This window comes from Sulfurovum sp. (assembly GCF_015493435.1).
GTDB lineage: Bacteria > Campylobacterota > Campylobacteria > Campylobacterales > Sulfurovaceae > Sulfurovum.
Map to the genome: position 1 here is coordinate 1 of NZ_WGDD01000051.1, position 56,377 is coordinate 56,377.

A 56,377-nucleotide genomic window follows, 5' to 3' on the forward strand; every position below is an offset into this window, starting at 1 on the left:
GTTTATGTGACATCGGCAAAAAGCGGTGAGGGCGTCATGACTGCCTTTACCCGTCTGGCAATGGAACTGGCAGGTCAGTAATGCATATACAGGAAGTCTTTAATGCTATTTACGAGAACCATAAATATGAATATTTTGTCATAAACCATGCTTTTGAAATCATTGAATATTCAGACAGGGTTTTTAAATTCTGCGACGGAAAAATATGTGAAATGAACAATATGTTCAATCTTGTGCCTGAGCTTTGCGGCATGGAAGTACAGCTGAATGAACTTTTCAAGGGCACCAGAACGTCATTTACCATCCCTTACATTTTTAAGGAACCCGGATATTACATCAATATCCATATGCACCCGGGACGAAGGAAGAGCATAGCTTCCCCTGCCGATGCGGAGCCTTTTGAGAGTCTGATCGTACTGTTTGAAGACACTACTGCCATGGCTGAAACACAGCAGAGTCTTGTACAGGAACGCAATGAAAAGAGTCTTTTGCTGGAAGAGATCTCTGTGAAGAATGCGCAGCTGGAAACGTTCAACGAACAGATGCAGGAGCTTGTAGCATTAGAGATACAAAAAAATCTTGAAAAACAGAAAATGCTTGAACTGGAATCACGGTACTCCCAAATGGGTGAAATGATCAATATGATCACACACCAGTGGAAACAGCCCCTGAGTTCTATTTCACTGACGACCAATGTGTTAAAAATGAAAGAAGAAAAACATGCACTTGAAGCTTCTTTTTTAACAGACAAACTCGACAGTATTTTAAAGCAGACTGAGTACATGGACCAGACCGTGCAGGCATTTCAGGATTTTTTCAAACCCTTAAAAGAAAAAGTCACTTTCAATGTATTTGATGCTGTCAGCCATATTGTCGACCTGGTTGGAGACACGTATGAACTGCAGCATATCAGTGTGGATATTAAAGGGGAGAAAGAGGTTTTTGCGTACGGCTACCCCAATGAATTCAAACAGGTGATCCTGATACTGCTGAAAAATGCCAAAGATGCTTTTCTTGCTGCCCCGTCCGACACTATGCAGATTACGATTGAAACAGCCAAAGAGAAAGACAAATGTCTTGTCACCGTCAGTGACAATGCCGGAGGGATCCCCGAAGCTATGATCGATACGATTTTTGACCTGTATATTTCGACAAAAGAAGAGGGGTCCGGACTGGGACTTACGATCGCCAAAACGATGATAGAGGACAATATGCAGGGCAGGCTGAGCGTCAGAAATACAGAGGACGGAGCCCTCTTCTCCATACGTATTTAGTCTGCCTGTTCTGATGTAATAATACAGTGGTTTTTTCGTTAAATACAAAGAAGATACTTACGCGGTAAAATAAGCAAAATATTGTAAAAAAAGTATATAATATTTTCATATATCATTAGAGGATAAAAAGTATTATGTCAGAAAAAAATATGAATAATGTAGATCAGATCAGAGATTTGATCTTTGGCCCCCAGATGAAAGAATTTGAAGAGAAATTCGAAACACTGCACAAAACGCTTAAAAGTGTCGAAGAGAAGATCACACACTCTTTTAAAGAGTCCCATGCCAAACTGCAAAAAGAGACATCCCGCTCCCTGGAAGCACTGGAACAGAAAGTGGACAATCTTGCCAATGCAACACAGAAAGAGCGCACCAAACTCAAAGATCTCATTGATACAACCGATGATGCACTCAGTGTACAGCTGCAAAACCAGAAAGACGAATTTTTGACCAAACTCAGGATCATGAAAGAAAATATGGACGATGAGAATCAGAAAATACATGAAAACCTTGTACAGATGAAGACACAGATAGAATCTACACTGCATGAAGGTCTTTCGGGTCTCGGTAATGAAAAACTTTCCCGTGACGCACTGGCCGGCATGCTCCTCGATGTTGCCATGAAGATACAGGGTACCGATGTCAATGCGTTGCTGACGCAGGAGCCAAAGACTGAAAAAAAGTAATACAGAGCTCGATCAGCTAAGGTCGCTGCTCTTTGCTGATGAGCTTGCACTGCTTGAAAAACTGGTATCAAAGGTTGAACACCTGGAGTTTGAAACGCTTGATGAAAAAGCGGTCAGATCGAAACTGCTGCCCCTTTTTGATGATCTGCTGATTAAAAAACTTGCGGAGAAGGAGAGTAAAACAATCGATATACTCTCACGCTATCTTGCCCAGATCATTACCCAAAGCACTTCGCAGGACCCTGTCGCGCTTGAACGGGCATTGCAAAGTGTCATTTCTCCTGTCATCGCACAGGAGATCGCTGAAAACAAAGACAAGATGATCGATGCACTCTATCCGATCATGGGGGGTATGATTTCCAAATATGTCACCAATGCCATCAAGGAAATGATGGAGCATATCAATGCAAAGATAGAAGAGGGGCTTTCTTTTGAACGCTACAAGCGCAAACTGAAAGCAAAGATGACAGGTGTCAGCGAAACAGAGATCCTGCTCGAAGAGAGTCTTGATGCAACGATACGCTCCCTGTTCATTATTCAGAAAGAGACAGGCCTGCTTGTTGCCGAAGTCCACCTTGAAAACAGGGAGATCAATGATCCCCATATGGTAGCTTCAATGGCCAGTGCTATTAAGGATTTTGTCAATGACTGGACAGAAAAGGCTGAAGAGACTTCCGAAGTCCAGCTGTTGAGCTACGGGAATGCTACGCTCTATATAGAAAGTGCAGGATCTGTCTACCTGATCGCTTTTCTTGATACTGAGCCCGATTTTGAACAGCGTTCGAAAATCAATGTTTTTTTTGCGAAGATTATTAAAAAGTACAGCCGTTTCTTTCAGGATTTCGACGGGGATGACAGTGCCCCGGAAATACAAACTATTGAAGAAATGATGCGAAAATTCCTTCGTGAAACCAAACCCCCGGTGCCCCGGGAAAATGCGGCAAAGAAAAATCCGCTGAAATATATTTTGATCCTGTTCCTTCTTCTGTGCTTTGCCTACGCGGCATACTGGGGAAAAGGCAAATATGAACTGTATCTTCTCGAACAGCAGATCAGCAGACAGACGGGTGCCCATATTACGATTGAAAAAGAAAACCATACGCTTTATCTCAAAGGGTACCTTGCTTCGATAAAAGATTTTTATACGATCAAAAAATTGATCAAAGAAAAAACGGGTAAGGATTTTGTAAACGAAATGTACCTGCCGCCGGAAGAAATGGACCAAAAACTGATGCAGCAGAAAAAAACCATGGCACAGACAGTAAAACGGCTGAGCCTGGAGACAAACCGGGCACTGAAAGATCAGCAGCATACGGTGAAGGTGTTGGAAAATACCCTTACCTCCAAATATGACAGGCTGGAGCAAAAAGTCGCCGGACTGGAAGCAGAACTCCAAACAATCAATACACGATACCATACCACACGTAAAAAACTGGACACGGCTATTTCCATTTCGGTAATGAAAGCACATGCACTTGAAAAATTAAAAGAAGCCTTTAGTCATACTGATGCGTTTCATCCCAAAGACGGTTCACTGGATTTTAAGAACAAACATTTGTTTGAGGCAGGCCAGTCCGTTCCCAAAGCGGATTCTCTGTCTGTATTGAAGCAGGGTTTTAAAAAATACATTACTGTACTGATGGGAGATAAACAGATCAAGCCTTATATCAAAGGCTTTGTTATTGAAGGATATACAGACAGTTCGGGAAGCTATGACTTTAACAAGGCACTCTCCCTGGAACGGGCAAAACAGATCAAAAAATATGTGCTGACACTGCCTGTTTCAAAACAATATCATCTTTCAAAGATCATAGATGCCAGAGGAATGGCCGATGAAAACCCGGTGATCATAAACGGCGTAGAAGACAGAGAAGCGTCAAGACGCATTAAAATACGATTTGTGTTCAACTCGGACAAAGCGATTGAAAGCATAGAGAAAGCACTGAATGATTAGAAAAAAAATATTGATGCTCGGTGATTTTGCTGTTGGTAAAACAAGTTTGGTCCGGCACTATATAGACAATACTTTCGATGATGTCTATCTGACGACTATCGGTGTGAAAGTATCGAAAAAAATGCTGGCAGTCAACCATGTGGAATTGGAACTTCTCATTTGGGATATCGAAGGGGAAACACCTAGCAAGAAAATCCCGAAGGCGTATTTTAAAGGGGCAAGCGGTGCCATTATTGTCTGTGATGCAAGCAGAAAAGAGACGGTAGAAGGCATCCGGGAACATATCGGTGATCTTCTGGCTTTTAACAGGGAAGCAAAATATGTCATTGCCTACAACAAGTCCGATTTGCTGTCTGCACAGCAAAAGGAAACACTTTCTCTTTCGGAAAACACTTTTTTGACTTCGGCCAAAGACGGCAGCCAGATCGATATACTTTTTACCACATTAGCCAAGGAGATACTGTTATGAGAAATGTACAGATCATACTCAATGCCATACTGTCCAAAAATATTTTTGAATACATTCTTGTGGATAGAAAGCTGCATGTTATCAGTGCATCACAGGGAGTCAGGAAATACGTGAATGCGATGCCAAAAGAGGGTGATGATGTACTGGAGTACCTGCCTGAGCTCGTGGGCAATGAAGAAGAAATCAAACAAATCTTTGTAGAGAAATACTGCCTCTATACTCTGGAGTCTGTCTATAAAAATAATGATTATGTCAATATATCTGTAGAATACTGTGACCAGAATACCGCGATCATCCTGCTTCACAATATTACAGCCATTACACGGGCGCAGCAGAACCTTCTCCAGTACAGCAATGAATCGACACTGCTGTACAATACCTTACAAAAAGTGGTAGACAGCCAGAACACAATGCTTTTTGTGACAAACGCGGAAAAAATAGAGTTCGCAAATAAAAAATTTCTGAATTTTTTTCATGCCGAAAATATAGAAGAGATACAAAAAAAAGAGTTGAAACTGTATCAGAAACTCGATGCTTCATTACAGAATTACCGGGAGCTTTTTGTCTCCCTGAAAGAGGGGGAAAAATATCTTAAACTGGGAAAAGACATCTTTATTGTACAGGCAACACAGATAGAAGCGGCACATACGCTTTTTACACTGACAAAAATCACTGATTTTCCTCATGAAATGCAGCTCGACCCGCTGACCGGACTGTACAGAAAAGATTACCTGAACGAGATGGTTGAAAAAAGTTTACAGGAAAAAAGAAACTTCGCTCTTGTGGTGATGGACCTGGACAACTTCAAGCAGATCAACGATACCTACGGGCATTTGACCGGTGACAAAGTATTGAAAGCTTTTGTGATGCTTCTCAAACAGCATATTCGAAAAACTGACCTTCTGGTGCGCTGGGGCGGAGATGAATTCTTGCTTTTCCTGGAAGATGGTTCCCCCGAAAATGCCATACTGAAAATAGAAAATATCCGCAAGCTGATCGATGAATATCATTTTGAGACCATAGACCACCTCTCCTGCAGTTTCGGACTATCGTACACTAAAGAGAACGATAGTGTGGACAGTTTGCTTCAACGTGCTGACAAAGCCTTGTACGAGGCAAAAATAAAGGGTAAAAACAAAGTGTTGTTTAAAGAAGAGTAAGAAAGAAAAAAGTGATATACGAAAAGTGAATCACTGTCCATCCTCTCCTGACAGAGAGGCAGACAAAAAAGATGTTAGTCTGCTACAGCGACTTCGACCGGTGTAGATTCCCAGATTCCGTGCTTTGTACAGTAACCGTGTGCTACAAGGCTGAGTTTGCTCTTCATCGGTCTGATGAAGAAAGTGACTTGGGCATGTGATTTTTCGTTTCCGAATGTGCCGGGAACAAAGGTGGTCATTGCCAGCTTTGTGTCACCGTTAAAAAGTGTGATCGACTCAATATAGTGGTCGAAATCATCCGGGTGTGTATATTCCTGCCCGAGCTGAACGTGTACTTCAAGCAGTTCACCTTTTTTTGCTTCACCTTTTACCGTGATAAACGGTGAGTGTCTGTCAATGAGGTCTTTTTTCGCTTCTCTTTCGACAGTGTCGATATCTACATATTTATTGATCTTTGGCATAGTAAATCCTTTTAAATTGGTTTTTGTAAAAATATTATAACATAAAAAATTAACAATTAAGAGTAAATAACTCCTAATTAGCTCAATACTCCTCTTTGATGTTACTTTCAGCCCACTTTATGAGTGAATCTTTTTGTGAAGCAGTCAGTTTTGCATCTTTGTGGATGAGCAGGTACATCGGCATAGGCATCGTGTTGTCTTTGAGCGTTTTCACGATCCCTTTATAGATCTTTTGTTTCTTTTCATCATCGTAGGTTTTCCATTCCTGAAAGTTCAGCCAGGCCCGTCCCTCTTTGATATGACTTTTGACTTCCCATGAAACAGGGGCAATATTGCCGTACCAGGGCATCTTGGTCTCGTAGGAATGACAGGCGTAGCAGGAAGTTTTGAGTGTCTTCATTAGCGGCGCAGAAACTTTGATCTCAGTATTTGGATCGATCTTTTTGGGTATGGGAGGAATACTGATCTGAATCGCCTGGAGCAGGAGAAGTGTACCGAACAACCAGATAAAAATGGTTTTGAACATAGAATGGTCCTTTTTTGAAATGGACGTATTATAGTAGGATAATACTAACGGGAGTTAAACCGGGAATAATAAAAAGAGGAGCCTCCCGCATATGGCGGGAGAGGGCAGGGGTCATGCGGTAAGGTGTGTTGCTTTTTGAACGTGGAAGTTCAACCCTATTTCTTTTGGTGTACATCCCAGTGCAAGTGCAACCATCTGCGGCATATGCAGTACAGGCAATTCTATATCTCTTCCTATCACTTTGCCCACATCGTCCTGGTAGGTGTCCATTTTGAGGTGACACAGAGGACAAGGCGTGACCATAATGTCGGCATTGTTGTCAATGGCATCGACCATAGCATTTCCGGCGAGTACTTCGGAAGTATGGTTTGCTTGAAGTTCTACGTGGAAACCGCAGCATTTGTTCTTGTGGTCGTAGTCGACCGGATGGCCTTCGAGTGCATCGATGAGACGGTCAAGAGAAGTAGGGTTGTATGGGTTTTCTCCTCCGTTGCTTGTGTGATGCAGCTCAGACGGCCGTATATTGTGGCATCCGTAGAAAGGTGCGATATTGAGATGACTGAGCGGTACTTCCACTTTGTCTTTGATGTTCTCAAGACCATATTCGTCTATCAGACAGTAAAGGAAATGTTTGATCTCGGAAGTACCTTTGTACTCCAGGCCAACTTCTGCGAGCTTTTCGTTGACACGGGCTTTGAGTTTCGGGTCCGTATCCAGTGCATGTTTTGTCATGGCAGAGTTCAGCTGGCATGTGTTACAGATGGTGATCATCGTAAGACCGAGTTTCTCTGCATAACAGATATTGCGTGCGTTGAGTACATGTGCGAGAAATTCGTCAAAGTCCTGCAGGTGGCTGGCACCGCAGCAGCTTGCTTCTTCCAAAATTGTGATCTCGATGCCGAGTTTTTCAGCTACTGCAAGCGTAGAGGAGAGTAGTTCCGGGGTGGACTGCTTTGCGGTACATCCAGTAAATAATGCGTATTTTAGTTTGCTCATTGTTTCTCCTTATAGCTTGTGTGTTTGTGAGATCTTGATAAGTTTCTGAATTTCATCAAGATTTTTGGATTTTGGTACATTGTCAACCCACGGCAGGCCGTCGTTCCAGTGTATTTTGCCGGCTTTCATCATTTTCATGGCAGTTTTCAGGTGTTTGTACATACCGAGATAGCCTTCGGAATAGACAACGATATCTGCTTCATCAAGGAAACCGTGTTTCTTGATGCTTCGCACAAAGCCTTCCGCATGGCGTGTTGCCACATTTGGAACTGCTACATCCTGTTCAAACTGCATATTGTGCAGTTTGGTGATCTTTTCGATAGGGTTGATGTCTTTCGGACAGGCTTCCGCACATTCGAAACACTTGACGCAGTCCCATACACCTATGCCGGGTTCGGCAGTCAGTTCAAGTCTCTCTCTACCGGCATGGTCTCTCGGGTCAATCGTAAATCTGTAAGCGGCGTTGAGCGCAGCCGGCCCCAGATAGTCAGGGTTGGCTTCAAGAGACGGACAGGAGTAGTGACAGGCACCGCACTGGATACACAGGTCAGAATCGAGGAATTTGTTGAACTCTTCGATACTCTGTTTTGTTTCATGCTTCGGATGCGGGTCGATATCGGCTACGACATACGGCTGAACCGCTGCATGTTTGTCCCAGAAGTCTTTTTTGTCAATGATCATATCTTTGACCACGCGTTTCTTGCTTGACGGTTCGAAGACCAGTTCATTGTCAAAGAGGTCAAGAAGTTCCATGGCGTTCTGTTTGCACGCGAGAGTGGCTTTGCCGTTCACTTTTATGGCACAGGCTCCGCAGATACCGTGTCTGCATGAACGTCTGTAGGAGAACGAGCCGTCATGCTCCCATTTAATACGGTTAAGCAGGTCAAGTATCAGCTCATCTTTACCCACTTCCATCTCATAGTGCTTATAGTATGGAAGATAGTCAGTTTCGGCATTGAATCGGAATGCTTTTATCGTTACTTTTCTTGTATTGCTCATCATGACCTCCTTAGTATGTTCTTTCTTTTGGTTCAAACTTGCCCAATACCACATCACCCCATTCGATAGAGACATTATAGTCTTTGTCCATATAGGCATAAGTATGTTTCAGGAATTTTTTATCATCTCTGGTCGGGAAATCTTCCCTGTAATGGCCGCCGCGGCTCTCTTCTCGCACCAATGCGCCTTCAACCACAAATTTGGCAGATTCAAGCATGTGTCCGAGTTCTATAGCTTCCTGAAGGTCGGTATTGAATGTTTTGGACTTGTCGTCAATACGGATATTTTTAAATCTTTTCAGAAGTGAATTGATGAGTTTGAGCTGTCTGTCCAGAGATTCTTTTGTTCTGAATACACCGGCATCGGCTGTCATACCGTTCTGCAGTTCGGTACGCAGTTCGGGGACACGTTCTGTTCCGTTGGATGTTTTGATCCGGGTTAGCTCTTCTACGAAGGTATCGGCATCTGCGGCTGTGGCTTTGCGAAGGGAAGCACCTTCATCCAGTGCTTTGATCATGTTCTCACCGGCATGACGTCCAAAAAGAAGGGCTTCAAGGACAGAGTTTGCACCCAGTCTGTTCGCTCCGTGGACGGAAACACAGGCACATTCTCCCGCAGCATAGAATCCTTCCACCAGTTCAGTCGGTGATTTGCGTACCTGGCAGTTGATGTTGGTTGGGATACCGCCCATAGAATAGTGAGCTGTTGCAGAAATGTGAATAGGCTCTTTGAGCATATCCTGCCCCTGGAACGCAATGGCAAGTTCACGAAGTTCGGGCAGTCTTGTCAGAATGATCTGCGGGTCGAGGTGTGTCAGGTCAATATTGACCGACTGACCGTCTTTTCCGACACCGCGTCCCTGGCGTACTTCTTCCATAATGGCACGAGAAACGACATCTCTCGATGCAAGCTCCATGGCATTGGGAGCATATTTTTCCATAAATCTTTCACCGAGTGAATTGTAAAGGCGTCCGCCTTCCCCCCGTGCAGCTTCGGAGATGAGGATACCTGAACCGCCCAGTCCGCTCGGGTGGAACTGAACAAACTCCATATCTTCAAGCGGAAGACCGTGGCGTGCAACAATGGAAAGGGAATCTCCGGTGTTGGCATGTGCATTTGAGTTAAATCTGTAAAGCCTGCCGTTTCCGCCGGTAGCGAACATGGTTACTTTGGCATTGAAAACAGCCACTTTGGAATTACGAATATCATAAGCCACTACACCGGATACTTTTCCGTCTTTATAGATCATATCTCCGGCATACCACTCGTCAAAGACTTCTATGCCTTCACGGAAGGCTTGCTCATAGATCGCCTGGAGCAAGGCAAGCCCGGTTCTGTCTTTTGCATAACAGGCACGCGGCTTGGACTGTCCTCCAAACGGCCTGATAGCGATATCTCCCTCTTCGTCTCTGGAGAAAACCGTTCCCATTCTCTCTGCCCACCTGATCGTTTCAGGGGCTTTGGTACACATCAGTTCGACAGCATCCTGGTCTGCAAGATAGTCAGATCCTTTGACTGTATCAAATTCGTGAAGTTCCGTGGAATCATCTTTGCCCAAAGCGGCATTAATGCCGCCCTGTGCCGCGCCCGAATGTGATCTGAGCGGGTGAAGTTTGGTAATGACCGCCGTTTTCTTTCCCGCAGCAGTCAACTCTTTTGCCGCAGCGAGACCGGCGAGGCCGGCACCCACGATCACAGCATCATATTCGTAGATTTTAACATCTGAGTTCGTATTCATAGTAGCTATGTCCTTTGTTGCAATTTAGATCGATTATAGCTTGTTAGTGATTAAGGTTTATTAATATTATGCAAAGAAGAGAGGGATAGAGCGTGCGGATGTTACGGTTTTGCATCTTTTGCCTCACAAAAGGGAACATTATAAATAAATGTATACCATTATATCTGTGCATCAGGAGTTTGTATAAAAGTATGTTACAATTTTGCCAAAACAACCGGATGTTTTTCCGCATATCAAAGAGGAAACCGTGGATAAAGAACACTACCTTATCAATACATTACATTCCCACCATATCGGCGATGATGCCGCTGTGGTCGGTGACAGTATTTATAGTATGGATGCTTTCTTCGAAGATACGCATTTTAAAAGAGACTGGATGAATATGTCTCAGATAGGCCGCAAAGCAATGCTGGTGAATCTTTCGGATGCCATAGCTATGAATGCACAGCCGCAATATGCGCTTGTAACGGTTTCCCTTCCTCATGATACGGCTACCGGCGAAATCGATGCCTTGACACAAAGCCTGGAACGTACTGCCGCAGAATACGGCTGCGAAATCATCGGGGGCGATACGGTGGCAGGGGAGAAACTGCACCTTTGCATCACCATTATCTCCAAAAGTGACAACCCGCTCTTTCGAAAAGGCCTTGAAGCAGGTGATCTTCTTGCCTATACCGGCATACTCGGAGAGAGCAAACGTGACCTTGAAAAGCTTTTCAGGCATGAACCTATAGCCGGAAATTCACGCTTTTATGAACCTGTTTTAAGACGAGAGTTCATTGCAGAGGCGCGTCCGTTCCTGCATGCCGGAATGGATATTTCCGACGGGCTGTACTGTGATACGAACAAGTTTCTTGATATGAATGAATATGGATTTAAGATATTAAAAAGTATCAACGATGATATTGGCTTTAGCGGGGAAGAGTATGAAATGCTTGTCGGGTTTAAAAAAGAACATTTGGAACGACTGAACAAGATCGCTAAAGCGTCAGGAACGGTGCTGACCGTCTTTGCCGAAGTTGCTGAAAACAGGGAACGTTTTCCCTGCAAAAGCCATCATTTTCTGTAAAAGCGCTATGCTTTCAGTTTCATTTTTTTACTGTATTCGACGATCATACCGTGAAAGCGGGAAAATATCAGATTGATATCTTCCCGGCAATGCGCCGTTATGCCGTTCTCGAGAAAGGCTTTGTATTCATGATAGTCCGACAGTACTACACCGTACTGCCTGAGTACTCTTTTGGTGTAACTGTCTACGACCATTTCGTTCCTGAAGCAGCCATAGCAGAGAATGCTGTCAGCTGTTTCAGGCCCGACACCTTTTTGTGAGAGCAGCCATTCACGGCTCACATCGGTCTGAAAGTGTTCAAATGTATGAAAATCATGTGCTATCTGTTTGGCAAGGCTTATCAGTCTGGGGGCTTTCTGGTTGTAAAAACCGCTGGGACGGATATGATTTTTGAGCCTCTCTTCGTCGAGTGACAAGAAATTTTCCAGTGTCAAATGTCCTTCAAGGTTCAGCAGTGATTTTTCTACATTTTTCCAAGTCGTGTTCTGTGTGAGGACGGCACCGACGACGACTTCAAAAGTACCTGCACCGGGCCACCAGCGGGGCGGGCTGGACTGAAGCAGTTCCATCGCTTCCAGTTTTCGGTATATTTGACAGCTTGTGATCATGGCATCTGAGGTACTGTTCTTCCGGATAAAGAAGCAGGATAATCACGTTTGAGGGCGACTGTTTTGGCATAGGCAGTGATCTCAGTCTCTTTCAGGCTCTCAAGGGTTTTTGTAAGCCGCTTGTGTTCATGGGCGGAGGCATCCAGGTATCCAAGTGCCATTAAATCTTTGACAATGGCATCTGCCATATCAAGTGCGGAAGAGACTTTGACGATCTCGCACCTGGCGTATCTCTTTTGCGGAAAGGAAACTTCCGCTACACGAAGGGCAGGGTCGTTTCCGGGGATCTGCTGTGCTCCGAAAAGCGGTTTTGAACCTACTTTGGCCCGGGAAAATGCAGGAATGAACCGGGAGAGATGTCTGATGGCATTTTGGGTTCTTTGGCCCGTTTCTTCAGGACTCCATGACCTTTCGATCTTTTCAATAAAATTCTGTTTGAGATGCGGCTGGCAGCTGACAATACTGTTCGCTACCAGGCCGTCTTCGTACAGTGTGATCTCCTTGGTCATACCGTGGAGCTGAAAGTATCCGTCCGGGTAGGGTGTAAACTGCCCCATGCCTCTTGGCGTCCCGCGCTCACCGTGAAAAATGATCTCCGGCCAGCGTGTGTCGCAGCAGTTTTCCCAGCGGCTGACATAGGCGGCTTTGAATTCCACCATCCGTTTGCATTCCACACCGATGAGATCATCGATCTTTCCGCTTCTGAAGCCGGCGGCATTGACAAGATAGTCAAAGTTCTCCTGCCTGGCCTGATCTTTTTGCACGTAAGTGATATTCCATGTGCCGGAATAACAGTTTTCCTGAATATTGCTGACAACCGTTTCTGTTTTAAGGTTTACATTTGCCACTCTCTCGAGTGCCAGTGTTACACCTGCAGAGAGGCGGAACAGGTTGAGCCCGTACTCCTGGACCAGAATGAGCGGGAACTGTACTTTGTCCAGATCGATATTTTTTGCGGCAGGGATCATCCATTCATCGTGCTTAGCCGGCTGTGCAACGGAAGGTCTTTGTTTCAATGCTTCCAGCGCTTCCCTGCTATAGAGTTTGTAATAGTCGCCGCTTTTTCCCAAAACCTGATTGCCGGCATCCTCTCCGACCAGTTTTTCATATTCGGAACGCAGCAGTTTCAGGCGCGGCAGCAGTGCTTCGGGTATACCGCTGTCCGTAAGAGGAAGGGCAATGACCGTAGGCCGGTAATCTATCGTAAAAGGGTAAAAACGCAAAAAGTCGATGGACTGCCTCAGCAGCGTGATGCACTGTTCGTCAGAAATGTCCCGGTAGAGGTTTCCTCCCGCATGAAGATGGCAGAATGGCGGTCCGCTGACAAGACCGGGCTCTTTTTCAAAAAGGGTGACCTTCAATCCCCTTTCCCCAAGAAACAGCGCTGTGGTAGCCCCTGAGACACCGCCCCCGATGATGGCAACACTTGCCTGCTTCATGTCTACTTTCCCCGGCTTTCAAACAAAGGCGGAATTTCCGCAAAATCATCGACAACCCTGTCGGGAGCATATACCCGTATATCTTCTCCGTAGTTATAGCCGTACGTCACACCGATGCTCTGCATACCGCACGCTTTGGCAGCGGCAATATCATTTTTTGAATCTCCCACCATGACACATGCAGCCACAGGGACAGAAAGTACGTTGCATACATGCAGCAGCGGAGCAGGATCCGGTTTTTTTTCGGGAAGCGAATCTCCGCCGATCCAGAGTTCAAAAAGCCCGTCCAACTGCAGGTTTTTGAGAATAGGGCCGACAAAAGCGTAGGGTTTGTTGGTAATGACTGCCAGACGGTATCCTGCTTTTTTCAGTACTTTGAGTGTCTCGGGAACATGAGGATAGGCACGGGTAGCTTCTGCAAGGTGTTTCCCGTAGAAGGACAGAAAAAGTTTCAGCGCTTTGTCGAAAAGTGCAGTGTCAACGGTTTCATCGGTATCTCTTTTGCCCAGCAGTGCCCGCTTTACCAGCATTTGTGCCCCATTGCCCACCCAGTAGCGTATGGTCGCTTCGGCAAATGTTTCCCGCCCCAGGCTCTCGAGCATCTGGTTCACGGAAAGTGCAAGGTCCGGTACACTGTCTATCAGTGTGCCGTCAAGATCGAAAAGTATCGTTGTTTTGTTCATAAATTTCAAAAACAGTCCCCTGTGATATAATCGTATGATTATACATTTTTTGAAATAAAGGGCACCTCTCATATAGGTACCCAAATATCAAATCTATGGTCTCTTCTGCCTCAGCAGGTTATGTTTGTAGAGATAACTGGCACTCTGATAATAGGTGATCGTATCTTCCACTGATTTCGAAGAGGGTTTTTCTTCTTTGTACTCTACGCTGTACAGCGTCTGTTTCGTGACTTTGTAGTTCTGTACACTTTTGTCGGGAGAGAGTGCGGTAAGGGTATTGTTTCTGAACAGACCGAGCTTCTGGTAGTTCCCGATGAAAGCTCTTTCTCTGTGGTCTGGTTTTAAAATATCATCTCCGTAGAATTTTGCTTCGTAACTCTGCCCGAGTATGCCGAGAAGTGTCGGCATGATATCGACCTGCGAAGAGAGTTTGCTGACAGTTCGGGGCTGGATGATCTTGGGGGCGTAGACAAAAAGCGGTATTTTGTAGCGCCATACCGGAAGTGCCGTTTTGCCTGCGCTTCCTCCGTTATGATCCGCAACAATAACAAAGATGGTGTTGTCAAACCATGGTTTTTTGGAGGCTTCTTTGAAAAATTTGTTGATCGCATAATCCGTATATTTGACACCGCCGCTTCGCCCTGTATGGGAAGGAATGTCTATCTTCCCGTCAGGGTAAGTATAGGGTCTGTGGTTGGAGGTAGTCATAACAAAACTGAAAAACGGTTTTTTGTGCTGATATGACTTGTCTGCTTCTTTGCTGACTTTGTTGAAAAGGTCTTCATCACAGACACCCCAGACATTGGAAAAAGTCACTTCGCTGTCTTTGAAATCAAACCTGTCCACAATATCAAATCCGTTATGGGAAAAAAAGTAGTTCATATTGTCAAAGTAACCGTGTCCGGCATAGATGAATTTGTTTTCGTACCCCAGTTTTTTAAAGATGAAGCCTACAGAATTCATATTTTGACAGTCAGGCCTTTTGACGATACTTCTGCCCGGTGTAGGAGGCAGCGAAAGCGTAACGGCTTCCATGCCCCTGACCGTTCTGGTTCCTGTCGCATAGAGATTGTTGAAAAAGAGTGACTTGCGGGCCAGTTTGTCCAAATGGGGTGTGAGTCCCCGTTTATCACCATAAACACCGAGAAATTCGGCACTGAGACTCTCTACCATGATCAGAACAATATTGTATTTTTTGGGTGAACCGTTTCCTTTGACCACTTGTGTAATGTCATAGAGGTTATTTGTTTTAAATGTTCTTTCTTTTCTTTTCAAGAGTGTATGAAGATTGGAAAAAACTTTTTTGTTGTCAAGCGTTTTATAAAATTCGTCATAATCAAGCTCATTGTGCCTGAAAGCACTGAAAAGGGAATACAGGCCGTTTTTGGCAAGTTCCTGGTTGAACTTATTGGGACAGGTATGCGTGAGGGTCTGTTTGTCCAGTACCATAAAGAACAACAGCGGGAGTGCCAGATAGACCAGTCCTATTTTCAGTCTCTGACCAAACGGCATTTCACATTCAAAGGCATCTTTGTGGAAATGGGTCTTTTTATGGTTGTAGTAGAAAATGCCGGCCGTAAGGATAAAAATAATGACCAAAAGAAGCGGAATAGGGTAGGATTCAAGAATATTATGTATGACTTCATGGGTATAGACCAGGTAGTCAACCGCAATAAAATTGAACCTTTTTCCAAACTCTTCCCAAAAGAAATATTCGCTGAAACCGTTAAACACAACCGTATAGATGACAGCAAAATAGATCAGGAGACTGATAACCTTGTGTACTTTACTGTTGAAAATTCTGCGCGGAACAAAGATAAGATAGATAATAAAGGCAATGAGATAATAGGAAACAGCCACAAAATCGTAGAAAACACCTATGGAAAAGACTTTGAACAGTTCCCAGACACTCATGTCGACCTGACTGTATGTCATGCCCAGCAGCACAACCCTGGTGATGAAACTCACCAGAAGAAAAATAACAATGAAATTGGTAGCAAATTTAAATCGTCCGGTGTTCATTTATAGCCTTGAAGATGTTTTTATCGGGCACAGTAAAGTATCCTTTTTTGAAGTATAGCGGATAAAAATGAAAGGAAAATGAAATAAACTGTATCTTTCCGTATCGGCAATATTTTCTGTTTTATGCTGACCTCTATTACCTTTCTTTGGATAAAATGACGTCTGTATAACCCCTAACGGGTCAAATTCTGAAAAAAGAGCCTTATGAAACGTATTTACCCGCTGCATGTCAAAAATGAGTTTGTTTTCAACGCTTCCCCGCGTGATTTTACGGTTGAGGAGATCCCTCTGTATGCCTTCACCGGGGAAGGGGAGCACCTTGTACTCAAGGTACGGAAGAAAGAGATGACTACATGGGAGATGCTTGACGCCATTTCCAACCATGTAGGGATACGGCGCAGGGATATGGGCTATGCCGGACTGAAAGACAAACATGCCATGACCATTCAGTATATCTCTCTGCCTGCCAGGTTTGAAGATAAACTGGAAGCATTCAGCCATGACAAGATCAAAATTCTTGACAAAGTACGCCACAACAATAAAATACGGGTAGGCCATCTCAAAGGAAACCGTTTTGGGATACGCTTGAAAAAAGTACTGGGCGTACAGAAAGACAAACTTGATTCTGTTTTGAAATGGATCAAGGCCAACGGTGTGCCGAATTATTTCGGGAATCAGCGTTTCGGTACGGACGGGAACAACTGGATAGACGGGAAAAAGCTGATAGAGGGTACACTGAAGATACGGGACAGAAAAACAAAAGAATTTCTAATGGGGTCGTACCAGAGCTATCTGTTCAACGGCTGGCTTTCCAAACGTATGGAGCTGAGTCTGCTGTTGGAAGAATTCTCTGAGACAGAAACGGAAAAACTGATGAAGCTGCCTGAAGGTTCGCTGCACGGTACCGCAGAACAAAAGAATTTCTTTAAACTGCTTGAGGGAGATTTGATGATGCACTATCCGTACGGACGGCTTTTTGAAGCAGAAGCACTTTCAAAAGAGGCAGAACGTTTTACCGAAAAAGATATTGCACCTACGGGTCTCATCCCTGGTACCAGAACCAAAAGAGCCGGTGCTGCAGCAGGAACAATCGAAGCAATGTTCGATGAAGAGATCAAAATGAACGGTGCCAGACGGTATGCCTGGGTACAGGTCACTGAAATTACAAAAAACTATATTGAAGAAAAAGCACAGTATGAACTCGGTTTTGTATTGCCAAAAGGTTCTTATGCAACCAATGTACTTGATATACTGAGAGGCGAGGCATTATGATTTTATCATAAATTAAGATATTATACTATTATGGAAAAAATCATTCTTATCTTCGTACAAACATTGATGTTCGCTGCTGTACCTGATCCTGCATTCATGGCATATCAGGAAAAATACAGTTTTTGTCATGGCAGGACAGACTATCAGATATCGGAATGTCTTTTGAACGGCAATTTGAATTATGCCGGATTCAGAGGAGATAGGAATGCCTACAGGAAGATCAGCAAAAAAAAGATCAGAGAAGCAGTACTTCAGAACCGGAGTTATGCTTTTACTATGGAACATCTTCCCCACACAAAAAGGTATGAGCGGCTGAAAGCCTATCTTGATCATCTCTATACTGTCAGAAATGCATATATGCCACCGCAATTCAAGGGGGATGAGGCAGAAGATATCATCAGGATAAAAAAAGTATTCAATCTCCTGCAGTCAGCCAATCTTGAAGAAACACCGGAAATGACACCTGCCTTTGAAGCTGCTCTGCTGGAATACCAGAGAAGACATGGTCTTTCCGTTGACGGCGATATCGGTCCGCGTACCAGACATTCCCTGAAACAGTCGATCGGCAGTATTATTGCGAAAGTAAAAAAAAACCTGGTTCTTGAAAGCATTTCACAACCCAAGCCTTTGCGCTATGTGCTGGTGAATATTCCTGAGTTCAAAATGCATTTTTACACAGAGGGAAAACCTGTTTTGAGTATGAAGATCGTAGTGGGTAAAACCAAAATGCGAACCCCTGTGTTTAACAGAAAAATGCAGTATGTCGTGTTGAACCCTACCTGGAATGTGCCTCCTTCCATTTACAGGAAAGAGTATGCACACAAATCGGAAGCACAGTTGAAAAAACTTGGTTTACAATATAACAGTGAAGGAAAACTGTATCAGAGATCAGGCCGTAGAAATGCACTTGGCAGGGTAAAGTTTCTGTTTCCGAACAAATTCAATGTCTACATGCATGATACTCCGGCCAAATCACTTTTCAACAGGCGAGTACGTTCCTTTTCCCACGGCTGTATCCGGCTGGAAAAACCGATGGATCTCCTGCATACCCTCGGATACAGCTATCATCCGGGAAAAACAACCTGGAATACCCTGGAAACGGAGATACCGGTCTTTGTGGAGTATCATACTGTCTGGGCAGATGATGAGGGTCACATACAGTTCAGACCCGATATCTACGGCTATGAGACAAAGCTGTTTTCAGCACCGAAGAAACGTGTCATTTATCGTCCCCGTCCTGTCCCGTCGGATGTGTACGGTGCTTTTTGATCACATAAAACATGTACGGGCTGTGAAATACGGGAAACGGTGCTTTAATTAACCTGTTCTGCCCTTTTTCTCTGCAACTATTTCCGCTTTGAAACTCTTTTTTCCGTTGCTGTCAATATCCCAGTATTCGCGCAAATGTATTATGTCAAGATCATGAGCAAAGGCTGCTTCGAGTTCTCCTTCTTCAAGCAGAAAACTTCTGTTGGAAGGGTTTCTCTCGTTATCCGGATGATAGACAAATGTCTGGTAGAGAAATATCCCTCCGGGTTTGAGGGCTTTTATGATCTGGGGAAAAAGTGCACGTTTGAGAAAATAGGTACAGATGATCAGGTCATAGGTTTCAACAGGAAATTCACAGACATCGAGATCAACTTCTTTGGGATATATATGCCTGATCCCCCGGAGTGATTCGATCGCGACAGAGCTTATATCCAATGCATCTACCTCAAAACCTTCAGAAGCCAGATATTTGCTGTTCCTTCCCATACCGCATGCAATATCCAGTGCCCGGCTGCCTGCTGCAGATTTCGCATATTGGGTAATAAATGCTACCGGTTTGTCGGGAATAGGGTTGCTGATATATTTTGCATCCCAGCGCTCTTTGTCTTCATGTGCCATAGTTACAGCCTTTTTTGCTATTATTCTATCCAAATATTCTACCTAATCAAGGATCTTTATGGCAAGAAGGACTTTTATATCCTGGAACGTGAACGGTATCCGGGCTGTGGAAAAAAAAGAAGCACTCAAATGGATCGATGAAGAACAGATCGATTTTCTTGGACTACAGGAAATCAAGGCAGAAGCAGAACAGATCCCCGATACGATTTTCAAGAAGGAGTTTAAATTCCAAAGCATCAACTCCTCCTCCAACAGGGGACAGTCCGGTGTTGCTTTGTTTACCAATATCAAGGGTACCGCCTCTGGCGGTGACCATGTGGATATTCTTGATGAAGGACGCATCAACGAGTATCATTTCGGCCGTTTCGCCCTTTTTAATGTCTATTTCCCCAATGGACAGCGGAGTGAGGAACGGCTGGCATACAAACTGGCTTTTTATGACCGTTTTCTGGAATATATCAATGAAATACGGGCACAGGGAAAGTCGATCATTGTCTGCGGAGACGTCAATACAGCACACCGTCCCATAGACATTGCCCGACCCAAAGCCAACGAAAAGACATCCGGTTTCCTCCCTGTTGAACGGGCCTGGATAGACAAGCTTTTAAAGAATGGCTATATTGATACTTTTCGGCATATACACGGTGATGAACCGGACCGCTACAGCTGGTGGTCCTACAGAGCAGCGGCAAGAAGCAGAAATGTAGGCTGGAGAATAGACTATTTTTTTGTTTCTGATGACTTAAAAGAAAAGATTGTAGATGCAGATATTCTGGACGAGATCATGGGCAGTGACCACTGCCCGGTGAAATTGGTTCTGGATATAGAGATATAGGGTGGGGACTATTCGTCTATTTCCCCCACATAGTAAAATTCGTCAAGTCCCTCCAGAAAGGCCATAAGCAGTACATCGGAGCAGGCTTTGAAATTTTTGTGATTTTCTTTTCGAAAAAGCGATTTGAATTCCTGTCTGCTCAGCTTTGCATCACCGAGACCAAATATGATCTCCATGTCAGCCTCTTTGAGGTTCAGTGCTGCACGCAGTTTTTTAAGAATAAGATTATGCGTCAGTTCAACGGCTTCTTTCTTCTCGTTCTTTTGGGGAGAAGGACCGCGTTTTAATATAACAAGCCCGTCAAGAAAGACACCAAGCTCTTCATAGCTGCACGATGTAAAACCTTTGTCTACCCGTTTTTTCAACAGAGCTTCAAGGTGTTCCGGGGTCATGGGATACCCTTCGAATTTGTAAGCCTGAAGTATTTCTTCTTCTGTAAGCGAAAGGGCTTTTGATATTTTATAGAATATATCGTTTGTATCCACAGTCAAAACCTACTGCTTGCGTGCGATATTAATATGGCAGAGCGTCGCTTTGACCGTTGTGGAAAAGCTGATGGTCACATCATTCCAGGTCTTGCCTTTATGTAACGTATAACAGGCTTTGTTAATGGAAGCAAGTGCTTTTTGGGCTGCAAAATCAAACAGGTCAATGGTACCGGTCGCATGGAATTTTCCTTCATTGTACACGTAGCTCATCGGTACGGTCCGGGTCTTTCCGTTCATTGTGACTTCTGCGGTAACCGTACCTCTGCGCGGTTTTCCTTTTTCATGTTTGCCTGAGTGCCGGATATCTACGATTTTTGCTTCAATAGTATGAGGCTTCATCAAGCCAAAAAAGAATTTGACCAGTTTGGCATCTCTTCCCGGATTGCCGGTAGTGATCTTGTTTGTATCTATCTTGACGCTCGAACCGACAAAAAGTTCTCTGAAGTTTTTTCCTTCAAGTGAAGCAGGTGTGTAGACAACAGAAGTGAACTGGCCTGCTACACCGATCTTTGCCGGTGTTTTGTAGGCTTTCCATGTGACATTGATGTCGTCAGGCTGCACCAGTACACAGCCTGTAGCAGCCAAAGCGGCAGTTGCAAGAGACAAAGAAGCGAGCAGAGCAAGAAATGTTTTTTTCATCGGATATCCTTTAACGAGTATCGGTATTTATTTGGCAGCGGCTTTTTCGGCCAGTTCCTGCATAGCGGCATGCGCCTGCCTGACAATAGCCAAACATGTTTTATCTTTGATATTGTGCTTGAGACTCCAGTATTCCGGGTTGGTATACAGTATGCTGGTCTCGCCTTCATAGTTTGTGATGAAAAGCATGCGCAAAGGCAGATCAAGACCCATTGAAGGATTGCATGTCATCAGTTTCGTCCCTATTTCAGGGTTTCCAAAGACTATTACCGTTTCAGGTTTGAGTCTCAGACCGAATTTGCGGGCATTTTTGGCATGGTCTATGGTCTCTACATAGGTCAGTCCTTTTGATTTGAGTGCAGCACGAAGTTTCGCAATGGCGGTAGGCATGTCATTTTTTGTTTTTATCCTTTCGATAAAAACACTTTTATTGTTTTCACAGCCGGCAAGCGTCAGCGCGACAAGTCCTGCAAGCAGCAGTTTTTGTATCATTATATTCTCCTGGTTGAAATGAGTATAGTCTGTTTTTGTGCAGTATTCATGTACCGGTACAAAAAATCAGACATTAAACCTGAAATGCATGATGTCACCGTCCTGAACGATATACTCCTTGCCTTCAAGTCTGTTCTTCCCTGCCTCTTTGGCTCCCTGTTCCCCGCCATATTCGACAAAGTCCTCATAAGAGATCACTTCCGCACGAATAAAGCCTTTTTCAAAATCGTTATGAATGACTGCGGCTGCTTTGGGGGCAGTAGTTCCCTTGTGAATGGTCCAGGCACGTACTTCCTTGACGCCGGCAGTGAAATAGCTTTGCAGTCCAAGTTTGTCAAATCCTTTATGAATGATCTGCTCCAGTCCCGACTCCGTCACGCCGAGGTCAGCCAGCATTTCTTCTCTCTCTTCATCAGCGAAGTCTACCATTTCTTCCTCGACTTTGGCACACAGCTTGATGACTTCAGAGTTTCTTTCGTCTGCATATGCCTTGAGCTTCTGTACAAATTCATTATCTTCACTCAGCCCGTCTTCATCGACATTGGCACCGTAAATGATCTCTTTGCTTGTCAAAAGACGCAAGTCCCTGTTCATAGCTTTAAAGGCATCTTCTTCTATGTCTGAAAAGGTAGAGACCGGGTTGCCTTCCTCAATGTGTGAGAGCAGGGCTTCGGCAACAGCAAGCTGCGCTTTGGCATTTTTGTCATTACCTTTGGCTTTTTTCTTCAGCATCTCTATACGTTTGATGACCGCATCAATATCGGCAAAAAGGAGTTCCTGCTCAATGATCTCCACATCACGGATAGGATCGATGGAGCCTTCTGTATGTACGACATTGTCATCTTCAAAACATCTGACGATATGGAGGATCACTTCTGTCTCACGGATATTCCCGAGAAACTTGTTCCCCAGGCCTTCTCCCTTGCTTGCACCTTTGACCAGCCCGGCAATATCTACAAAGTCCAGTGTGGAATATTGTATCTTTTCAGGGTTGACGATCTTTGCAAGTGCTTCAAGACGTTTGTCCGGTACCGGCACAACAGCCTTGTTCGGTTCGATAGTACAGAACGGATAGTTCGCACTCTCTGCATTTTGCGCTTTTGTCAGCGCGTTAAAAGTGGTAGATTTTCCTACATTTGGCAGTCCTACAAGTCCGATGCCTAATCCCATGGTGTTTCCTTCGTATCTAAATATACGCGATTTTATCGAAATAATGGTGAAGGAGGGGTTAGTGTACAGCAAGAGAGAGTAGAATACATCAATTTAATGTATAATAATTTTCATTGATGGAAATATCATACACAAAAGAGGGCATACATGGAAAATATTTTAATGGTTCTGATCATTACGATCGCGATAGCAACCGTGTTGAATGTTGTATTGAAAAAGTTTGATATCCCTACCGTGATAGGGTATGTACTTTCGGGATTTGCCATCTCGTCGTTTTACCATTTTGCAGAAGATTCCAGAGAAGTACTTTCCCATCTGGCAGAGTTTGGTATTGTATTTCTTATGTTTACCATAGGGCTTGAATTTTCCGTGAAGCATTTGAAACATATGAAACGCGAAGTATTTCTCTTTGGTTCCCTGCAAGTCATGCTCTCCGGGATGCTTTTTTCGACAATAGGCTATCTGGCATTCGGTCTTGAAGCCAAAAGCGCCATTGTGACCGGTTTCGCACTTTCCCTCTCTTCTACGGCTATCGTCCTGAAAATACTCAATGAAAACAATGAGATACATGCCGGTTACGGGCGTGCTACCGTGGGTATACTGATATTTCAGGACCTTGCTGTCATCCCGATACTGCTGATGGTTTCCATTTTTACTTCCCACTCGGAATCCATAGGCACGCTGCTGCTCAATACACTGGAAAGTGCCATACTGGTATTTATTATCCTTTTTGTTGTGGGAAAATATTTTCTTGAACGGTTTTTTGATCTAATTATGGAAACAGGTTCGGAAGAGATCTTTCTGGTTTCCGTACTGCTCGGTGTGCTTTCCGCCTCGGTTTTGGCTGAAGTTTTCGGCTTTTCCTACTCTCTGGGTGCCTTCATCGCCGGCATGATGCTTTCCGAGACGAAGTACCGTTACCGCATTGAAGCAGACCTTGTTCCGTTTCGTGATATTCTGCTGGGAGTCTTCTTTGTTTCCATCGGAATGCTGATCGACTGGCACGCTATCGTCACTTACTGGGATATTATTTTGGGACTGCTTGTCGGGATTATGCTGCTTAAAGGTATGCTCCTCTACGGAATGCTGCAATTTTTTATACAAAAACGTACGGCGCTAAAAACGGCACTGGCACTTTTTGAAGTAGGGGAGTTCGCCCTTGCCATCTTCGCTCTTGCCAATACCAGGGGACTGCTTGACGCAGAATTGAACCAGATACTCATTATCACCGTAGTACTTTCCATGATCATTACACCGTTTGTACTGAAAAATATCAAAAAAATAGCCGATACTTTCATGCATGAGCCGGAAAACCTGCGTGAACGCGCCATAGTCGGTGCAAGCTATCAAGACCATATCATTGTCTGCGGATACGGTCCGCTGGGACAGCGGCTGGTCAAAACATTTAAAGAGCGCAATTTGCTTTATGTTATTCTTGAACATGATGTGAAGGTGGTTGATGATCTCATTGCCGGAGGAGAAGAAGCGATCTTTTTTGCCAATGCAGCGCAGAAAATGGTACTGGAGCACTTCAATGTCTCCCGGTGCGCAGCGATCATTGTCACCATAGACAATGAAATACAAAAACAGCTTATTTGCGAGAATATCGCTTCTTTTGGTTCACACATCAACAGTATCGTCAAAGTCATGAATAATGCAGAAGAAGAGATGATCTCCGGGCTTGGCATAAAGCACGTGGTCAATGCAAGAAATATCGTTGCCGATATTATGGCACAGGAAGTGCTTTCCTGCGAGCTGTATCAATAGAAATCCTATAGCACATCCAGGTCGTTTTCCGGCAGGGCGACAATACGTCTTTCCATAAGATTGATTTCATTGACCAGTTTTTTGGATACGTCTTCCATAGAAGAGAAATACTCTTTTGCAAGTTTGGTAGAGTCATCTGTTATTTTTTTCTTTTTGCCGAAGAGTTTGCTGAAAAAGCCCTGCGGTTTCACATCATAATAGATTTTATAGATATTCATGTAAATATCATGAAGTTCGAAATGAAGCCTTTCTATTTCCGACATGCAGTCCAACGGGTTGTTTCTCAGTCCGTTGAGTTTCTGGGCATCAGAGTAGAACCATTGGCCAAATTTGCATTGTGTAGAGTTGACCGGGATGGCATCTTCATCTATTTTAAAACCGGAAATCAGCATTTTGGCACGCTGAACCCAGTTGATATGTGCTGCTTTTGCCGCCCTTAGCTGTTCTAAAATTGTACTTTTTTCCATAATCTGAACTCCTTTTTAATCAATATATTTTATCTTGATTCATCTTATCGATAGATAAAATAAATCAATGTGCCGCTTGTTCCCGTGCAAGGCTTTCAAGCAGTCTGAGCACCATCCTGACACCTGCACCGGAAGCCCCGCTCGGATTTTCTCCCCAGACATGTTCTACAAATGCCGGTCCCGCAATATCGATATGTGCCCATTTCTCTTTATGGTCTTTATCGATGAACTCTGAGAGGAACAAGCCTGCCGTTACCGCTCCGCCGTAGCGGGTATTGGAAATATTGCACAGGTCGGCAATATCGCTTTTGATGGTTTTTGCAAGATACGGATTGAAATCCAGTGCCGTCGCCAGCTCGCCGGAAATTTTTGCCTGTCTGCCCACCAGTGCTTTCACTTCGTCGCTGAAACCCATAATACCGGAAGTATAGTGTCCCACACCGACCACACAGGCGCCTGTCAGCGTAGCAAGGTCAAAAATGTAGTCAGCCTTGACTTCCTGCTGTGCATAGCAGAGTACATCGGCGAGGACGAGTCTTCCTTCCGCATCGGTATTTCTCACTTCGATGGTTTTCCCGTTTTTTGCAGTTAGGACATCATCAGGTTTGTACGCATCTCCGCCGATCATGTTTTCAACCATTCCGAGGAATCCGTGTACTTCGATAGGCAGGTTCATTTCAGCAATAGCTTTCATAATGCCGATCACTGCCGAAGCACCGCTTTTGTCTGCTTTCATGGTGACCATATAATCCCCCGGTTTCAGACTGAGTCCGCCGCTGTCGTAGGTAAGTCCCTTGCCGACCAGTGTAATGACCTTTTTGGCATGTTTCGGCTTGTGGCTCAAATGAATCACGCAGGGGTCGTGGCGTGAGGCACGTGCCACGGCAAGCAGCGTATGCATTTTTTCTTTTTTGAGTGCTTTGGGGTTGAGTATGTCACATCCGAGCCCAAGTTCTTTGGCAAGTTTCTTTGCCTTTTTCGCCATGCTTTCAGGGTAAAAATCATCAGGCGGTGTATTGACGATATTACGTGTATAGTTGGTTGCTTCTGCGGCGATCTCACCATTGTGTACTGCTCTTGCAGCTACTTCCATGGTAATCTCGTGGGCTTCATATCCCTCAAGTGAGAGTTCAAGTGTTTTGACGGGAGATTTGAGCTTTTTGCTTTTGTACTCCGTATAGGTATAGCTTCCCAAAATGGCACCTTCTGCTATGGCACGGATGGAGGCTGAACATCTCGGATGGCTGACATAAGCAGCAATCTTCACTGTTTTGTACGCTTTTTTCCCCGTAAGAGAACGCATGGCCGTAGCTACTGCTGCACGGATCGCTGCGCTTTTGAGATTTTCGGCACCGACATAGAGCCTTTTTTTGCCGATAAGATGGCATAGTTCATCCTGGGAACCGGTGAAACCGGCTTTTTTTAGCAGTTTTTTGTCTTTGACCGTCTTATGCTGCAGATTTTTGTCAATGACTATGATGATCTCCAAGTCGGATTTGATATCTTTCAGCTTCGAAGAAGTTATATTGAAATTCATTGTTTTCCTTAGTAAAATAATTTGTATCCCGCAGAGTATAGCAAAAACTTGGTAAATGGACCGGAATATCTGCCTATTCGGCCTTGTCTTCGGCGGTTACTATATCCATGATAAAACTTCCGGGTTTTTCAAAACCGATATGTTCGTGTACCACTTTTTTGGCAGCAACATCTATAAAGTACATACTCGGTGTCAATTGGGTATTGAGGTTTTCCGCTGTTTTGGAATGAATATCCGTAACAAGAATGACCATATCGGACAGGCGGTTTCTTACATTTTTATCGCTCAGCGTTTCGTGTACCATCATTTCGCACCAGCTGCACCCGTCCTTGATCACAACAATAAGCAAAAGTTTTTTCTGTGCCGTTTCTGCTTTTTTAAAGGCTTTATTCAAATCGGTCTGGGCATCAAGCAGCCATGCGGCATCATCAACACTGACTGCCATAAGATGTCCTGCCATCAGTAATAAAAGTATAAATGCTTTCATGAAGTATCCTCTCTTTAATATAAACTATTATACTATTATATCATAATTAATTATATTAATATCTCCTTATGCAAATCATAACACTGAAAAATAGAAAAATGCAACTTATGTTACAAAACGGTTATCTTTTTTATCCTATAATAAAAATCAATAAATAATTTAAGGAGTCCAATATGGCAGATAAAATGAAAGAAAAAGTGGATGTTCTCATCGAGATCAATAAAACAAAAGAGAATCTTGGGATGATAGGCTTGCATGAAACGAGAGAATTGCTTATGGATGCAGGAGCAATCTTGCTTGATGTACGACCGCCGGCCAAAGTCAACGGTGAAAATGCACAGGAAGCCGATATTGCAAATGCATACTACACACCGTATACCGAATTTGCAACGTACCTTGACGAATTACCGTCAGACCATACTTCACCGATTGTTGTAGCCTGTCTTAAGGGATGGTTTGCAAACCGTGTCATGGGCTATCTTGAAATGATGGGATATGAGAATGTCTATGTACTCGATACCAGCATAGAAGATTTGATCGAAGTCCATCACGCACACACAGGCAAATAAAAACTGTTTCCCGCAGAAGCGGGAATGGTACTGTTCCCCACTGACTACATATATTCAGACATAAAAGACTACTTCAGTCTCAAAATATAACAGTGACTCTGTGTTAGCGGAACTGTTCTGAAAGTATATCTTTTGCCTGCATCATATCTTTGTCACCGCGTCCGGAAAGGTTGACAAGAATCGTCTTTCCCCTGATCTCTTCAGGTTTCATCTTTTTAAGATAGGCTACCGCATGGGAACTCTCAAATGCCGGGATAATTCCCTCTCTCTGCGAAAGCCACACAAATGCTTCCATCGCTTCATCGTCGGTAATATGGTTGTAAGTCGCGATGCCTTCATCTTTGAGGAATGCATGCTCAGGCCCGATACCCGGGTAGTCGAGTCCGGCTGAAATGGAGTGTGCCTCCTGGATCTGCCCGTCTTCATCCTGGAGCAGGTAGCTGAGCTGTCCGTGCAGTACACCCGGGCTGCCTTTTTCCAGTGAACATCCGTGTTTGCAGTCCAATCCTTCCCCTCCCGCTTCAATGCCGATGCATTCAACTGTTTTATCCTGAAGGAAGTGGCTGAAAATACCAAGCGCATTGGAACCGCCGCCGATACAGGCAATGACTTTGTCCGGCAGGCATCCTTCGACTGCATCAAGCTGTGCTTTGGCTTCCCAGCCTATGATGGACTGAATGTCGCGTACCATCATCGGGTAGGGGTGCGGCCCGGCAACCGTACCGATAAGATAGTAGGTATCCCGCGCATGGGTCACCCAGTGGCGAATCGCATCGTTCATGGCATCTTTGAGGGTTTTGCTTCCGCTTTCAACGGCATGCACTTTCGCACCGAGCAGTTTCATGCGGAAAACATTGAGTTCCTGTCGTGCCACATCTTTGGCACCCATGAAAACTTCACACTCCAGTCCGAAAAGTGCAGCCACTGTTGCCGTTGCCACACCGTGCTGTCCCGCACCCGTTTCTGCTATGATCTTTTTCCTGCCAAGACGTTTTGCCAGTACTGCCTGTGCGATACAGTGATTGATCTTGTGTGCACCGGTATGGTTCAAGTCTTCACGCTTGAGGTAGATCTTCGCATCGAGCTCTTTGGAAAGGTTCTCTGCAAAGTAGAGCGAGGAGGGGCGTCCCACATAATTTTTGTAATAGTAGTCCACCTCTGCCCAGAAGTCTTTGTCGAAACGTACTGCTTCATAATCTTTTCTCAGCTGCTCAAGTGCAGGCATCAGTGTTTCAGGTACGAACCGACCGCCAAATTTACCAAAATGCCCCAGTTCGTCAGGGTCGAACGGGCTTGGTTCCGGAATGTATATCGTTTTATGTAGATCCATGTTTTTCTCTCAAATAAATAGTGCAGAGATTATATCCAATCCGATGTTAAGGGTAGCTCTATCGGGTACGCCCCGGTCAAAGAGACAAGATGCCTTTAAAGCGTTTGGTTTTTGCTATATCCTCGCCGTGAGCTGTATAGCGGTATTTGCTTTTTGCTTCCTGTATGAGCGCAGCTGGCATTTCATTGTAAACGGTATTCATGTTCGTATTGATAGTTCCGAGAAAATAGTGTTTTCCGTTTTCTACTTTCGGGATCACTTTCACCCCGTATCCGTAGCCTGCTTTGCCGCGACTGCAGCCATAATGTCCTGAGAGCGAATATTCTTTGAGCCTCAGCGTACTGCTGGGTGTGGGGATCTCTATGGTAATAAAGCCTTTTTTGGGCTGTACATCATGGAAATAGACCTCGTATCCTGTGGATTCCTCTTTCGTACTCAGTTCAATGTGCCGGACACCGCGCTTGCCGTCACCGTCTACGGCAACCAGTACCAATGCCTTACCCGAGTAATGATGTGCCTCGGCATTGCTGGTCGGTGTGATGACTGTGGTTTCGGAACATCCGCTGAGAATATAGCTGGCGAACAGAGCCGGGAAGAGTAGGCTGCGGGCATAGATCATGATATTTCCTTTGACTCAAGGTTCCCTCAATTCTAGTCAAAGAAGTGTGTATTTTCTGTGTATCGGAGAAGACGCTCAGTCTATCTCAAGTACAGAATAGATGGGGGCGGGGAAGTGCTTTTTGCCATTCAGGAAAGAAAGCTCCATAATGAAACAGGCTTCTACACAGTGGGCGCCCACTTTGTCTATGAGACTGGCTGCGGCTTTGGCTGTACCACCTGTGGCCATGAGATCATCGATAAGCAGTACTTTGGACCTTTCGCCATCACAGTTGCAGCCATTTTCTCCAAAGGCATCAATGTGGATCTCTACTTCATCAAAACCGTATTCGAGAGAATATTTTTCTGCAACTGTCGTGTAGGGCAGCTTGCCCTGTTTGCGTACCGGTACGAAACCTACTCCCAGCCTGTCCGCCAGAATGGCACCGAAAATAAAGCCTCTCGCATCGATACCGGCAATATAGTCAAGCTCATAGCCGAGATAGCGTTCTGTCAGGTGGTCCATAAGGGTACTGAGTGCTTTGGGGTTGTTCAGGAGGGTAGTGATGTCTTTGAAGACAATGCCTGGTTTCGGGAAGTCGGGTATGTCTCTTATGCTTCCCAGAATGATCTCTTTTTCTTCAGTACTTAATGTATCCATCGTTTTTTCCTCTTGTATGAACTGTCTTGTTTTGGTTTATTGTAGCATAGGTTGTTTGAAGGTTGTTGGTTTGGATAACGATTGACGTAAGCAATCATTTTCCATGAGAAAAATGATTAGCTTCTCGTATTTGTTAGCATTTAAGTACAGTTGATTTTGTAATCCAGAAAAAGACTTTTCTTGTTCCCATGCTTAGCGTGGGAACACATACAAAAAGTTTGATGGTATTATGAAGCTGTTTTTATGTTATTTGAATTGAGGTATACACCCCAGGGCACTTCTTTCTTTTGCTCAGGGTGCATTGGCACAGGCAATGTAGTAGCAGAAGGAGTGTTCTTACCCCAAATCCGCACCGAAGCTGCATCCCGCTTCTATTTTGCCTATTCTGGTAGCATGGCGGCCGCCTTCGAATTCGGTAGAGGCAAAAGCGTCTATCATATCTTCTATAACACCTTTGCCTACGACACGCTCGCCGAAACACAGGATATTTGCATCATTGTGCTGTCTCGTCAGTTTGGCAGTATAGTGGTCGTGGCAGAGGGCTGCCCGGATGCCGTGTACTTTATTGGCTGAAATGGACATACCTATGCCTGTACCGCAGATAAGAATACCGAAACTGCCCGGATCGGCGATGACAGCTTCGGTACATTTTTTGGCAAAATCCGGATAGTCCACTCTGTCTGCATTGTCCGGCCCGAGATCAATGATCTCATGGCCGAGATCGCTTACGATTTCTTTGACATAAGCTTTGACGATATAGCCGGCATGGTCTGTTGCGATGTAGAATTTTTTTGACATGTAGTTTCCTTTTTTAAATGATTCTGAATTTGGTTCAGATGCTTGTTATGATTTTACAGCAGCCATTTCACGATCCATGTAACAGGCTGAAACAGATAATTTGAAATCGGTGTAAAAAGTACCGCTATCAGTATCAGCATGCCATAGGGATATATTTTATCATAAAACGCCGCAAAAGATTTCCAGTGCATTCCTTCAGCGAGATAACGGATGGCATTGGCACCGTCAAGCGGTGGGATAGGCCAGAGGTTAAAGACACCGAGCAGTACATTCAGTACCACACTCTGGTACAGAAAAAGTGCCATAAAGGCTCCGACGGCCGAATCAGGATGTGCAAAAACAGGGAAAATCACTGCACAAAGTGCTGCAAGGACAAAATTGTAGGTGATCCCGGCAAGGGAAACTGCCACGGCACCGTTGGTCCCGCCGTTGCGGATGACCGTATCGATATTGATGGGCACAGGTTTTGCCCAACCGAAAATGAACGGAGCACCGGAGAAAAAGAGCAGGGCAGGTACGATGATGGTTCCTACCGGGTCAATATGCACAAGAGGATTGATCTTGAGCCGTCCGAGACTTTTGGCGGTATTGTCTCCATATCTGTAGGCAACCCAGCCGTGCATGATCTCATGTCCGATGATCGCTATCGCCAATGCGAAGACCATGGCAATGATTTTGATGATTTCTAATTCATTCATTATTGGATAGGCTGCTCAAGCTCTAATGTATCTATGCGTCTTCCCACACGTCCCCAGCGGATGCTGTAGCGCTGTTTGTTCCAGAGTGCTTCGCATGCTTTGGAGTCTATGGCTACTTTCCCGCACACTCTTTTAAGACCTGCATGGTCTCTGCCGCCGCCGAATTTTCCGCCTTTGAGCACCCGTTCGTAAGAGCGGTGTTCGATACTCATATAGATCAGCCATGGTTTTCCCACGATAAGACGGTAGGGGACAGGACCCCAAAAACGGCTGTCGTTGGAATTGTCCCGGTTGTCGCCTATCATATAGAAATTGTCCTGGGGTACTTTGGCATACAAAGCATTGATCATCTTGTTTTCCACTTCATATTTAGGTGCATCAAGCCCCTCTACCATTACAGGGATCACATTCACTTCTTTGCCGTAGACATAGTAGTTCAGAAGCGCTTCAAAAATGTTCATTCCCTCAGGGGCATATTGGATACCGGGGTATTTTTTCATATACGGATTCTCGACCCAGAGTTTCCCCCGAAGATGTCTGATATTTTCTTTGGGATAGTGTTTTGTGATATACGCATCTCCTTCATGGAAATGGATCAGCAGTTTTTTATCTGCATACAGAAGTTCGTCGCCGCCGACAGCAACACAGCGCTTGACGTAATGTATCTTTTCGTTTTTCGGATAGCGGAAAATAACGATATCCCCTCTTTGTGGCCGTGAACCGTCTATAAGATGCCCGTCCCCGTTAAAATCTGGCAGGAGAGGAATTTCCAGCCAAGGAAGATGGGGGGTGGGAATACCATAGGAAAATTTCTTGGCAAAAAGAAAATCACCGATAAGCAGGGTCCGTTTCATGGAGCCGCTTGGTATCACAAAGGATTGTGCCACGAAAAAGATGAGGAAAAGTACGATGATGATCGTACCGGTCCATGAGCTGGAAAATCGATAGAGTCCTGAAAGTGTTTTTTTCAATGGTTATACCCTTTTTTTGGCTGATTTGAGTGTGTTGGAAAGAAGCATCGCAATGGTCATCGGTCCGACACCGCCCGGAACAGGCGTAATATAGGAACACTTCGGCGCCACATTCTTAAAGTCCACATCACCGACTAGAGAACCGTCTTCGATACGGTTGATACCAATATCGATGACGATCGCTCCCTCTTTGACCATATCTTCTTTAATAAGCCCCGGAACACCGACACCTACGACAACGATGTCCGCCGCAGAGGTATGTGCTTTGAGATCTTTGGTAAAAATATGGGTGACCGTTACCGTGGCATTGGCGTTGAGCAGAAGGCTTGCCATGGGCTTGCCGACAATATTGCTCGCTCCGACCACACACACGTCTTTACCCTGAAGGTCTATTTCATACTCTTCAAACATTTTCATGACACCAAGCGGTGTACACGCGACAAAACTGTCCAGTCCCGTGACAAGCCGTCCGACATTATAGGCATGAAATCCGTCTACATCTTTTTTCGGGTCGATCACTTCGAGGATCCGGTCTGTATCGATATGTTTCGGCAGCGGAAGCTGAACAAGTATACCGTCAATGCGCGGATTGGCATTCATCATCTCTATGGTAGCGATGATCTCGTCTTGCGAGATGGTTTCGGGCATATTGTGCGTAATGGAATAAAAACCGACTTTTTCGCACGCTTTGGCTTTCATCTTGACATAGGCATGGCTTGCCGGGTCATCCCCGATAAGCAGTACGGCAAGTCCCGGAACAATATTTTTTACCTGCTTGAGTTCTTCGACTTCTTTAGCTACATTATCCTGGACTTTTTTCGCCAGACTCTTTCCATCAATGAGTTGCATAGGGCACCCTTATGAATTTTTAGGGTATTATATCGAAAATAGTTTAGGGCATCTCTCAGCCCTCTGTACGAGGTAATATCTGTTATGAAATATCTGTGGTTCCTGTTGCCCTTTTTATTGTCGGCAAACGAAGATTTCATTTCCCATTATGAATACGGTGAAATGCTCTATCAGCAGCCCAGAGGGGTAAGCTGTGCCGAATGCCATGGGAAAAACGGCGAAGGCAGGATCATTGTCGAGTTCAGGGATATTCACGGCAAGAAGGTGCTGCGGGGACCTGATATACGCAAAGAAACACTTGCTTCAATGATCAACTCCGTCAACAATTATCATAAAATCATGCCGCGCTATTACCTTACCGATGAAGAAGTAAAAGCGATCTATGACTACCTTCAGAAAAAGAACAGCACCTATCTCGCTGAAACGAACACGACGCAATAAATTTAGGCTATAATAATCTTTGATTCACAATACAAGGATTGGATATGCAACTTTACAGAATACTGACCGTACTCTCCCTATCGGGAGGCTTGTCCCTTGCTTCTTCTTTGGCTGTCTATCAGGACAGTTCGATCTATACATACACTCCCCGGGGTACATTCATCGGTTTTGCCGACAATGTCAAGGCAAAATGCAAAGGCCGTACTGTGGTATTGAACCAAAGTATTACCTGCCCCAAGGAAGAAAGACTCTGCAAAGTACTCGGTACCTTAAATCAGACAGAACAAAAACTCAAAGCTGTCCAGGCAGACATATCTGTACTTCATACCCTGGTCTCTCTGCCTCAGCCCAAAGTCATAGACGCGAACAACTGGATAAAAGCTGCCGAACGTATCGGTAAAGAACAGGCCAGACTCTCTTCGGAAGATACGGCATTGAAACAGACACTTCTTCTGCAAAACAGAACATTCAGCAGACAGGCCCCTACGCGGAAGGCGCTCTATCTGGAAAAAGAATGTTCCGATGCTCTTGTCCTGGTGTTTTCCTACGGTCAGGTTCAATTCAGCACTTACTATGAAGCCCGTCTCTATGGAGAAAAAGAAATTAAAGTAACACAGTATCTTTCTGTAACGAACCGAAGCGGAGTAGATATAGAAGCAGATGAAGCAAAGTTCTATTACCGCAGAGCCCAGCAGTCCATCCGCCCGGTGCATTTTTCTCCATGGATCGTAAGCCAATATATACCAAAACGCCTGTATGCCAAAAAAGTATCAAGGAACATGATGCAGTCTGATGCAGCTGTGATGGCGATGTCCGCTGCAGTTTCCCCGGTGGAAGCACTTGTCCCGGAAGCACAGTATCTTGCAGCAAGGCAATATCGGATCAAAGATCTTTCTCTGCCTTCATCCGGCAAAGCTGTGGATGTCGAGGTTACTTCATGGAAAGTACCGTTGAAATGCGAGATCAGGGCTTATCCCTATAGAAACAGCCTTGTATTTGATGTGTGCTCTTTTACTCCTAAAACACAGATAGAACGCAACAGCTGGAAGATCAAAGAAGGCGATCGCACTATCAATGATACGGCTGTAGGCGAATACGACAACGGTACCTACCGTTTGTATACACAGGCAGTTCCTGACATCAAAGTAACACGCAAACCACTGGTCAAAAGAGAAAGAACAACCGGTATTTTCGGCAGTACGGTACGAAAGAAAGACGGTTTCATACTTGTTTTAACCAATAAGTCCGATGCCCGGAAAAATATGATCGTAACGGAACGTATGCCTACTTCCGAGACCCAAAAGATCACCGTAAAACTGTTAGAGGTAAAATCAGATAAAAAAGTGGACTATACGGTATCGAAAGAAGGAAAGATAGAAATGAAGCTGTCACTTGACGCACATGAAACAAAAAAGATAGAAGTGCTGTTTGAAATATCATATGACAAAGCGTTGAAAATTACATATTAAGAAAAAAAAGGGGGGGGAGGGGAACAGTATCAACTGTATGCCATTCCCGCAGACAAAAAGCCGGGGAATGAAAAGAAGGATTAGAGCGGTGTTACGTTCTCAGCCTGTGGACCTTTTTGGCCTTCACCGATTTCGAATGTTACTGCCTGACCTTCTGCGAGAGTCACACGACCGCCACCTTCATTGTTTACTTGACGGAAATGTACGAATACATCGCTCCCACCGTTTTCTTGCTGGATAAATCCATAACCTTTTTCATCATTGAACCATTTCACTGTTCCATTTACTAATTCTGCCATTGTTATACCTTTGGGTTATATTTCACTTCATCTTCACGATGTAAGCGGAATCCAAATTGGTGAGAGTCTTTCGGGGTCTTGCAGGGTTTTACACACACATAACACACGATAGATGAACTCGAACCTCATCTTTCATCGAAACAATTGTACCTTCTTTTCTTAGACTTAAGCTTATTTTATACAAAAAATCAATTTATTTTTATAAAATAGTTATCTTTTTGTGCTATTCGGGTTTAATGCACACCTTTATGAAGCAGATTTTTTAAAAATTCCTCACGCCTCTCTATGCCGAGAAGCGGATCCCTCGTCAAGTTGGGGTAGGCGCCGCCCAGCCCCTTTCCGTCATTACCGTGACAGCCTCCGCAAATACTGGTATAAAACATGGCGGCATCTTTGGAATAAGGGGTTTTACACTGTTTTCCCGATAGGCTCAGTACATAGCAGGCGATCTTGGGTGCATCGTTGGGTGAAGCAAACCCGCCCTCCATTTCACCGCCTTTGAAATCAAACTGATGTGATCCGTATTTGATCACATTGACAATATAGTTTTTTGCATAGGCAACGGTATGAAGTTTACGAAGCTCTTCGCGTATATGCGGTGTTTTATGTTTTCTGACATGTTCAAGATAGGTACTGTTAACAGTTTTCTGTTTTTTACGGATATGCTGTCCACCGGTTTTAAAGAGTGCAAAAACCAGTATAAGAAGAATGAGTAGAGAAGGAATAAGACTTTTCATGGGGTGATTCTCTTATAAAAGCTGTTAAAAGGCACTTTCTCACCAGAAAAAGTACCTTCAAAGTCTGATACGATACTAAATAACCTGTGACAATTTCAGCATGATATCGTTAATTTCCTGTCCGGCTTTTTTTGCCATCTGTTCTACCTCTGTTTTGGATTCGGCATAAAGACGGGTAATGTCTTTTTGCGTTTCTTCCCATTCTGCTTCTGCTTCCATTTTGGCAAGATGTGCTTTAAGTGCTGCAAGATCAAACTCTTTTGCCGTGTTTTTTGAAACAGTAGAGAGGAATCCTTCCGCACTGTCACGGGCATTTTCAAGGACATCCCGTGCTTCCATCATGGCCAGATGGCTTGTAAGTTCTACATTGGTAGATGATTCCTGAAGCTTTGCCTTTACCTTGTCAAAATATGTTTTAAGGTCGTTCCAGAGGTCAGATGCCTCTTCTGAAAAATCTTCGCTCATCTCCCCGATCTTCTCTTCAAGTACATCAATGCTCTTCTGCGCCGTTTCAATGAAATCTTCATATTCTTTATGCATGGTTTCTCCTATATTTGAAATATTTTTTATTATAACATGCCATCGTTAACCGTTACACAACATAGAACAAGATAGCGAAAAAATGCAGTATTGAGCCGATCATGACAAAAAGATGCCAGATAGTGTGAAAATGCCGGATATTGTCTTTGACATAAAATATTACCCCGCTGCTGTATGCCAGCCCGCCCGCTACCACAAGCCAAAAACCTATAGGGTCGATATGTGCTTTAAAGGTAGAAAAGTCCAAAACGATCAGCCAGCCCATCACCAGGTAGGCACTCAGGGAGAGCAGTTCAAACCGTCCGGTATAAATGAATTTCAGAGCAATACCTACAGCAGCAATGCCCCATTCAAGTCCGAAGAGCACCCACCCGGACGCGCCGCCGATGGTAATCAGTGCAATGGGCGTATAGGAACCGGCGATCAATACATAGATGGAAGCATGGTCAAAGATTTGAAAAATATGTTTGGCTCTGTTATGGGTAAGTGCATGATAGAGTGTTGAACTGCCATACAGTACCATCAGTGACGAACCGTAAATCGCAGCGGCTGTTACATGCAATGCGCCGTGTCCGTGCATTACCGCAAAAACAACAAGCAGTACCAGCGCAGCAATACTCAGTGTAAAACCGATACCGTGTGTTACAGCATTCCATATCTCCTCAATGAGCGCAAAATTATTGACATTGTTACTCATATATTATTCTCCTTCTTCCAACATTTGCAGCCAGATTTCCACATCGGCATCACTCGGCATTTTCCAGTCTGCTCTGGGGCTGAGCGAAACGGTACCCACCTTCGGACCGTCAGGCATACAGCTGCGTTTGAACTGCTGGGTGAAAAAGCGCTTTAAAAAGACCCTGAGCCAGCGGGAAACAGTTTGTTCATCATATTGAGTACCAAACGCTTTCAGTGCAAGATATCGGATTTTGTCAGGCTTGGCACCGTACTTGATGAAATGGTACAAAAAGAAATCATGCAGTGCATAAGGCCCGACAATATTTTCTGTTTCCTGCACGATCTCATCTTCATTGTGCGGCAGCAGTTCGGGGCTGATGGGTGTGTCAAGAATATCAGCGATGATATCAGCGATTTTTTCATTGCTTTTGTAATATTCTATAATATATTGGATCAGTGTCTTCGGAATGCCGGAATTGAGCGCATACATACTCATATGGTCACCGTTGTAAGTACTCCATCCAAGAGCGATCTCGCTCAGGTCGCCTGTTCCCACGACCAGCCCGCCGACCTTGTTCGCCATATTCATCAAAATCGACGTTCTGGCACGCGCCTGTACGTTTTCGTATGTAACGCTCAACTCTTCAGGGTCATGCGCTATGGCTTCAAATTCTTTGCGCGAGATTTCCGTAATGTCCACTTCTTTAAGCGTTACACCCAGTGCCTTGCAGAGTTTAACCGCATTGGATTTGGTTCTGCTTGTCGTACCGAAACCGGGCATAGTTACAGCAATGATATCTTTGCTGTCCCATCCCATCATTTCAAAAGCTCTGTGTACGGAAAGCAGTGCCAGCGTAGAGTCCAACCCGCCGCTGATACCTATGAGCGCTTTTTGAATGCGGGCATGTGCCATTCTCTTGATAAGACCGTGTGCCTGAATATGGACAATTTCGTCACAGCGGTGTTTCTTGTCGGCATAGCGGGAGGGAACAAACGGAGCAGGGTCGATTTCCCTTTGCACTTCGCCTGTCTGCGGCAATGCTCCCAGTTTGACCGTACGTGTCTTTTTGCGTCTTCCGTCACTGTAGCTTGATTCATTGATGCGCAGCCATCGCAGCCGTTCCAGATCAACATCGGCAGTTATGAGCGAGTTTTCAAGGCTGAAACGTTCATTTTCGACCAGTGTGCTGCCATACTCGCAAATAAGGGCATGACCTCCATAAACGGTATCGGTGGTCGATTCGCCTACTCCTGCCGAACTGTACACATAGGCTGCCATACATCTCGCGCTCTGGGTACGTACCAGCTCTTCGCGGTATTCGTGTTTGCCTATGAGTTCATTGCTGGCGCTGAGATTGAAAAGCAGGTTGGCCCCGTTACTCGCCATATGGTTGCTCGGAGGGGTCACCGCCCAGAGGTCTTCGCATATTTCTATTCCGAAAGTCATATCTTTGGTATCGGTAAAAAGCAAATCCACACCAAAAGGGATCTCTTTTCCAAAAAGCTCGGTAGTGGTGCGTACGATATCCCGGCCAGAGACAAACTGACGTTTTTCATAAAATTCTTTGTGGTTGGGCAGGTAGGATTTTGGAACGATACCCAGAATTTCACCTCTCTGCAGAACCGCAGCACAGTTGTAAAGCCTGTCTGCCTCAAGCAAAATGATACCGACGATCACAACGGTATCCATTTCTTCTATATTTTTTAATATATAAGAGAGAGATTCGTTCTGTGAAGCCAGCAGCGTCTGATTGAGAAAAAGATCACTGGCCGTGTATCCGGTAAGGGTAAGTTCGGGGAATACAACGACACTGACCTTTTTGGCATGGGCTTCGTTAACGAGGGCCAGGATTTCTTCGGCATTTTTCTGAGGATTTGCTACTATAGTCTTGTTCACTGCCGAAGCAACACGATAAAATCCAAACATGGTATCCTTTCTCTTTGGCAAAATGTCGGGGTGGGGACACCCCGGCCTACAGGGGAACTACTCTTTTGCTGCGTGAATTTCGATGCCAAGAATATCATCGTTCTGTTCGATCTTGTCAAGCACCATGAAACTCTCGGTATCATCTTCGTCTATCGCACCGAATACGGTATGAACACCATTCAGGTGGGGACATGCTGCAAAACAGATGAAGAACTGGCTTCCGCCTGTATTCGGACCTGCATGCGCCATGGAAAGAGACCCTCTTCTGTGAGGATGTGTACTGGTATCTGTCTCACAGTCTATCTGCCAGTCCGGTCCGCCTGTGCCTGCCATTGCAGGGTTGCCGCCAGGACCTGAGTTGGGGCATCCGCCCTGTGCCATAAATCCGGGAATCACTCTGTGAAATTTCAAATTGTTGTAAAAGCCTTCATTGGCAAGGTGTGCAAAATTCGCTACTGTATTGGGAGCATCTTCCGGGAAAAGTTTGATCCAAATGTCACCTTTGTTCGTTTTGATCTTGGCGTACTGGTATGTATCCATAACATCCTGCGGTATGTCATATCGTTTTGATTGTTTTCCAAACATGTCGTTTAGTCCTTATATATTAAAATTAGGCTATTATTATACCACTAAAAAATAAGAGGCATTAACGATGGATTTATGTGTAGCACTTGATCTTCCTTCCGCAGAAGAAAACCTTGCCCTTGCGGAATCACTTAAAACATACAACATTTGGATGAAAGTGGGGTTTCGTGCCTACATACGCGACGGAAAAGCTTTTATTGGGGCACTTAAAAAGATCAACCCCGAATTCAGGATCTTCCTCGATCTCAAACTTTATGACATTCCCAATACCATGGCAGATGCAGCCGAAGAGATCGCGAAACTGGGGGTTGACATGTTCAACATTCATGCAAGTGCAGGAGCTGTAGCCATGAAAAGCGTTATGCAAAGGCTCTCTTCCTATGAAAACCGCCCCTTGGTCCTGGCCGTAACAGCCTTGACATCGTTTGATGAAGAAAATTTTCGTATGATCTATGAAAAAGGCATTAATGAGAAGGCGGAGCAGTTTGCCAAAATGAGCTTTGAGAATGGTCTGGACGGTGTGGTCTGTTCAACGTTTGAGAGCAGGGCAATCAAAAATGCCACGAGTAACGATTTTTTAACACTCTGCCCGGGTATCAGACCGTTTGGAGAAGATGCCGGTGACCAGCAGCGTGTTGCGACCCTTGAACGTGCCTATGAAGAGGGAGTCGATTATCCTGTTGTGGGAAGACCTGTCTATAGAGACAGCGATCCCAAAGGAAAAGTAGATGAAATATTGAAAGTAATATCTACTTTTTAGCCGCTGCAGCTTTTTTTGCCTTCACTTTTTTGTGATCTGCCATATCCATGGCATTCTGCATACCATTTATCATAAAGTATGCTCCGCCTGCAAACAGAAGAAGAATGATCAGTGGTCCCAGTTTTTGTAACATATAAAATACCTTTTCTCTATTGTTTATCTAATGATAATATGTTTTTCCGAGATTTACCTAAAATCAGTGTTTTTAAAATAGATTTCTGAAAAAATGGGTATTTTTTAAGCTCTAGTTTAAGGCAAATGCATTATAATCCTCCCCACAAAACTACTGGACAGTTGGGTGAGTTGGCTGAAACCACATCCCTGCTAAGGATGCGTACTCGTAAGGGTACCGAGGGTTCGAATCCCTCACTGTCCGCCATTCAAATCTACATATAACAACATTACTTTTAACCATTCATTTTTTAACTCTGCCAATTTTTGACATGTCAGGTTTTCATGTAAAAATAAGTACGTGAGAATATGCCATCGCTGCTGCGATGACATACCTAAAGTCTTAACTGTTTTCTATGCTGTGTATATTTTTATGCTTTAGTTCATTTAGGATTTCATAAATTTTTTGTGCCGCCGCAGTCAAGTCTTCTTTTTTGTGTGCTGCCGTAATGGAAGCTCTCAGTATTGCTTTTCCTACCGGAACGACCGGTGGGAAAACAGCATGAATGAAAAGCCCGTTCTCCTGGCATTTTTTTGCTGCAATTGCTGCATCTGTTGTGTCACCTATGAGAATAGGAATGATGGACGTTTCTGAATGGCCTATTTCTATGCCGTACGAGCGCAGTGCCTCTGAGAAAACAGCAGTGTTTTCGTGCAGCCTTTTGACCAGCTCTCCTCTGTTCTTTTCAAATACCTCCAGTGATTTCAATGCCGTTGCAGTAAGTGTAGAAGTGAGCGCACCTGAATATATAAATCCTCTGGATTCATGGCGCAGGTAATCTATGATCTTTGTACTCGCAGCAAGATACCCGCCACTGGACGGTATCGCTTTACTCAGTGTTGCCATGGTGATATCTATATCGTCGGGGTCAAGATCAAAATACTCTGCAATGCCTCCGCCTTTTTCTCCAAGTACAAATATGGAGTGGCATTCATCTACCATTAGAATGGCCCCATGTTTTTTGCATATTTTTATGATCTCCGGCATATTTGCCACTGTACCGCTCATGCTGAAGACACTGTCGGTCACAACGAGCTTTCTTGCCGTATGCGGTATTTTGCCGAGTATGGCATCGAGATGTTCCGGGTCATTATGACGGTATCTGACAAACTTTGCCTGGGCATATCTTGCTCCATCCATGATGCTTGCATGGTTGAGTTTGTCGCCGATGATATAATCATTTTTTTTGAGAAGGCAGGCAATGGTCGAGACATTGGCCAAATAGCCGCTTGAAAGTACCATCGCATCTTCTTTGCCGTGCATACGGGCAATTTTCTGCTCCAGTTCGGAATGAAGTGTTGTGGTTCCTGCCAAAAAGCGCGAACCGCTCATTCCCGTACCAAATTTTTCTATAGAATCGATCGCTGCCTGATTGATCTCCTGGTTTTGGTTAAGCCCAAGATAGGAGTATCCGCCAAGCATAAGCATTTTCTGGCCATCGACCTTGACCCAACCGTTAGGCAATTCCTCCTGGATCTCTTTGAACCAGGTATAGATACCGGCTTCTTTAACCCCCTCTATATCCCAGGTTGTCTTTGGCGGGAACAGGGGAGTAGGGGTAAACGTTTTAATGTGTACTGTCATTGTATATCCTTTATGCAGTATGAGCAGCATTTTCAGCTGTGTTGGTTTAGTATCAGTATGATACAGGCATCGGGTTGACCCACTCTATTTTAAAGCAATATACGTTAGGAATAAATATCAGAGAATTTTTTTGATATACTTCTCCCCTAAAAGTAAAAAGTATGGGAAGAGTCTATGGGAAACAGGATAAATTGGCCATCATATATACTGAAGTACAGGTATTTTTCTTCTACCGGAGAACGGTTGAGAGGTTTGCTGCTCAGTCTCCTTATACTTATATCCGTTTTTATTATGATCTTCGATATTTACGGAAGTATTAAAGAAAATTACATATTTATGTACGTGACAGAAGCAGCCATCATACTCTTATTGCTGATGCTGTATCTTTTGTTTCCCCGTTTTATTTCATTGAAAACAACAACGTTTATTGTTTTGGGTTTCATTACTTTGTTTATCCTTGCCTCTTTAACGATACCGGGATATAATCAGGCATTTGTACTTTTTACCCTTGCGATCGTGCCGGCATATCTCTTTTTCTTTCTGGGCACACGTACAGGTATTAAATGGAATACTGTGGTTATTCTGCTTTTGATACTTACCACACTCAATGCTTATACAGCATGGATAACACCGGTCTTTACGGCGGAACTTCTGATGCAAACCACCATAGCATATATCGCACTTTCTTATTTTTACTATATGCTGGAGAAAGAGAGAAACCGTTATGAGGAAGAGTTGTCTGTTGCACTAAAAAACAAAGAAGTTTTGCTGAAAGAAGTACATCATCGTGCCAAGAACAACCTTCAGATCATTATGGGTCTGCTGGAGTCACAAGCTTTCAGGACAAAAGGTGCAGCGTGTAAAAAAATCTTGATTTCGCAGAGATATCGTCTTCAAGCCATGAGTTTGATACACGAGAGCCTTTCTTACAGTACTACCTATGAAAAAGTAGATATGTCCCAGTACATAAAAGGCATTGCAAACAATATCCAGAAATATACACATCATACCATTGTTTTGGATCTGGAGCCGTGTGTATTGGGTATGTCTGATGCCATGAATCTCGGATTGTTTTTAAATGAAGCAATTTCAAATGCCTCTGAACACGCATATGCCAAAGAAGTGAAGGGACGGATAGAAGTATCACTGAAATATAGAGAGGAACAATGTGTTCTGCGCATAAAAGATTTTGGCAGAGGATTTGATACAAACAGAAGCAGTCATTCTCTGGGGCTTGTACTCATGGAAGATATCAGCAACTTTTTTAATGAGGGGAATATGATGATAGACTTTGAAGAGGGAACAGAAATTGTCTTTAGTTTTACGCAGAAGAAAAATACATAAGTGGATGGCACTATAATACTATTGTAAGGGAAAAGTAAAAATGTTGGCAAAAAATATTATGATCGTCGAAGATGAAGTGATCACTCAACGTTATCTCAAAGATATCCTGGGTCAGTATGATGTATCTGTGATCAAAACTGTAGATAACGGAACCGATGCTTTGCAGGCACTTAAAGATCATCGTTTTGATATTGTTTTAATGGATATCAACATTAAAGGTGCCATGGACGGTATACAATTGTCAAAAAATATTTTGGAACGACAGGTGCTTCCTATTATATTTATTACAGCCTACAGTGACAACAGAACATTGGACGAGGCATTGGCTGTTTCTCCCTACGGTTTCATTACCAAACCTTTTTCTGAAAAAGATATTGTGATTGCGCTTCAAGTGGCATATAAAAGATTTCTTGCCTATGAAAAACAGGAAAGTGCTGCAAACGAAAAAGATTCGGAGCATCAGATTAAGATCAATCAGCATTTCAACTATTCATTGACATCATCTACCCTTTACTGTGATGAAAGACCTGTAAAACTAAATAGTAGGCAAAATATTCTGATAAAAGTTTTGTGTAAAAATATCAATAATACCGTTTCCAAAGAAACACTTATGGTTTCAATATGGCAGGAAGAAGATGTTTCTATCTCTTCCTTGCGCAATTTAGTCTACTCTGTCCGAAAGATCCTCCCTGATCTGCCGCTTACTTCACATAGCAAAATGGGATACAGCATAGAGAGCATCAGTTTCAATGATTGACTGAATGCTTTTATAAAAGTTTCAATAAAAAAATATTTATTTTGACATTTTTTGATATTTTACAGATAAAGTTGTGATATGAAATTACACTGAAGTGAAAAACGATATCCTGTTTTTAAAGTGTAGTTAATTTTACAGTAATGGATCGAAAATGAAATATTTATTTTTTAAAACTTCAGCTTTTGCCGGTACAAACAATATCATTGAGTGTGCCGGAGAAAGAACAGACAGTTATGGACTTGTGGAAAGATGGCTCATTTCCATGCTAAGGTTCCTTGTTTTGCTGATACTCATGATTATCTTTGGATTATATACAAGTTTTTTACTTATTATAGAAGGAATGTTTGGAGAGAACAGCGAGTTTCTCTGCTCATCAAGAGAGCGGTATAAAAACATGCCATAGGTGCAGGCTAAACTACTTCTTTTTTTTGGGAATGTCTTTTTTAGAAACGATACCCTTTTTATCTTACATTAATTAGTACAATATCTGCATACAGGTTTCCATCCTTTGTGAAGATTCATGATATAATTCCCTACCTAAAAACAGGAACAGAATTTGAATCTTCCCTTGACTGATAACTTTAAAACATTATTGCTGTCCAATACCCCCCTGATCGATGTACGGGCACCTGTCGAATTTGAGAAAGGGGCCTTCCCTTCTTCTGTGAACCTGCCTTTGATGACTGATGAAGAGAGAGAAGCTGTCGGGATATGCTACAAGGAAGAAGGCAACCGCAAAGCCCTGGAACTCGGACACCGCCTGGTCAAAGGAGACATCAAAGAAGCACGGGTCAAAGCCTGGTGTGATTTCATTTCGAAACACCCGGATGCGGTCCTGTACTGTTTCAGAGGAGGAGACCGTTCCCGTATTTCCCAGGAATGGCTGCATGAAGCAGGGTGTGAGATCAGCCGGATCAAAGGCGGGTATAAAGCCTTTAGGCGCTATATACTCAATGAATTTGAAACTATGGGAGAAAAATTCAGCCCTCTTGTACTCGGCGGCTATACCGGATCAGGTAAAACGATTCTCCTTCAGCGTATCAGGCAAAGTGTAGACCTGGAAGCACTGGCCCACCACAGAGGTTCGGCATTCGGACATCAGATCGATGCACAGCCTACGCAGATAGATTTTGAACATGAATTGGCAGCATCCCTGCTCAGGCAGATAGAAAGCGGTGCAAACGAGATCGTTGTAGAAGATGAAAGCCGCAGGATTGGCCGCAGAGAGATACCACAGGCTCTTTTTAGCCATTTCAAAGCATCACCGCTTGTTATACTTGACATACCCATGGAAAAACGGATTGAAACGATCTTTCAGGAATATGTCAACCGTTTTCAAAAGCAGTTTACCAAACGTTTCGGCGAAGCTGAAGGGATGGAAGTCTGGAAAAGAACAATGCTCAGAAATTTTGGTGCCATTCAGAGAAAGCTCGGAGGCGAACGGCATGCAGAGATGGTTGCCACATTTGAAAAAGCATTGAAGAAGCAAGTGGAGGAAGGCAGTGTCAAAGAACATGCTGTCTGGATAGAGGCACTGCTCCGCGATTATTATGATCCGATGTACGGATATCAGATGGAACAAAATAAAGAACGCATCCTCTTTAGAGGGGACGAAGAGGAAGTGTTGGCATTTTTTCAGGAAAGGAAAATCAAATGATAGAAATCCCCCATTTTAAAAACCTGGAGATCGAAAATATTCTTTTTGACTATAACGGAACACTGGCCACAGACGGTCACCTTAAACCCGAAACAGGCCTTTTACTGAAAGAAGTATGCCAGTCCTACAGGGTCTATGTGATCACGGCCGATACCTTCGGTACGGTCAAAGAGGCGCTTAAAGCATTTGATCTTGAAGTATTGATACTTTCAAGTGATGACCATACCCGGGAAAAAGCAGCCTTCCTTGCCAGCCTTGGTACCGAAATAACTGTCACTCTCGGCAACGGGAACAATGATGCCAAAATGATAAAAGATGCCGTACTTTCGATAGCCATACTCGGAGACGAAGGATGTTCCGCCGAGACTTTGAACGCATCCGATATCGTCTGCAAAGACATTGGCTCAGCGATGGAACTGCTGCTCAGCCCCAAGCGGCTCATTGCTACTTTACGGAGATAACGGTACCTTTATAGCCTGTTCTCTTTATGGCTTCAAGCAGTGTCTTTTCCTTCACTTTCCCTTTATACTGCACGATAGCTGTTTTGGTGTTGAGTCTGACTTTCGCCTTAATGACACCATCCACTTTCTTCAGACTTTTTTTGACTGCCGTCGTACACAGAGGGCAGGTCATCCCTTCTATTTTGATCGTCGCAGTTTTTTCCGCACTGAGCAGAAGCAGCGGAAATACTAATATTATAAAATATTTAAACATGATTACTCCAGTATTTTATCAACCCAGTAGGGGTAGCTTACAAAAAGCGCTACGAAAAGCGTTCCTCCCAGCAAATAATGCAAATGGTACCTGCACAGACGTGTGGAACAGCATGCTGCTACTTGACGTTTTCGAAAATAGTCATACCAGAGGTAAAGTATCACAAAAAGTGCAAAAGCAGAAAAATATCCGTGATAAGGTGCAAATATCTGCAAAAAGGAAAGGGAAGAGACACTGACACCAAAAAGCAGGAAAAGCAGGGGTGCCAGACAGCAGGTACTTGCGAGAAAGGCTGACACCACTGCCCCGAAGATCAGTGCATAGAAGCGTTTTTCACTCTTTTGCTCCGCCATCAGTTCTTCAATTCCTGCGAGGTGATCCTGTACATAAACTTTTTGGGGGAATAGTAGTCGAGTACTTCATCTTCTATTTCACCGTAAGGGTAGCCGAGCATATTGAGGGGATACTGCTCAGGCTTTGGGTAGAGTACGAAATCCCTGGCATGGTTGAACCCCACCCAGTTCATCTCCCAGCTGTGCAGGTAGCGGGCTTTAAGCTCCTGTACACGTTTGGTACTGTAGCCCAGTTTTTCCACCAATTCAAGCTTGGTAATATCGGCAGGGTCACTCGGGATCCAGCCGGCACCGGGAATAAAATACTCTACCCGGCAGTGCTGCCAGGTGGAAATATCTGCAAAACCGTTTGCATCAGACTTTCCAAGCGCTTTGGAAAAACAGGACTTACCTACACGTATACCGAAAACTTCTCTCGCGGGTACACCTGCCGCGCGGAGCAGTGCGACAAAGAGGGAGGAGATGTCAGTACACTTGCCTCCGAAATAGCCGCTTTTCATCATTTTTCCTGCATCACCCGCACCGCAGCCTATGACGGATGGGTCACGAAAAGTCACTTCAGTCACCCAGTTGTAGATCGCTTTAACCTTTTCAAAACGGTCATCAATGCCTTGTGTCAGTTCATCTGCTTTTTGTCTGACCCTGCCGTCTGTAGGTATGTGAGAGGTCGGTTTGAGATAGAGGGCTGCATGGTCCGGAACCGGCAGCTTTTTTCTGCTGGCCGCCTGAATGACATTCAGCGGTACAGTACGGTCAAACGTCTCTATCTCCATTTCGATATGTGCTTTTTTGGCTTTAGCACTTTTCTTCCACTGTGCATAAAAGATTGGTGCATCATAAATGTTTTTTCTGTTCATGTCAAACACATCATAGTTACCCCCGAATGTTAATTCGCGTACTTTCTGATAAGGGGTATTAAGCAGCAGCGGGTTCCAGAGTTTTGCCGGAAATACTTTCTCGTCATCTGATTTGAGATCAAAGTCAAAACGGAGTTTGAATCGTCTGCCTTTACTGTCATCTGCACAAAGCCCGAGAGGGAAGAGGGTTGTACCGGCAAGAAGGGTGCTGTAGTGTAAAAAAGTGCGTCGCTGCATGTTAGTTCCTGATTTCGAGAAGATGTTTGGTGCTGATGTCACTCCACGGTTCATTGAGTGCATAGAAAGACTGATAGCTTTCAAGTACCCGTTTAAAGTCGGCACTCTCCCGGCTCTGCTCTGCAAGTACTTCACGGAGTGCTTTTTTGGCAGCAGTAAAAAATTCGGGCGGGAAATTCTTTATCTGGACATAATCGGGGAGCTCCTGAAGTGCTTTGGCATTTTTATAACGAAACTCCTGAAGCATGGTACCGGTCATCTCTTCACTTGCTGCTGTTATGATGGCTTGATGTTCAGGACTGAGTTTTTCCCATCGTGCCTTGTTAAAAGTGATTTCGAGAATGGATCCGGGTTCATGCCACCCGGTGTAGTAGTAGTGTGCCGCTTTGTCAAAACCCATCATACTGTCCAGTGCCGGCCCGACCCATTCCGTCGCATCGATGGTCCCGCGTTCAAGAGCAGTATAAATTTCTCCGGCAGGCAGCAGTACAGGGTTGACACCAAGCTTTTTCATAACTTCGCCGCCCAGACCGGGGATGCGCATCTTAAGGCCTTTGAGGTCAGACAGAGAGTTGATCTCTTTTTTGAACCATCCGCCCATCTGCGGGCCTGTTGTACCGCCGATAAGCGGGTAGAGATTGAATTTGCCGTACATTTCCCGCCAGAGCTCATATCCGCCGCCGAACTTGAACCAGGTGATCATCTCTTCGCTGAGCAGTCCCAGCGGCATTCCCCCAAAGATCGAGAAAGCAGGGTTTTTGCCCTTCCAGTAATAGACACCGGAATGAAATGCATCGATCTGCGCCGCAGAAGTGGCATCAAAGACTTGAAGCGCAGGTACAAGAATGTTCTTGGGGTAGACTTTTATTTCCAGTGTTCCGCCGCTGAGTTCAAAACAGCGTTTCGCAAAAGTATCGACACCCGTTCCCATAATGGGAAAATGTGCCGGCCAGGAAGTCGCCAGTTTGAGCGTGACCTTTTTCCCTTTGTTAATGTTAACGGTATTCTCGGCTGTTTGCTTTTCCGCTCTGTGGCATCCGGAAAAGGCAAGGGTACCTGCACCCAAAACAGCAGTGGTTATGAAGTCTCTTCGTTTCATGGAACATGCCTGTAGTTTTTTGACCGTATTATATCCTAAGAGGGGTAAAGGGCCGGATGTTATGGTATTTTTTTGATGCATAATATACATTTGAAGTGCTTCTGTTAACCATCGATTAGCCTATTGTCAGTATCATTTTTTTGTAGATAAATTTTATCGTTATATAAAAGGATAACCTATGGCGTGTGCCAACACTAATGTGGTTCCTCATGAAGAAGAACCTGAAACAATAGAAACAAACCAAGAAAAAAAGGAAAACAATATGAGCTCAACCCTAGTGATGAGAAAAACACCGGAATTTACCATGGAAGCATACGATGCTAAAACAGGCCACTATACGACAGTGGACAGCAAAGACTATGAAGGCAAATGGCATGTTGTCTGCTTTTACCCTGCAGACTTCACCTTTGTATGTCCTACTGAACTGGCAGCGATGAATGCCAAAGCGGATGAATTTGAAAAAATGGGTGTAGAAATTCTGGCAGTTTCAACCGATACAAAATTTTCGCATAAAAGATTTGTAGAAACAGAACCTGTTCTGAAAGACTTCAAACTGACGATCGGTGCAGATGCCACAGGCGAAGTCAGCCGTGCATTTGGTGTCTACCTGGAAGATGAGGGGGTAGCCCTTAGAGGAAGGTTCCTGATCGATCCGCATGGTGTATGTGTCGCACAGGAAGTTCAGGCACCATCCGTGGGCAGGAATGTAAATGAATTTCTCCGTCAGGTAGAAGCATGGCAGCATGCCGAAAAAACAGGAGAAGTGTGTCCTGCCAACTGGAGACCGGGTAAAAAAACCCTTCCTGTAAACACTGAAGCCGAAAAAATGACAGGCCGTGTAGGTGACTACGTAACGATTGAGGAACTACTTTCCTAAAAAGCAAGTGAATGACAACAATGCCCGATACAGTGCATCTATGCACTCTTTCGGGGTTCGGCAACAAGGTACGGTTTAAAGGTTGAAAGAGTATGATAAAAAAACCATATCAATAAAGGAACCGACCTGTGACCTGTCCTATTTGCGATGATACTACCGAAACATTCATCGATGAGAGATCAAATATTACCTACTACCACTGCAACACCTGCGAATACATTTTCAAATCTCCCGAGTGCCATCAAAGCATAGCCGAACAGAAATCCCGTTATGACCTGCATGAGAACCATGAAGACCATCCTGGTTACAAAGCTTATTTTGAACGTTTTCTGGACTTTGTGCTTCCTTTGGCCGGTGCCCCTGAAACGGCACTCGATTTTGGTTGCGGACGGAGTTCTCTTTTAGCGAAGTTACTGGCAGAAAGAGGAATAGACTGTGACTACTACGATCCGCTGTATTATCCTGAAAACCTTGATGATAGTAAAAAATATGAACTTGTTGTTTCCACAGAAGTCTTTGAACATTTGCATGACCCGAAGGCCGTGTTTGAGGAACTGGTCAAAAGAATGGAAAGCAAAGGGTATCTGGCCATTCAGACGCAGTTTCATCCCAATGACATTGAAGCGTTTAAAAAGTGGTACTATCATCAGGACCCGACGCATATCGTTTTCTTCAGGTCACAGACATTCAGAGTCCTGTCTGAGAAGTATGGATGTGAATTTGTGGAAGACAACGGGAAAAATATGGTAGTGATACGCAAACGGTAAGGGAATGGAGCCCATTCAGCTTCCGCAGGGGTGCTGTGCCTCTCTACCGTACCAAAACATTAAAAGAGGCTGTATTCTTCCTTGATCGTGTTGAGGATACTTTTGTCTGCATTGTAGATGAACGCATAATTGAAGAGGGTGCTTTTAAGGATCTCCCTGACCTCTTCTTTGCTTTCAAACCAGTGCGGCCTGTCAATACCCGGCACTTTGGTCTTGGGCGGGGTGAGCACAATGCCTTTGACCCAGGTGTTGCTTCGTTTGATATATTCTCTCGCTTCAACAATATCTTCAATATTGTCTGTAAAAATGGCTACTTTGTCACTTTTCCCCGGCTGCGTACTTTTAAGCTGTCCGTCGATGAATACCGGCATGAAGTGCTTGGTGTACTTGATACGGTCGACAGAGTAGGGCAAGTCTTCAGCTTCGCAGAAAGCGATCACTCTCAGGAGGTAGTCAAGATGGAAGGGAATAAGCTCTTTTTCCTGGTAGACATAGCCGCCGACTTTAAACGTGGTTCTGAAAAGGGTATCAAACACAGGGTAGCCGTCGACATCTTTTGCAAGCCTTTTGATATCTGGCTTGATAAGCTTCATAAGCGCTTTGTCTGTACCGACAAAAAGAGCATCGTCGGAATTCAGTATCTGTTCAAATGCTTTGCGCCAATCATGTGCAATAAACGCGATGTTTCCTTTGTGCAAAAGGATCATTTTCAAAAAGGACAGTTCATGTTCATTCAGCAGAAAGAATTTCGCCTCTTTTTTAATGATGACATAACGGATGAGCTTAAACGCTGCCAGCTGAATGTCAGAAACTTTGATCCAGGCGATCTCGTCATCTTTTCTTTCGATACTATCATCATCGTAGATAATGGCATAAGCGCCGTTCTCTACCGCTTTGTCGATCTCTTCCTGGCTGGAAGAGAAGAAAAGATCGCCATGTTCCACTTTGGAATAATAGACAGTAGCAGCTTCAACCGCCTGCACCTGCGGTGTATTGGTAAGGGTTCCCTCTGTGAGGTTTAGGATATCTTCTATTTTCATCAGCTTATCGGTGTTCCCGGGGTTTTCGGTTTTTCAGGGCGTATCATACACAGGCCGTTCTCATCTTTGGCCGCAAGCAGCATACCTTCACTCTTGAGCCCCATAAGTTTTGCCGGCTTGAGATTGGCAACAACACAAACCTGTGTACCGAGCATGTCTTCTGCGGAATACCATTCTTTGATACCTGCAACAACCTGTCTTGGCTCATCTTCTCCGATATCGACCTGAAGCAGCAGCAGTTTTTTGCTTTTGGGTACCTCTTCGGCCGAAACAACAGTACCGATCTTGAGTGAAGTCTGAAAGAACTGGTCAATACCGATAAGGGCAATGCCTTCATCCTTGGGTTCTTTTTTCTTTTTCTCTTCCGTTTTGACTGCTTTGGTATCTGCCGGTTCCGCCTGCTCAAGCAGCAGTTCTTCAACCCGTGGGAAGAGCGGCGGGATTTTTTCTATGGTAAATGTTTCCAGCAGTTTCTGCTCCTTGATGAGGCGGTTCCAGCTGTTATTGTCAATCGTGAAACGGAGTGCTGCCGCGATCTTCGGACAGATTTCAGGCATGACAGGGTAGAGCATGACGGCCACTTTGGCAAGAATAGCGGCAATGAGCCCGTTAAGTGCCATGGCTTCTTCCTCTCTGCCTTCTTTCATAAGGGTCCACGGCTGATATCTGTCAATGGCCCTGTTGGCGACACTCAGCGGTCTCCAGAGCTCTTCAAGATAACGGTGTATCTGCATATCAAAAAGCAGCGGTTCGAGTTTTTCCAGCGAAGCAGCCACTTCATCAAGTTCCGCCTGATAGTATTTGGCGGTATTGGCCGAATCCACTTTGCCTTCAAAATATTTGCCACTCATACCTATGAGTCTGTTAAGCAGGTTCCCCAGGTCGTTCCCCAGATCGGAATTGATACGGTCGATGAGCGCTTTCTGGCTGAAATCGCCGTCACCGCCGAAAGGTACTTCTCTAAGCATAAAGTAACGGAAATTGTCCAGTCCGTAAGCATCTGCCACTTCTTTGGGGTTGACCACATTGCCTTTGGATTTGCTCATTTTCTCTCCGTCGCGCGTCCACCAGCCGTGCGCAGCGATATGTTTGGGCATTTCAAGTCCCAGACTCATCAGGAAGGCCGGCCAGTAAATCGCATGGAAACGCAGAATGTCTTTTCCTATGAGGTGTACACGTGCCGGCCAGAAGTCCATGTTGGCCTCATCGGTACCGTAACCCAGAGCAGTGACATAGTTCATCAGCGCATCGAGCCAGACATACATCACATGCTTGGGGTCGTTGAGTTCTGCGGGCAGTTTGACACCCCAGTCAAAACTGGTTCTGGTAATGGAAAGGTCATCCAAGCCTCCTTCTACAAAGCGGATCACTTCATTACGCTTGCTCTTTGGCAGGATGCAGTTGGGATTGTCATTGTACCATGCCAGCAATTTGTCTTCGTAGGCAGAGAGTTTGAAGAAGTAGCTTTCTTCTTCTACAATGGTCGTCGGTTTGCCGCACTCGGGACAGAATTCACCGTCAACAAGCTGGGATTCCGGAAAAAATGCCTCACAGGAGATACAATAGTGGCCCTTGTAGACATCTTTGTAAATATCACCGTTCTCGTACATAACGGAAAATGCTTTTTGAACCCCTTTCATATGGTCAGCGTCGGTCGTTCGGATAAACTTGTCATAGGAAATACCGAAATCATCCCAGAGGTTCTTGAAGGTAGCGGAAATTTCGTCTGCGTATTCCTGCGAGGTTTTGCCTCTTGCTTTGGCTGATTCTTCAATCTTTTGTCCGTGTTCGTCGGTTCCGGTCAGGAAGAAAGTGTCAAGACCGCTCATGCGCGAGTAGCGTGCAAGCGTGTCTGCAATAATCGTTGTATAGGCATGGCCGATGTGGGCGATGTCGTTGACATAGTAGATAGGGGTGGTAATATAGGCTTTGTGGCAAGATGATGATGACATAGGTGGTATTTCCTTAAACAAATGAGTTTATACGTTTAGTTTGAAAGATATATTATCGAAATTGTGCTGTGACACGGGTGACAGGATCTTTTATTTATAAAATTATATTATAATATAGTCTAAAAAAAACCAAAGTATGCAAATGGATGAAGCGAATCGGGCACTGATCGAGACCATTGTCAAAAAAGAGACCTTCAGCAAGGAAGAAAAAGCGTTCATTCTGGAAAGGCTCAATGCGGAAAGACTAGAGAAGCAGAAGTTTCAAAAGGACTCAAGCCGGCAGACAAAAGACTATACCGATGAGGAAAAACATCGGATACTGCAGGAACTCAATGAAAAACGCATAAGAGAGCAGCATCAAACAGAGATGAAACGTATCCGTTTTCTCGATAAGAAGATCTATACTTTCGGCAGCAAGAAATTCTACAAACTCAAAGAGATGGAACGGGAATACTATCTTGAAGTGGAAACCTGCAAAAATTTCAGCAGCCGTCCGGCTATTGTATCGCTTTGCTACAGAACCTTCGGCGAAATGAAAAAAAGAGAGGTATTGTTAAAAATTGAACCTCATTCCGAGAAAATATTCATTTCAAAAGATCCCATCAGAGTCTATTTTAAGCCTTTCGCACTGGAAGAGATACATAAAGAGGTACCATAAATGTATTATCTCTATATGCTTGAATGCGCAGACGGTACACTCTACACCGGTATCGCGACCGATCTTGAACGGCGTCTTGAAGAGCACAATTCTTCGCCCCGGGGTGCAAAATACACACGGGCAAGACGGCCGGTCAAACTGGTATACACAGAAACGTACAAGGACAGAAGCAGTGCTTCCAAAAGGGAATACGAGATCAAAAAAAAGATGAACAGGGAAGAGAAACTGCGACTGTTCCAAAAATCTTAAGTACAACCTTTGTATACTATATATTTTAAATTCACGCTCAAAGGCCATGCATGGACAAACCGTTCATTCAACTCCCTGAACTGACACTCAAAGCACTTTTTGAGAACAGTACATCAAACTATGCCGACCGTCCTGCCGTCCGGTTCGTAGAAGGGAATGTCATTACCTATAGTGCCCTGAGCCAGAAAGTCATCCAGATACAGACAATGCTGCATACGTACGGCATACGTCCCGGGGACAGGGTAGCCCTTTACAGCGAAAATATGCCGAACTGGTCTGCGATCTATTTTGCGGTAACGACCATGGGCGCAGTGATCGTGCCCATTCTACCGGATTTTCATACCTCCGAAGCCATGCACATCGCTATTCATGCAGAGTGCAAAGCGGCTTTCATTTCCCAAAAACTTTTTGAAACCGTCATTGACGAAAAGCAGCCTCCTTCTATGAATCTGCTCGTGATTGCAGACAAGCTGAATGTCCTGACTAAACTTTCAACCCCTTCAACCATGGACAAAATGCTTAAAAAGAGCGGAGAACACTTCAACAAAGCTATGAAAAAACTGGGAAAAGAGAAAAAAGAGGAAGAGGAATTTGTACTGCACGAAGACGATCTTGCCGCCATTATCTATACCTCAGGGACGACAGGAAGCTCAAAAGGGGTAATGCTGACCCATAAGAATATCACGTATGACGCTACAGCAGCCCAGTATATGGTTGATATTTATCCGGAAGACAAATTTCTTTCTGTTCTGCCGCTGGCGCATACCTATGAATGTACGGTGGGGATGATCATCCCCATCCTGAACGGTGCTTCCATACATTATTTGCAAAAACCGCCGACACCGACCATACTGGTCAAGGCAATGGCCATAGTAAAACCGGACTTTATGCTGACGGTTCCGTTGATCATGGAGAAGATATACAAAAATAAAATTCAGCCCGGATTTGAAAAGAATTTTGGGCTAAGAACACTTTACTCCGTACCGTTCATACGAAAAATACTCAACAGAATTGCCGGAAAAAAAC

At 44.4% G+C, this 56,377-nt stretch carries 62 protein-coding genes and 1 tRNA gene (1 of these 63 cut by a window edge); 25 read left to right on the forward strand and 38 right to left on the reverse strand.

Going from position 1 to position 56,377, the window contains the following annotated elements; translation table 11 throughout:
• Positions 1–80: 80 nt before the first annotated feature.
• From F8L24_RS08735 to F8L24_RS08755, 5 genes are all read left to right on the forward strand, one after another.
• Positions 81–1,274 (forward strand): HAMP domain-containing sensor histidine kinase, encoded by a 1,194-nt coding sequence (locus F8L24_RS08735; protein WP_294954664.1) that lies wholly within the window; start codon positions 81–83, stop codon positions 1,272–1,274.
• 134 nt (positions 1,275–1,408) lie between these two features.
• Positions 1,409–1,960 (forward strand): coiled-coil domain-containing protein 154, encoded by a 552-nt coding sequence (locus F8L24_RS08740; RefSeq protein WP_294954667.1) that lies wholly within the window; start codon positions 1,409–1,411, stop codon positions 1,958–1,960.
• Between the two features lie 262 nt (positions 1,961–2,222).
• Complete coding sequence (locus F8L24_RS08745) at positions 2,223–3,914, forward strand: OmpA family protein (protein WP_294954670.1); 1,692 nt, start codon at positions 2,223–2,225, stop codon at positions 3,912–3,914.
• Positions 3,907–4,383 carry a Rab family GTPase gene (locus F8L24_RS08750; protein WP_294954673.1) on the forward strand — a complete coding sequence of 159 codons (477 nt, stop codon included), beginning with the start codon at positions 3,907–3,909 and terminating at the stop codon, positions 4,381–4,383. The genes F8L24_RS08745 and F8L24_RS08750 overlap by 8 nt, the downstream gene beginning before the upstream one ends.
• On the forward strand, positions 4,380–5,543 hold the full coding sequence (locus tag F8L24_RS08755) for a GGDEF domain-containing protein (protein ID WP_294954676.1): 1,164 nt from the start codon (positions 4,380–4,382) through the stop codon (positions 5,541–5,543). The genes F8L24_RS08750 and F8L24_RS08755 overlap by 4 nt, the downstream gene beginning before the upstream one ends.
• 74 nt (positions 5,544–5,617) lie before the next feature.
• On the opposite strand, the gene F8L24_RS08760 is transcribed toward F8L24_RS08755, so the two are convergent.
• The 5 genes from F8L24_RS08760 to F8L24_RS08780 all read right to left on the reverse strand — a co-directional run bounded on the left by F8L24_RS08760 (position 5,618) and on the right by F8L24_RS08780 (position 10,263).
• Positions 5,618–6,004, reverse strand: coding sequence for a desulfoferrodoxin family protein (locus F8L24_RS08760; RefSeq protein ID WP_294954678.1), 387 nt, complete (start codon positions 6,002–6,004; stop codon positions 5,618–5,620).
• 82 nt (positions 6,005–6,086) lie between these two features.
• Positions 6,087–6,530 carry a heme-binding domain-containing protein gene (locus F8L24_RS08765; protein ID WP_294954681.1) on the reverse strand — a complete coding sequence of 148 codons (444 nt, stop codon included), beginning with the start codon at positions 6,528–6,530 and terminating at the stop codon, positions 6,087–6,089.
• 111 nt (positions 6,531–6,641) lie between these two features.
• On the reverse strand, positions 6,642–7,526 hold the full coding sequence (locus tag F8L24_RS08770) for a CoB--CoM heterodisulfide reductase iron-sulfur subunit B family protein (protein WP_294954683.1): 885 nt from the start codon (positions 7,524–7,526) through the stop codon (positions 6,642–6,644).
• A 9-nt stretch (positions 7,527–7,535) separates the two neighbouring features.
• Positions 7,536–8,525 carry a succinate dehydrogenase iron-sulfur subunit gene (gene sdhB / locus F8L24_RS08775; protein ID WP_294954686.1) on the reverse strand — a complete coding sequence of 330 codons (990 nt, stop codon included), beginning with the start codon at positions 8,523–8,525 and terminating at the stop codon, positions 7,536–7,538.
• A 10-nt stretch (positions 8,526–8,535) separates the two neighbouring features.
• A complete protein-coding gene (locus tag F8L24_RS08780; RefSeq protein WP_294954689.1) occupies positions 8,536–10,263 on the reverse strand; it encodes an FAD-binding protein in 1,728 nt (575 codons plus the stop codon).
• A gap of 202 nt (positions 10,264–10,465) precedes the next feature.
• Here F8L24_RS08780 and F8L24_RS08785 point away from each other — a divergent pair, with 202 nt between their 5' ends.
• Positions 10,466–11,332: a thiamine-phosphate kinase gene (locus F8L24_RS08785; protein ID WP_294954692.1), complete on the forward strand. Its 867-nt coding sequence runs from the start codon at positions 10,466–10,468 to the stop codon at positions 11,330–11,332.
• Between the two features lie 5 nt (positions 11,333–11,337).
• On the opposite strand, the gene F8L24_RS08790 is transcribed toward F8L24_RS08785, so the two are convergent.
• The 4 genes from F8L24_RS08790 to F8L24_RS08805 all read right to left on the reverse strand — a co-directional run bounded on the left by F8L24_RS08790 (position 11,338) and on the right by F8L24_RS08805 (position 16,084).
• Positions 11,338–11,940, reverse strand: a complete 603-nt coding sequence (locus F8L24_RS08790; RefSeq protein ID WP_294954695.1) for a 3-methyladenine DNA glycosylase — start codon at positions 11,938–11,940, stop codon at positions 11,338–11,340.
• Positions 11,937–13,379: an FAD-binding oxidoreductase gene (locus F8L24_RS08795; protein WP_294954699.1), complete on the reverse strand. Its 1,443-nt coding sequence runs from the start codon at positions 13,377–13,379 to the stop codon at positions 11,937–11,939. Before F8L24_RS08795 ends, F8L24_RS08790 begins: the two co-directional genes overlap by 4 nt.
• 2 nt (positions 13,380–13,381) lie before the next feature.
• Positions 13,382–14,062, reverse strand: coding sequence for a phosphoglycolate phosphatase (locus F8L24_RS08800; RefSeq protein WP_294954860.1), 681 nt, complete (start codon positions 14,060–14,062; stop codon positions 13,382–13,384).
• A gap of 93 nt (positions 14,063–14,155) precedes the next feature.
• Entirely contained in the window at positions 14,156–16,084 is a 1,929-nt protein-coding gene (locus tag F8L24_RS08805) for an LTA synthase family protein (protein ID WP_294954702.1), read from the reverse strand.
• Positions 16,085–16,288: 204 nt separating this feature from the next.
• Here F8L24_RS08805 and truD point away from each other — a divergent pair, with 204 nt between their 5' ends.
• Positions 16,289–17,356, forward strand: a complete 1,068-nt coding sequence (truD, locus tag F8L24_RS08810; RefSeq protein WP_294954705.1) for a tRNA pseudouridine(13) synthase TruD — start codon at positions 16,289–16,291, stop codon at positions 17,354–17,356.
• Between the two features lie 30 nt (positions 17,357–17,386).
• Positions 17,387–18,625: a L,D-transpeptidase family protein gene (locus F8L24_RS08815; RefSeq protein WP_294954708.1), complete on the forward strand. Its 1,239-nt coding sequence runs from the start codon at positions 17,387–17,389 to the stop codon at positions 18,623–18,625.
• Positions 18,626–18,673: 48 nt separating this feature from the next.
• Here F8L24_RS08815 and F8L24_RS08820 read toward each other — a convergent pair whose 3' ends face one another.
• Positions 18,674–19,243, reverse strand: coding sequence for a methyltransferase domain-containing protein (locus tag F8L24_RS08820; protein ID WP_294954711.1), 570 nt, complete (start codon positions 19,241–19,243; stop codon positions 18,674–18,676).
• A gap of 58 nt (positions 19,244–19,301) precedes the next feature.
• Between F8L24_RS08820 and F8L24_RS08825 the strand changes: the two genes are divergently transcribed.
• Entirely contained in the window at positions 19,302–20,078 is a 777-nt protein-coding gene (locus F8L24_RS08825; RefSeq protein WP_294954713.1) for an exodeoxyribonuclease III, read from the forward strand.
• Between the two features lie 8 nt (positions 20,079–20,086).
• Here the strand turns inward: F8L24_RS08825 and F8L24_RS08830 are convergent, their stop codons facing one another.
• The 4 genes from F8L24_RS08830 to ychF all read right to left on the reverse strand — a co-directional run bounded on the left by F8L24_RS08830 (position 20,087) and on the right by ychF (position 22,867).
• Entirely contained in the window at positions 20,087–20,563 is a 477-nt protein-coding gene (locus F8L24_RS08830; protein ID WP_294954862.1) for a DUF1456 family protein, read from the reverse strand.
• Positions 20,564–20,572: 9 nt separating this feature from the next.
• Positions 20,573–21,205, reverse strand: a complete 633-nt coding sequence (locus F8L24_RS08835) for a YceI family protein (RefSeq protein ID WP_294954716.1) — start codon at positions 21,203–21,205, stop codon at positions 20,573–20,575.
• A gap of 27 nt (positions 21,206–21,232) precedes the next feature.
• On the reverse strand, positions 21,233–21,697 hold the full coding sequence (locus tag F8L24_RS08840) for a DUF302 domain-containing protein (RefSeq protein ID WP_294954718.1): 465 nt from the start codon (positions 21,695–21,697) through the stop codon (positions 21,233–21,235).
• A gap of 66 nt (positions 21,698–21,763) precedes the next feature.
• A complete protein-coding gene (gene ychF, locus F8L24_RS08845) occupies positions 21,764–22,867 on the reverse strand; it encodes a redox-regulated ATPase YchF (protein ID WP_294954721.1) in 1,104 nt (367 codons plus the stop codon).
• A gap of 147 nt (positions 22,868–23,014) precedes the next feature.
• Between ychF and F8L24_RS08850 the strand changes: the two genes are divergently transcribed.
• Complete coding sequence (locus tag F8L24_RS08850) at positions 23,015–24,634, forward strand: cation:proton antiporter (protein WP_294954724.1); 1,620 nt, start codon at positions 23,015–23,017, stop codon at positions 24,632–24,634.
• Between the two features lie 5 nt (positions 24,635–24,639).
• Here F8L24_RS08850 and F8L24_RS08855 read toward each other — a convergent pair whose 3' ends face one another.
• From F8L24_RS08855 to F8L24_RS08865, 3 genes are all read right to left on the reverse strand, one after another.
• The gene (locus F8L24_RS08855; protein WP_294954727.1) at positions 24,640–25,101 is read right to left on the reverse strand and encodes a CZB domain-containing protein; all 462 of its coding nucleotides are present in this window, start codon (positions 25,099–25,101) and stop codon (positions 24,640–24,642) included.
• Positions 25,102–25,165: 64 nt separating this feature from the next.
• Positions 25,166–26,638, reverse strand: coding sequence for a leucyl aminopeptidase (locus F8L24_RS08860; protein WP_294954729.1), 1,473 nt, complete (start codon positions 26,636–26,638; stop codon positions 25,166–25,168).
• A 73-nt stretch (positions 26,639–26,711) separates the two neighbouring features.
• The gene (locus F8L24_RS08865) at positions 26,712–27,125 is read right to left on the reverse strand and encodes a thioredoxin family protein (protein ID WP_294954732.1); all 414 of its coding nucleotides are present in this window, start codon (positions 27,123–27,125) and stop codon (positions 26,712–26,714) included.
• A 173-nt stretch (positions 27,126–27,298) separates the two neighbouring features.
• Here F8L24_RS08865 and F8L24_RS08870 point away from each other — a divergent pair, with 173 nt between their 5' ends.
• Positions 27,299–27,694 carry a rhodanese-like domain-containing protein gene (locus tag F8L24_RS08870; protein WP_294954734.1) on the forward strand — a complete coding sequence of 132 codons (396 nt, stop codon included), beginning with the start codon at positions 27,299–27,301 and terminating at the stop codon, positions 27,692–27,694.
• Between the two features lie 103 nt (positions 27,695–27,797).
• Here F8L24_RS08870 and trpB read toward each other — a convergent pair whose 3' ends face one another.
• The 7 genes from trpB to folD all read right to left on the reverse strand — a co-directional run bounded on the left by trpB (position 27,798) and on the right by folD (position 33,598).
• Positions 27,798–29,024 (reverse strand): tryptophan synthase subunit beta, encoded by a 1,227-nt coding sequence (gene trpB, locus F8L24_RS08875; protein ID WP_294954736.1) that lies wholly within the window; start codon positions 29,022–29,024, stop codon positions 27,798–27,800.
• A 76-nt stretch (positions 29,025–29,100) separates the two neighbouring features.
• The gene (locus tag F8L24_RS08880) at positions 29,101–29,643 is read right to left on the reverse strand and encodes a hypothetical protein (RefSeq protein WP_294954738.1); all 543 of its coding nucleotides are present in this window, start codon (positions 29,641–29,643) and stop codon (positions 29,101–29,103) included.
• Positions 29,644–29,718: 75 nt separating this feature from the next.
• A complete protein-coding gene (locus F8L24_RS08885) occupies positions 29,719–30,282 on the reverse strand; it encodes an adenine phosphoribosyltransferase (protein ID WP_294954741.1) in 564 nt (187 codons plus the stop codon).
• A 336-nt stretch (positions 30,283–30,618) separates the two neighbouring features.
• Positions 30,619–31,080: a ribose 5-phosphate isomerase B gene (rpiB, locus tag F8L24_RS08890; protein WP_294954744.1), complete on the reverse strand. Its 462-nt coding sequence runs from the start codon at positions 31,078–31,080 to the stop codon at positions 30,619–30,621.
• A 53-nt stretch (positions 31,081–31,133) separates the two neighbouring features.
• Entirely contained in the window at positions 31,134–31,778 is a 645-nt protein-coding gene (locus tag F8L24_RS08895) for a site-2 protease family protein (RefSeq protein ID WP_294954746.1), read from the reverse strand.
• A complete protein-coding gene (gene lepB / locus F8L24_RS08900) occupies positions 31,778–32,749 on the reverse strand; it encodes a signal peptidase I (protein WP_294954748.1) in 972 nt (323 codons plus the stop codon). The genes F8L24_RS08895 and lepB overlap by 1 nt, the downstream gene beginning before the upstream one ends.
• A gap of 3 nt (positions 32,750–32,752) precedes the next feature.
• Positions 32,753–33,598: a bifunctional methylenetetrahydrofolate dehydrogenase/methenyltetrahydrofolate cyclohydrolase FolD gene (gene folD, locus F8L24_RS08905; protein WP_294954751.1), complete on the reverse strand. Its 846-nt coding sequence runs from the start codon at positions 33,596–33,598 to the stop codon at positions 32,753–32,755.
• 84 nt (positions 33,599–33,682) lie between these two features.
• Between folD and F8L24_RS08910 the strand changes: the two genes are divergently transcribed.
• Positions 33,683–34,039: a cytochrome c gene (locus tag F8L24_RS08910; protein WP_294954752.1), complete on the forward strand. Its 357-nt coding sequence runs from the start codon at positions 33,683–33,685 to the stop codon at positions 34,037–34,039.
• A 44-nt stretch (positions 34,040–34,083) separates the two neighbouring features.
• Positions 34,084–35,508: a DUF4139 domain-containing protein gene (locus tag F8L24_RS08915; protein WP_294954754.1), complete on the forward strand. Its 1,425-nt coding sequence runs from the start codon at positions 34,084–34,086 to the stop codon at positions 35,506–35,508.
• Between the two features lie 80 nt (positions 35,509–35,588).
• On the opposite strand, the gene F8L24_RS08920 is transcribed toward F8L24_RS08915, so the two are convergent.
• The 6 genes from F8L24_RS08920 to F8L24_RS08945 all read right to left on the reverse strand — a co-directional run bounded on the left by F8L24_RS08920 (position 35,589) and on the right by F8L24_RS08945 (position 40,274).
• Positions 35,589–35,807, reverse strand: coding sequence for a cold-shock protein (locus F8L24_RS08920; RefSeq protein ID WP_294954756.1), 219 nt, complete (start codon positions 35,805–35,807; stop codon positions 35,589–35,591).
• 233 nt (positions 35,808–36,040) lie between these two features.
• Positions 36,041–36,544, reverse strand: a complete 504-nt coding sequence (locus F8L24_RS08925; RefSeq protein WP_294954758.1) for a hypothetical protein — start codon at positions 36,542–36,544, stop codon at positions 36,041–36,043.
• Between the two features lie 75 nt (positions 36,545–36,619).
• A complete protein-coding gene (locus F8L24_RS08930; RefSeq protein WP_294954762.1) occupies positions 36,620–37,084 on the reverse strand; it encodes a hypothetical protein in 465 nt (154 codons plus the stop codon).
• Positions 37,085–37,136: 52 nt separating this feature from the next.
• The gene (locus tag F8L24_RS08935; protein WP_294954765.1) at positions 37,137–37,781 is read right to left on the reverse strand and encodes a hemolysin III family protein; all 645 of its coding nucleotides are present in this window, start codon (positions 37,779–37,781) and stop codon (positions 37,137–37,139) included.
• A gap of 3 nt (positions 37,782–37,784) precedes the next feature.
• On the reverse strand, positions 37,785–39,689 hold the full coding sequence (locus F8L24_RS08940) for an NAD(+) synthase (RefSeq protein ID WP_294954768.1): 1,905 nt from the start codon (positions 39,687–39,689) through the stop codon (positions 37,785–37,787).
• Positions 39,690–39,746: 57 nt separating this feature from the next.
• On the reverse strand, positions 39,747–40,274 hold the full coding sequence (locus F8L24_RS08945; RefSeq protein WP_294954769.1) for a peptidylprolyl isomerase: 528 nt from the start codon (positions 40,272–40,274) through the stop codon (positions 39,747–39,749).
• Between the two features lie 67 nt (positions 40,275–40,341).
• Here F8L24_RS08945 and pyrF point away from each other — a divergent pair, with 67 nt between their 5' ends.
• Positions 40,342–41,034, forward strand: a complete 693-nt coding sequence (pyrF, locus tag F8L24_RS08950) for an orotidine-5'-phosphate decarboxylase (RefSeq protein ID WP_294954772.1) — start codon at positions 40,342–40,344, stop codon at positions 41,032–41,034.
• On the opposite strand, the gene F8L24_RS08955 is transcribed toward pyrF, so the two are convergent.
• Positions 41,024–41,167 (reverse strand): hypothetical protein, encoded by a 144-nt coding sequence (locus tag F8L24_RS08955; protein WP_294954775.1) that lies wholly within the window; start codon positions 41,165–41,167, stop codon positions 41,024–41,026. The genes pyrF and F8L24_RS08955 overlap by 11 nt on opposite strands.
• Before the next feature lie 155 nt (positions 41,168–41,322).
• On the opposite strand from F8L24_RS08955, the gene F8L24_RS08960 reads away from it, so the two are divergent.
• Positions 41,323–41,413 (forward strand) — tRNA-Ser (locus F8L24_RS08960).
• A gap of 135 nt (positions 41,414–41,548) precedes the next feature.
• Here F8L24_RS08960 and F8L24_RS08965 read toward each other — a convergent pair.
• Entirely contained in the window at positions 41,549–42,790 is a 1,242-nt protein-coding gene (locus F8L24_RS08965; protein WP_294954777.1) for an aminotransferase class I/II-fold pyridoxal phosphate-dependent enzyme, read from the reverse strand.
• 336 nt (positions 42,791–43,126) lie between these two features.
• Between F8L24_RS08965 and F8L24_RS08970 the strand changes: the two genes are divergently transcribed.
• The 5 genes from F8L24_RS08970 (at position 43,127) to F8L24_RS08990 (ending at position 47,009) form a co-directional block, all read left to right on the forward strand.
• Positions 43,127–44,134: a sensor histidine kinase gene (locus tag F8L24_RS08970; protein ID WP_294954780.1), complete on the forward strand. Its 1,008-nt coding sequence runs from the start codon at positions 43,127–43,129 to the stop codon at positions 44,132–44,134.
• A 40-nt stretch (positions 44,135–44,174) separates the two neighbouring features.
• Complete coding sequence (locus F8L24_RS08975) at positions 44,175–44,891, forward strand: response regulator (RefSeq protein WP_294954783.1); 717 nt, start codon at positions 44,175–44,177, stop codon at positions 44,889–44,891.
• A 151-nt stretch (positions 44,892–45,042) separates the two neighbouring features.
• Positions 45,043–45,294, forward strand: coding sequence for a hypothetical protein (locus tag F8L24_RS08980; protein WP_294954785.1), 252 nt, complete (start codon positions 45,043–45,045; stop codon positions 45,292–45,294).
• A gap of 153 nt (positions 45,295–45,447) precedes the next feature.
• On the forward strand, positions 45,448–46,548 hold the full coding sequence (mnmH, locus tag F8L24_RS08985) for a tRNA 2-selenouridine(34) synthase MnmH (RefSeq protein ID WP_294954787.1): 1,101 nt from the start codon (positions 45,448–45,450) through the stop codon (positions 46,546–46,548).
• Positions 46,545–47,009, forward strand: coding sequence for a haloacid dehalogenase (locus F8L24_RS08990; protein WP_294954789.1), 465 nt, complete (start codon positions 46,545–46,547; stop codon positions 47,007–47,009). The genes mnmH and F8L24_RS08990 overlap by 4 nt, the downstream gene beginning before the upstream one ends.
• Here F8L24_RS08990 and F8L24_RS08995 read toward each other — a convergent pair.
• From F8L24_RS08995 to F8L24_RS09010, 4 genes are read right to left on the reverse strand one after another with little or no spacing between them, the layout of a single operon-like run.
• Positions 46,993–47,262, reverse strand: a complete 270-nt coding sequence (locus tag F8L24_RS08995) for a heavy metal-associated domain-containing protein (RefSeq protein WP_294954792.1) — start codon at positions 47,260–47,262, stop codon at positions 46,993–46,995. The genes F8L24_RS08990 and F8L24_RS08995 overlap by 17 nt on opposite strands.
• Before the next feature lie 2 nt (positions 47,263–47,264).
• Complete coding sequence (locus tag F8L24_RS09000; RefSeq protein WP_294954795.1) at positions 47,265–47,615, reverse strand: mercuric transporter MerT family protein; 351 nt, start codon at positions 47,613–47,615, stop codon at positions 47,265–47,267.
• Positions 47,615–48,709, reverse strand: coding sequence for a transglutaminase-like domain-containing protein (locus F8L24_RS09005; RefSeq protein ID WP_294954798.1), 1,095 nt, complete (start codon positions 48,707–48,709; stop codon positions 47,615–47,617). The genes F8L24_RS09000 and F8L24_RS09005 overlap by 1 nt, the downstream gene beginning before the upstream one ends.
• 1 nt (position 48,710) lies before the next feature.
• Complete coding sequence (locus tag F8L24_RS09010) at positions 48,711–49,808, reverse strand: TRAP transporter substrate-binding protein (protein WP_294954801.1); 1,098 nt, start codon at positions 49,806–49,808, stop codon at positions 48,711–48,713.
• 178 nt (positions 49,809–49,986) lie between these two features.
• Here F8L24_RS09010 and F8L24_RS09015 point away from each other — a divergent pair, with 178 nt between their 5' ends.
• Positions 49,987–50,685, forward strand: a complete 699-nt coding sequence (locus F8L24_RS09015; RefSeq protein ID WP_365937986.1) for a peroxiredoxin — start codon at positions 49,987–49,989, stop codon at positions 50,683–50,685.
• A 128-nt stretch (positions 50,686–50,813) separates the two neighbouring features.
• A complete protein-coding gene (locus F8L24_RS09020; RefSeq protein WP_294954806.1) occupies positions 50,814–51,452 on the forward strand; it encodes a class I SAM-dependent methyltransferase in 639 nt (212 codons plus the stop codon).
• 59 nt (positions 51,453–51,511) lie between these two features.
• On the opposite strand, the gene F8L24_RS09025 is transcribed toward F8L24_RS09020, so the two are convergent.
• Complete coding sequence (locus F8L24_RS09025; protein ID WP_294954809.1) at positions 51,512–52,492, reverse strand: hypothetical protein; 981 nt, start codon at positions 52,490–52,492, stop codon at positions 51,512–51,514.
• On the reverse strand, positions 52,492–54,444 hold the full coding sequence (metG, locus tag F8L24_RS09030; protein WP_294954811.1) for a methionine--tRNA ligase: 1,953 nt from the start codon (positions 54,442–54,444) through the stop codon (positions 52,492–52,494). Before metG ends, F8L24_RS09025 begins: the two co-directional genes overlap by 1 nt.
• A gap of 142 nt (positions 54,445–54,586) precedes the next feature.
• Between metG and F8L24_RS09035 the strand changes: the two genes are divergently transcribed.
• The 3 genes in view from F8L24_RS09035 to F8L24_RS09045 are tightly spaced (at most 50 nt apart) and all read left to right on the forward strand, a layout consistent with a single transcriptional unit that may run on beyond the window.
• Entirely contained in the window at positions 54,587–55,102 is a 516-nt protein-coding gene (locus F8L24_RS09035; RefSeq protein ID WP_294954814.1) for a hypothetical protein, read from the forward strand.
• The gene (locus F8L24_RS09040; protein ID WP_294954817.1) at positions 55,103–55,351 is read left to right on the forward strand and encodes a GIY-YIG nuclease family protein; all 249 of its coding nucleotides are present in this window, start codon (positions 55,103–55,105) and stop codon (positions 55,349–55,351) included.
• A 50-nt stretch (positions 55,352–55,401) separates the two neighbouring features.
• On the forward strand, positions 55,402–56,377 hold the 5' portion of the coding sequence (locus F8L24_RS09045; protein ID WP_294954819.1) for an AMP-binding protein. Its footprint extends 731 nt past the window's final position; the window shows 976 of its 1,707 coding nt (coding positions 1–976); the start codon lies at positions 55,402–55,404; its stop codon lies beyond the right edge, outside the window.

Coding starts and splice junctions, on each gene's coding strand:
- F8L24_RS08800 (WP_294954860.1), bottom strand. CDS start 14,062: ATGAACAAAACAACGATACTTTTCGATCTTGACGGCACACTGATAGAC.
- F8L24_RS08840 (WP_294954718.1), bottom strand. CDS start 21,697: ATGATACAAAAACTGCTGCTTGCAGGACTTGTCGCGCTGACGCTTGCC.
- F8L24_RS08880 (WP_294954738.1), bottom strand. CDS start 29,643: ATGATCTATGCCCGCAGCCTACTCTTCCCGGCTCTGTTCGCCAGCTAT.
- F8L24_RS08780 (WP_294954689.1), bottom strand. CDS start 10,263: ATGAATACGAACTCAGATGTTAAAATCTACGAATATGATGCTGTGATC.
- F8L24_RS08945 (WP_294954769.1), bottom strand. CDS start 40,274: ATGTTTGGAAAACAATCAAAACGATATGACATACCGCAGGATGTTATG.
- F8L24_RS08885 (WP_294954741.1), bottom strand. CDS start 30,282: ATGGATACATTAAGTACTGAAGAAAAAGAGATCATTCTGGGAAGCATA.
- F8L24_RS08925 (WP_294954758.1), bottom strand. CDS start 36,544: ATGAAAAGTCTTATTCCTTCTCTACTCATTCTTCTTATACTGGTTTTT.
- metG (WP_294954811.1), bottom strand. CDS start 54,444: ATGTCATCATCATCTTGCCACAAAGCCTATATTACCACCCCTATCTAC.
- F8L24_RS08795 (WP_294954699.1), bottom strand. CDS start 13,379: ATGAAGCAGGCAAGTGTTGCCATCATCGGGGGCGGTGTCTCAGGGGCT.
- ychF (WP_294954721.1), bottom strand. CDS start 22,867: ATGGGATTAGGCATCGGACTTGTAGGACTGCCAAATGTAGGAAAATCT.
- F8L24_RS08990 (WP_294954789.1), top strand. CDS start 46,545: ATGATAGAAATCCCCCATTTTAAAAACCTGGAGATCGAAAATATTCTT.
- F8L24_RS08895 (WP_294954746.1), bottom strand. CDS start 31,778: ATGAATGAATTAGAAATCATCAAAATCATTGCCATGGTCTTCGCATTG.
- F8L24_RS08865 (WP_294954732.1), bottom strand. CDS start 27,125: ATGAAAGCATTTATACTTTTATTACTGATGGCAGGACATCTTATGGCA.
- F8L24_RS08860 (WP_294954729.1), bottom strand. CDS start 26,638: ATGAATTTCAATATAACTTCTTCGAAGCTGAAAGATATCAAATCCGAC.
- F8L24_RS09015 (WP_365937986.1), top strand. CDS start 49,987: ATGGCGTGTGCCAACACTAATGTGGTTCCTCATGAAGAAGAACCTGAA.
- F8L24_RS08790 (WP_294954695.1), bottom strand. CDS start 11,940: ATGATCACAAGCTGTCAAATATACCGAAAACTGGAAGCGATGGAACTG.
- F8L24_RS08920 (WP_294954756.1), bottom strand. CDS start 35,807: ATGGCAGAATTAGTAAATGGAACAGTGAAATGGTTCAATGATGAAAAA.
- F8L24_RS08735 (WP_294954664.1), top strand. CDS start 81: ATGCATATACAGGAAGTCTTTAATGCTATTTACGAGAACCATAAATAT.
- F8L24_RS08930 (WP_294954762.1), bottom strand. CDS start 37,084: ATGCATAAAGAATATGAAGATTTCATTGAAACGGCGCAGAAGAGCATT.
- F8L24_RS09025 (WP_294954809.1), bottom strand. CDS start 52,492: ATGAAAATAGAAGATATCCTAAACCTCACAGAGGGAACCCTTACCAAT.
- F8L24_RS09040 (WP_294954817.1), top strand. CDS start 55,103: ATGTATTATCTCTATATGCTTGAATGCGCAGACGGTACACTCTACACC.
- F8L24_RS08995 (WP_294954792.1), bottom strand. CDS start 47,262: ATGTTTAAATATTTTATAATATTAGTATTTCCGCTGCTTCTGCTCAGT.
- F8L24_RS08965 (WP_294954777.1), bottom strand. CDS start 42,790: ATGACAGTACACATTAAAACGTTTACCCCTACTCCCCTGTTCCCGCCA.
- F8L24_RS09010 (WP_294954801.1), bottom strand. CDS start 49,808: ATGAAACGAAGAGACTTCATAACCACTGCTGTTTTGGGTGCAGGTACC.
- F8L24_RS08765 (WP_294954681.1), bottom strand. CDS start 6,530: ATGTTCAAAACCATTTTTATCTGGTTGTTCGGTACACTTCTCCTGCTC.
- trpB (WP_294954736.1), bottom strand. CDS start 29,024: ATGGATCTACATAAAACGATATACATTCCGGAACCAAGCCCGTTCGAC.
- F8L24_RS08915 (WP_294954754.1), top strand. CDS start 34,084: ATGCAACTTTACAGAATACTGACCGTACTCTCCCTATCGGGAGGCTTG.
- F8L24_RS08855 (WP_294954727.1), bottom strand. CDS start 25,101: ATGGAAAAAAGTACAATTTTAGAACAGCTAAGGGCGGCAAAAGCAGCA.
- F8L24_RS08870 (WP_294954734.1), top strand. CDS start 27,299: ATGGCAGATAAAATGAAAGAAAAAGTGGATGTTCTCATCGAGATCAAT.
- F8L24_RS08955 (WP_294954775.1), bottom strand. CDS start 41,167: ATGTTACAAAAACTGGGACCACTGATCATTCTTCTTCTGTTTGCAGGC.
- sdhB (WP_294954686.1), bottom strand. CDS start 8,525: ATGAGCAATACAAGAAAAGTAACGATAAAAGCATTCCGATTCAATGCC.
- folD (WP_294954751.1), bottom strand. CDS start 33,598: ATGCAACTCATTGATGGAAAGAGTCTGGCGAAAAAAGTCCAGGATAAT.
- F8L24_RS08750 (WP_294954673.1), top strand. CDS start 3,907: ATGATTAGAAAAAAAATATTGATGCTCGGTGATTTTGCTGTTGGTAAA.
- F8L24_RS08910 (WP_294954752.1), top strand. CDS start 33,683: ATGAAATATCTGTGGTTCCTGTTGCCCTTTTTATTGTCGGCAAACGAA.
- truD (WP_294954705.1), top strand. CDS start 16,289: ATGAAACGTATTTACCCGCTGCATGTCAAAAATGAGTTTGTTTTCAAC.
- F8L24_RS08755 (WP_294954676.1), top strand. CDS start 4,380: ATGAGAAATGTACAGATCATACTCAATGCCATACTGTCCAAAAATATT.
- F8L24_RS08980 (WP_294954785.1), top strand. CDS start 45,043: ATGAAATATTTATTTTTTAAAACTTCAGCTTTTGCCGGTACAAACAAT.
- F8L24_RS09000 (WP_294954795.1), bottom strand. CDS start 47,615: ATGGCGGAGCAAAAGAGTGAAAAACGCTTCTATGCACTGATCTTCGGG.
- F8L24_RS08740 (WP_294954667.1), top strand. CDS start 1,409: ATGTCAGAAAAAAATATGAATAATGTAGATCAGATCAGAGATTTGATC.
- pyrF (WP_294954772.1), top strand. CDS start 40,342: ATGGATTTATGTGTAGCACTTGATCTTCCTTCCGCAGAAGAAAACCTT.
- F8L24_RS08825 (WP_294954713.1), top strand. CDS start 19,302: ATGGCAAGAAGGACTTTTATATCCTGGAACGTGAACGGTATCCGGGCT.
- F8L24_RS08850 (WP_294954724.1), top strand. CDS start 23,015: ATGGAAAATATTTTAATGGTTCTGATCATTACGATCGCGATAGCAACC.
- F8L24_RS08970 (WP_294954780.1), top strand. CDS start 43,127: ATGTACGTGACAGAAGCAGCCATCATACTCTTATTGCTGATGCTGTAT.
- rpiB (WP_294954744.1), bottom strand. CDS start 31,080: ATGTCAAAAAAATTCTACATCGCAACAGACCATGCCGGCTATATCGTC.
- F8L24_RS08835 (WP_294954716.1), bottom strand. CDS start 21,205: ATGAAAAAAACATTTCTTGCTCTGCTCGCTTCTTTGTCTCTTGCAACT.
- F8L24_RS08820 (WP_294954711.1), bottom strand. CDS start 19,243: ATGGCACATGAAGACAAAGAGCGCTGGGATGCAAAATATATCAGCAAC.
- F8L24_RS08770 (WP_294954683.1), bottom strand. CDS start 7,526: ATGAGCAAACTAAAATACGCATTATTTACTGGATGTACCGCAAAGCAG.
- F8L24_RS08935 (WP_294954765.1), bottom strand. CDS start 37,781: ATGAGTAACAATGTCAATAATTTTGCGCTCATTGAGGAGATATGGAAT.
- F8L24_RS08940 (WP_294954768.1), bottom strand. CDS start 39,689: ATGTTTGGATTTTATCGTGTTGCTTCGGCAGTGAACAAGACTATAGTA.
- F8L24_RS08760 (WP_294954678.1), bottom strand. CDS start 6,004: ATGCCAAAGATCAATAAATATGTAGATATCGACACTGTCGAAAGAGAA.
- F8L24_RS09035 (WP_294954814.1), top strand. CDS start 54,587: ATGGATGAAGCGAATCGGGCACTGATCGAGACCATTGTCAAAAAAGAG.
- F8L24_RS09005 (WP_294954798.1), bottom strand. CDS start 48,709: ATGCAGCGACGCACTTTTTTACACTACAGCACCCTTCTTGCCGGTACA.
- F8L24_RS08815 (WP_294954708.1), top strand. CDS start 17,387: ATGGAAAAAATCATTCTTATCTTCGTACAAACATTGATGTTCGCTGCT.
- F8L24_RS08975 (WP_294954783.1), top strand. CDS start 44,175: ATGTTGGCAAAAAATATTATGATCGTCGAAGATGAAGTGATCACTCAA.
- F8L24_RS08805 (WP_294954702.1), bottom strand. CDS start 16,084: ATGAACACCGGACGATTTAAATTTGCTACCAATTTCATTGTTATTTTT.